Raw genomic sequence first — 42582 nt, 5'->3', positions numbered from 1 at the left:
GGATGAATCAATTACCACATTCTTGATTCCATGCTTTTCCAAACACCGATGTAACCAAAATCCGTCTCGGCCGGCTTCGTAACAACTCACTACCTCGCTCACAGACTCTAATTTCAGTTTCTCTTGGGCCACCTTCAATTCCGCCTGCAACCCCGGGATATCATTCGCTTCAATCGTTACTTTTCTGGTCTTTGTTCCTGTGCCAAACGCTATCACCCAGTTAGTGTTTGATAACTCTAGCGCCATGTACAAAATAGCGCCTTTTGGTGTAACATACTCTTTAGCCGATAAGGTCATCTTTGTCTCCTTTTATCGTAGTGGATTAAAAATTGACAAAAGATAACCTTATTGGCTTTTCTTTTCTACATAGTATCTACGGTGATTTGATTAGTTTGACCCAACAAGGATATTTGCTAGCCAGTGTGTCCTTGATATCAAGGTTTAACTCATCCGTGAAATGATCAATAATTAATTATGACGAAAGAAAAACCTTGATTACACTGCGCTGCATCAAGGCTACACTTGGCTGGAATAATGACAAAAGATTTTTACACCATACTTGGGGTTGCAAAAAGCGCCGATACACAAGAGATTAAAAGAGCATATAGAAGAAGCAGCCTGGCAAAACATCCGGATAAAAATCAGGATAAAAAAGAAGCGGCTGAAGAATTTGTTGAACTGCGAAAAGCTTATGAAATTCTTTCCGATCCGGATATGCGAAAGCTCTATGATGAGGAAACTTTTCCATCTCCTTTATGCCGTTTAGGCCTTTTTAGCGATATCAATGATGACAGAGAGGAAATTGGCTGTAATAGCTGCACTATTTCCTAATCTTTAAGTCCGGTAGCAATTGGCGAAACGCCAATATTGGGGTTCACCCCGCAATCATCCAGTAATTTAAGCAGGTTATTTCCCCGGCGGGTTAATCGCTTGATGCAATACTCTTCAAGATAACTTTGCAGGATATAATAATAATCAGGCAGGGTTAATACAGCCAGCATCTTTTCTGCCCTTTCAACATGGCGCGAATTATTATAATCACATGCCTGAAACAAGACTGATGCCAGCATGGAAGCAATACTTGCCTTGCGCATGGGATTTGCCAGATAAAATCGCTGAATGGCCTCATCCAGGGCACGATCTTTATCCCATTCAACCCAATTGTCATACAGACCGATTGCAGAAGCAGCATCAACCTGCCCCGTTTCTGCCAGACGCAGCATAGCGTAAGCTGCCGGCACAATGGCCTGCACATTAGCCCATGAGCAATTACCCGCAATCTGGGAGCTAATGGGTAACTGCGCTATCGGTTGTAATCCCAGCTTGCGGTTAATTGCCTGGTGAAAATAACTCCTGTTCTGCTTTCTATATAAAAACTCTTCAATAAAGCTCACCGTTAATGCCTCAGGGTTAGTGATTTGATAAATATTAACACTCCCTTCCTTCAGACTGTTTTCACCGCGATCAATCTTCGCCCACCAGTTACGATAACGAACAAAGCCCATCGCATGGCCACGGCTGGCAGCTGGTAATATTAATACTGGCGTATTATGTAACAAGCCATTAATCTTTGCTTTATCCGCGCTGGAAAGAATAGTCTGGTGCTGTAATTTAAGCAGTTCGGCAGCAGCGGCAAATCCGTCCATAATCTCGTACAAATATGGAAAATGTGTCCGTAAATGACGGGTTGAATAGCTGCTGATAAAACGGCGCAGAGAGTCTTTTAATACTGCAACCGTGAATTCAAGAATAAAACCTTCATAATCCAGCTCGATAAATTCTTCTTCCGCATTGACAATATCGACATAACCGGACAATTCATAACGATGGCCTATCAGCTTGGCATTAATAAAATCGAGCGCAAAATCAAGTTTGGCTCCATATTGGTAAAGCAATTGTTTAATAGGGTCCTGATTGCGCAGCACTGGATAAACGAGAGCTGCCATACCAGAGCTGGTATACGTATTGGGATTGGCTCGATGTTCCAGCAGCAGTTTTACCATGTCGAGATCATTATTATCAACCGCCCAGTGTAAAGGCGTTCTTCCGGTCACATCTGCCTTGTTCACATCAGCCTTTCTATCCAGCAAGCGTTTAGCGATATCAGGTTGTTTGGTAATGGCGCATTCGATTAATGGCGTAAAACCATAGTCATCGATATCGTCAAGCGTTTCTCCCTGCCTCAGATAATAATCAAAATCAGGCATCCGGCGACTTATAATATCATCAGCAATTGACATAATTAGTAGCCTGGTTTGGGCGTGTTATGTTTGCCGAATTTGGGCATATTACCCAGACGCAATTGTTTTTCCATTTCCTGTTCCCTTCGTTGATTATCAAACTCCCGCCTAGCTGCTGAACTTAGCGGAGGCTCAGGATTCAGGTTAGGATCCGTGCCATCATAGATCTGTCTATCAAGATCGGGATGCTGACGAATCGAATTCTGCAGCTCTCCTTCAGGTGCAGGCGGTTCATCAAGTGAATGTTCCTTTTCAATTACTCTGGCAAATTTACTGTGTCCGATATGCTCTTGCCTGCGCCTTTTAATCTCCATAGCCCGGCTTTCGTCAACCAGATAAGAAATTTTACGCTTGCGATCACCGCCTGGTAAGCGGCCGCTATCCGGTAAACGGCCAGACGGATCCACGCTCTTCGCTATAGCCTTTTTAGCTAGCGATTCCGAAGCAGCAAAAGCAGTTCGCCCTTTGCGTTTGCGCAATAAGCGCTCTGCAATGCTTTTATGTGATGACGCATTATTTTCACTCATGCTAATAGTATATGTTATAAATACTCTCGTTGCAGAATTTCAGCAATTTGTACAGCATTTGTCGCAGCGCCCTTGCGGATATTATCCGCGACCACCCACAGATTTAATCCATTCGGATGGCTAATATCCTGCCGGATACGGCCTACAAAAACCTCATCATGGCCAACAGCATGGGTAATCGGCGTTGGATAAATCAGATTTTCAGGGTCATCGACCAATTTTACGCCCGGTGCATTGCGCATTAATTCGCGGGCCTCCGTAACAGACAATGGCGCTTTCAATTCAAGATGAATCGCTTCGGAATGGCCATACAAAACAGGCACCCTGACTGTCGTCGGATTAACCAGAATACTGTCATCTTCCATAATTTTTTGGGTTTCCCAGACCATTTTCATTTCTTCGCGGGTATAGCCATTATCCTGAAATTCATCAATATGCGGCAATACATTAAAGGCTATTTGATGGGGATAAACTTTATTTTTTACTGGTCTGCCGTTTAACAACTCACCCAATTGGCTAACCAGTTCCGTAATGGCTTTATTACCGGTACCGGAAACAGCCTGATAGGTCGCTACATTGATCCGGCTGATTCCCACTGCATCATGGATTGGTTTTAAAGCAACTACCATTTGAATAGTAGAGCAGTTGGGATTGGCAATAATATTTCGATTCGTATATTCGCTGATGCGATGGGCATTTACTTCAGGCACAACCAGCGGGATATCATCCTCATAACGGAAGCTTGAGCTATTATCAACAACCACACAGCCGGCTTCAGCAGCAATGGGCGCGTATTGCTTTGAAACCGCCCCGCCGGCAGAAAATAGCGCGATATCCACTTCGCTGAAATCAAAATCAGCCAGATTAGTTACATCGTGCGGTCTGTTATTGAACATCATGGTTTTGCCGGCAGAACGTTCGCTGGCAAGCAAATACAGTTTATTCACTGGAAAATCACGTTCTTCCAGTACCTGGATAAATGTTTCACCAACCGCACCGGTTGCGCCTACAATTGCAACATCTAACCGTCTGCTCATTATTTATGCCTCTCTTGTTTGTAGTTCTGGGCTCTGTCACGCAAAAAGTGATCCATTAATACCAAGGCCATCATTGCCTCAGCAATAGGCACTGCCCGGATCCCCACACAGGGATCATGCCGGCCTTTGGTGATTACCGTTGTTTCCTCGCCAAACCGGGTGATAGTCTTTCCCGGCTTGATAATACTTGATGTCGGCTTAAGCGCCATACTGACTTCAATCGCCTGGCCGGTTGAAATACCGCCTAAAATTCCGCCGGCATGATTAGTTAAAAAACCGGCGTTTGTTATTTCATCACGATGTTCACTGCCTGTTTGCGTCACCGCTCCAAAACCGGAGCCAATTTCAACGCCTTTGACAGCATTAATGGACATCATGGCACTGGCGAGCGTCGCATCCAGTTTATCAAAAACCGGATCGCCAAAACCTGGCGGCACCCCGGTAGCTATCACATTAACCCGGGCGCCGATTGAATCGCCCTGGCGGCGTAATTGGTCAATCAAATCAATTAATTGTTGTACCTGATGTTGATTGGGGCAAAAAAAGGGATTATTCGCAATGTCATCCCGGCTGACAAAATCCAGGCTAATTGAACCCATTTGCTTTAAATAACCGGTTATTTCGATACCAAGCTGTTCTTTTAAATAAATTCGGGCAATAGCGCCAGCCGCAACGCGTGCGGCTGTTTCGCGAGCCGATGAACGTCCGCCTCCACGATAATCCCGGTGACCGTATTTCTGATGGTAGGTAAAATCAGCATGTCCAGGACGGAACAAATCCTTGATTTCATCATAATCACTGGAGCGTTGATCGCTATTTTGAATCAGCAATGCAATAGGTGTTCCGGTCGTCAGGCCTTCAAATACGCCAGACAGGATTTCAACCTGGTCGTTTTCCCGGCGTTGGGTAGTATACTTTGACTGGCCGGGCTTACGTTTATCTAAAAAAGGCTGGATAGCGTCTTCAGATAACGGCAAACCTGGCGGGCAGCCATCGACAATACATCCTAAAGCTTTGCCATGGCTCTCGCCAAAACTGGTTACTGTAAATAATTTGCCAAATGTATTGCCGCTCATTGCAACCTTATCGTTCGAAATAATTTTTCAGCTGCTGGCAAGTCAACAAAAATACGCCTTGGCCGCCATGTGCAAAATCAAGCCAGGTAAAAGGCAGATCTGGATAAGTCTCTATCAGAGCCTGTTCGCTGTTGCCGACTTCCACGACTAAAATACCGTCATCAGTTAAGTAATGATGGGCATTAATCAGTATTTTTTCAACCACTGCCAGGCCATTTTTTTCACAGCGCAGAGCCAGATCAGGCTCATGGAGGTACTCTTCTGGTAATTCTTCCATTTCGACATCCCCGACATAGGGCGGATTGGAAATGATTATATCGTAATGGATAGCCGGTACATTTTCCCAACAATCGGATTCAATCAAATTGATATCATGCTCAAGACCGTGTTCTTCACAATTAATCGCCGCCACATCAAGCGCATCCGGCGAAATATCCACTGCGTCGATTTCGGCATCAGGAAAAGCGTAACTGCAGGCAATTGCGATACAACCGCTTCCAGTACATAAATCAAGAACATGTCTGACCTTATCCGGATCAATCCAGTGTGAAAATTGTTGCTGTATCAGCTCGGCAACCGGCGATCGTGGAATCAATACCCGCTCATCCACATAAAAACTCAAACCGCAGAAATTAGCCCGATTAATCAGATAAGGAACCGGAATCCGGTTAATAATGCGCTGGTGCAAGCTATGGCGGAGCATGTCTTTTTCTTCTTCAGTAAGTTTTGACAGCAGTAACGACGGATTGATGTCGTTTGGCAACGCCAGTGTGCCCAGAACCAGGGCATGGATGTCATCATAGGAGTTATCGCTGCCATGGCCATACCACAGCTCATGCCGGTTCGCTTCACTGATGCCAAAGCGGATAAAGTCAGTAATTGTTTCAAATTTCGCCGTACAATCATCGTATGAAAAAGACATAACAACCTTATTAAAAAATAATGTGCATAAATTTCATAAATTGTACTTGAAAATTGCCTCTGCTCCCAGTAATTTTGTTGAAAAGTTATCATAAGATAAATATCAAAATCACACGTAGGCTCACGGCCACTAAGTTAAGAATTGTGGAGGTGGAGATATATCTAAGAACTGTCATTCCCGCGAAGGCGGGAATCTATCTCTCAAGTTGGCAATGTTGGGTCGAAACAATCTTACTACATAGCATTTTCACATTTATTGAGTATATACTACGCGCATTTCATTTTAATGCTGCTGTCTTATGTCTAAAAAAAGCCTGTCTGATGAAGACAAGGCGCTGTTCCGTCAGGCAGTAGCCTCTGCAAAACCCTTGAAAAAAAGCAAACAGATTGCAACTGAACGCCCCAAACCTGCAGCGACAAGAAGAAAACGCGAAGATTTTACTGAAATCGAGCCGAAAGAATCTGGGCTTTATCTTTCCAACTACTATCACGATACTGTTGACGCCCACACGATATTATCCTTTGCTCAACACAGCATACCCTCCCGGCGAATGCGTGAGCTCAGGCAGGGATTAATTAAATGGCAAGGCCGGCTTGATTTACACGGCTTACGGCCTGACGATGCCCAACGCACTCTGGTAAAATTCATCCATAACGCAGTGGCCGAAGACAAACGCTGCCTGTTAGTTATCCATGGCAAAGGCGGTGCCGAGGGCGAAACGCCCATCCTGAAAAACCTGGTTAATCACTGGTTAAAACAGATTCCACAAGTGCTCGCATTTCATAGCGCTACCCCGCGTGATGGCGGAAGCGGCGCTTTATACCTTTTATTAAAGCGAAATCGTGACAAATAAAGCGTTACAGATTGAATTTATCCTCATAAACGCTTAATATCTGCTCAAAATTTTGAATTAGACTATCATGAGCAAACAACCAATTATTATCGGGATATCTGGTCCCTCAGCTTCCGGCAAAAGCCTTCTGGCCAATACTATAGTAAATGAGCTTGGTTCGGATCAGGTCGTGGTCATCTCTGAGGATGCCTATTACAAAGATAACGGTCACCTGCCGTTTGCTGAACGGGAAAAGATAAATTACGATCATCCTGATGCCTTTGATCATGCGCTGTTATGTGAACATTTACGTACGCTGCAGCGTGGTGAAGCCGTAGACATTCCAATTTATTCTCACTCTAAACATTTGCGTCTGACAGAAACACGTCATATTGGCCGCCATGCCATCATTGTACTGGAAGGGATTTTGCTGTTTACCGATAAAGCATTACGCGAAGTGATGGACATACGAATATTCATGTCCACCCCATTGGATATTTGTTTAACCCGCCGCCTCAAGCGTGATGTGGTCGAGCGTCATCGCTCATTTGAATCGGTAGTCCATCAGTATGAAACAACGGTCAGACCGATGTATCTCCAGTTTATTGAGCCATCGAGCCGATATGCAGACATTATTGTACCGCGCGGCGGTGAGAACCGAATTGCCATTGATATGATTCAGGCTAAAATGCGCGAGTTGCTTGCTACTCATCAAAACGATTAAAGGAGTTTGATTATGGGATTTTTAAGCGGAAAAAAAGCATTGATTGTTGGCCTGGCCAGTAACCGTTCGATTGCATACGGCATTGCCAAAGCGTTTCATGAGCAAGGCGCTGAACTGGCATTTACCTATCAGAATGAAAAACTGCAGAGCCGGGTTGAAACGATGGCCGCTGAGTTTAATTCAACATTAACGTTCCCTTGTGATGTAGCAAATGATCAGGATATCAACGCAGTTATTGAATCATTGGGCCAGCACTGGCAACAACTGGATATCGTTATCCATTCCGTTGCGTTTGCGCCTGCCGATCAAATCAGCGGTGATTTTATTGAATGCAGTACGCGCGAAGGTTTCCGCATAGCCCACGACATCAGCGCCTATAGTCTGGTTGGTCTGGCTAAAGCGGCATTGCCGTTAATGGAAAAAACCAATGGCTCAATCCTCACCTTAAGCTACTATGGCGCCGAGAAAGCAGTTCCAAACTACAATGTTATGGGCATTGCCAAAGCAAGCCTGGAAGCCTCAGTACGTTATCTGGCAGCAAGCCTTGGTTCACGCGGTATTCGAGTTAACGCCATTTCAGCAGGCCCAATCAAGACATTGGCTGCGGCTGGGATTAAAGATTTCCGTAAAATGCAAAGCGCCTATGCCAACAGCACGCCGCTGAAGCGCAATGTTACCGCTGAAGAAGTGGGCAATACGGCTGCGTTTCTCTGTTCAGATTTAGCTTCTGGAATTACTGCGGAAGTAGTTCATGTTGATGCCGGTTATCATGCGGTGTCGATGTCTAATTTGGAATAATCGGTACCCAGGTGGTACAGCTTGTTGGGTCGAAACGACCCAACCTACTTACATTTTATGCGGAACAAACACTTGATCTGGAGCAGAAGCTGGCGCTACCGGAGCCGGTGCTGCTCCATGAAAAGCAGGGTTATACCCGCCTATAGCCGGTTGCTCTGTATAAGACCATGCCATATTAGCGCCTCCCAGATTTGGTTGTTCCTGCGGCAACGGCATATCTGGAATGTAAACTGCTGGTTGCTGAGGAACATAAGCCTGCTGGGGTATTTGCCCCCCTCGTGCTACAAAATGCTCTGTAATTACGGCTTCTGGTGGACAACTGCTGTCTGTTGCTCTTACTCGTAAATTAAGGGTTTTACCAGCCACCGAAACAAGAGCATTTGTCAGTTTGTCTTCTCTGATTGTTCTGACCACCTCCAAATCTCTTTGTTCTCTTCGACCGTTAGTGAAAAGTACGCGGTATATGCGATTATTAACACCCTTATTTTCAGCAATTTTCTGTGCAGCATCAACAATTGCGCATTTTGCAACATCAGAATTGTAGCCTTTGGCTTCAACCTTTGCAGCTTCCTCATCAGTCAATCTGAAACGGTAAGGATCATTTTGTACCAGCGCATCCGGATTTTTGTTCCGTGCATTTTTATCGGCAGCCCAGTTACCGATTGCACCAAAAATAGCTGCGCTCACCGCGGTCAGAGCCACTATCCCTAAAATCGCCAGTGCGGCAGGATTAGACATACCCAGTGAAAATCCAAGCATCATTAATGGAACAGAAACAACATAGTAACCCAATAAAGCGCCGCCAGCAGCACCAGCCAAGGTACTTGCCAGTGAAACAGTTGCCTGCATCCAGCCTTCATTGTGAAGCATGCGCTCAAAACCATTAAATAAATGGCCAATCAAATAGTAAAAAGCCCCCACTGCCACGATGACAGCCACAGCCGAAATTAAGCGGTATAAAAAGTTATTAAAGGCATTGTTATTATGGCCATGTGAATTATGGGTATACGAAGGAAACAGATAGTTCCATAGAGCGCCCCACAAAAAAATCTCCGTGATTACATTATCGAAATGGCGATACTTTTTGTGGTGATGATGATGTACATGAATTTCAATTTTGGCAGGCGGAATAAAAAAATTCATCGGAGTATGTCCAGATTGCCTGAATTCGGGTAAAGACTTTATTGCTGTATCCAGAATTAAAAATGCACGCTGTTTCTCTGCGTAAGGGAGTTGCGATAATTCGCAGTTCGGATCAGTTACCCAATAAAATAATTCATTCCATAACTCATGAAAAACCTGTTGAGCATTACCGCTTACATATCTTTCTTTAAAAGTATTAGAAAAGTATAGATACAAATTAGATAAGTCGCTATCGCTTAATTTATCATTTCGAGCCACGTTACATCTCCAAAATCTGAGGGATTAAAAATCGATAACCATTCAAGACGGCTCACAGAAGAGCATAAAAATACACTGATGAATGATTAAAAAGATCGCCTGCACTCCATGCGCCGGTGAGATTATTACAGAAGAAGTGAGAGTGGTCAAATAAAATAATACAAAATGGTGTTTATTGATACAAAGTAGGTTGGGTCGTTTGACCCAACAGCAGTGCCTAATTCAAGATCCTATGTTGGGTCAAACGACCCAACCTACTCGACTTTTGCTTTGCGGATCAGATTATTAACATACAAATCATAATCCATTAAGCCATAGTTTGCTTCAATCTGTTGAGCCAGGCTCGCGCGTTGCTCTTTATCCAGCGACTTATATTCCCCATCATTAATTTTTTTCAAACGGACAATAACATAATCACCATTAATCAATTGGCGGCCATCACGGCTATTTGCCTGGGGCAAGCTGAAGGCCAGTTCGTTGATTGTTGCGTCAGCCTTATCTGTATCGCGTGATGCCTTCTCAACTTCTTGCCAGGCTAATTGTTTGCCGTTCAGTGTTTCTTCCTGGGCGCCGTTTGTAGCTTTCAGTAATGCAGCGCCATATTGCTGTGCTTTTTGCTCAGCCTTGGCAAGCGCCAGCTTGTTAATAATTGCTTCTTTCACTTCTGCCAACGGCTTTTCTGTAGCAGGAATATGTTTGCTTACCCGCAAAACAATTACACTATCATTATCAAGCTGTATAGGTTCACTATTGTTGCCAAGCTCAAGTACATCGTGGCTGAATGCGGCGTTAATCACCTGTTTGTTTTTAGTAATATCGCTTTTGCCGCCATCCCGGGCAAACGGCTCGGCCTGCTCCACGGTTAATTTCAGTTCTTCAGCAACAGGCTTCAGGGTATCTGGTGTCTGGTAGCTCAAGTCGGTTAATTGCTCAAGCAATTGGGCATATCGCGTCTGGACTACTTCCGCTGTCAATTGCTCCGCAATTTGCTGTTTCACATCATTTAACGGCTTCAGGCTGGCGGGTTTGTAATCAACCAATTTAAAAATCTCATACCCTTTACCTGTTTTGAAAGGCTCCGAGATCTGACCAGGTTTGTTTAATCCGGATAGCGCTTTATCAAATGGCGTCTGACCCGCCGTGATCCAGGGCAATTCACCATCATTGGCAGCTGCGAGCTTGTCAGCAGACATAGATTTAACCCATTGTGCAAACTGCGCAGGATTATTCTGTAAGGCCTGATAGGCTTCCTGAGCTTTTTCCTCAATCTGACCCTGGGTTTCATCGCTGGCGTCTTCAGGGACAGCAAACAGAATGTGCGCAACTTTCCATTGGGCTGGGGTAAGGAAGTTATTTTGATTTTCTTCGTAGAAACGTTGAATATCTTCATCCTTCACTTGCAATGTATCACGTACTTTCTGCATGGAAAGGCGGACATAATCAATGCCGACTTTCTCCGGCGCAATAAATTCCTGAGGATGCTGTTTGTAATATTCGCTAACCGCCTGCTCAGTCACACCGCTCTTATCCATAAACAAAGCCGCAGAAATTTGCAGATAGTCGTAATCGCGGGTTTGCATATAAAGTTTGACATACCGTTTAACTTCGCTCGGTAAGGCAAAAGCACTGCCAATGAAGGCAAAACGTTGTTGATTAAGCAACATTCCCTGTCTGACTTCCTGCTGGAACGATTCCGGTGTAAACATCGCGCCGCTTAACGCCTGCTCATAACGTTGCGCTGAAAAACGGCCGTCTTCCTGGAATTGGGGAATAGTCAGGATAGCATTGTTGGCTTGCTCAGCACTTACTTCAAAGCCGGCTGAACGAGCTGACTGGACAGTGATCTGATTTGCTACCATGTCGTCAAGTACCTGTTTTTTCAAGGCTGTTTCAAGAGCGGCGGTAAGTTGAGCAGCTTCTCGCTGTTGGCGGGCACGTCGATAATTTAGTTCAAAGGCTTGCTTGGTAATAGGTTGATCATTAACGGTCACTTCGATATCGGATACATTATGCGACTGCATATAGTAATCGACTCCGAATAAAGTAAAAGTTACCGCTATTAACAAGATAACTACCCAAGCTACAACACCCTGTATGCGTTCGTTTAGCTTTTGCAACATGATCGGAGTTCCATAATCAATAGTAAATACTCATGAAGAATCAAAGCAAGCATGGCAGGAAAAAAAAACGCGCCCTTAGGCGCGCTAATTTGGCGGAGTGGACGGGGCTCGAACCCGCGACCCCCGGCGTGACAGGCCGGTATTCTGACCAACTGAACTACCACTCCAATTTTGGTGGGTGCTGTAGGGATCGAACCTACGACCCTCGCCTTGTAAGGGCGATGCTCTCCCAGCTGAGCTAAGCACCCGAAAACTTACGCTTCCTGAACAGCTTCTTTAAGCGATTTGCCAGCTTTGAACTTAGCAACTCGTGACGCTTTAATCTGAATTGTCTTGCCAGTTTGTGGGTTTCTTCCGGTTCTAGCAGAACGGTTACCGGTAGAAAAAGATCCAAAACCAGGTAAAACAACTTGATCGCCATTTTTTAACGCATCAGTAATAGCCTGTGTAAAGACCCCAATCACACGACTAGCTTCAGCCTTTGTTATACCTGAACCACTTGCAATTGCATCGACTAATTCACTTTTATTCATCTTGTCCCCTATCCAGTTATTCATCCTTTTTATGAGGCCGATTAAATCAAACTTTACAACCCCAGTCAAGCAGTCACATCCTTGAATCGCCCGCCAGTAGCGGGCAACGGTGTGAAATATACCCGGTATTAATGTGCATGTAAATCATTATTTTTATTTTTTTTCGAACTTTTTATACTTTTTTCAGGTTTTTGTTCAGAATCAATGACTTGAGTAATGGGACTACGCTGTAAAGCCAGTTCCAAAACCTGCTCAATTGTCTTTACCGGATGGACTTTTAGCTTTCTGAGCACGTTATCTGGAATTTCATCGAGATCTTTTTCGTTCTCTTCCGGAATAATAACGTGCTTAATACCGCCGCGATGTGCCGCTAAAAGTTTTTCCTTCAAGCCGCCAATCGGCAGTACCTGGCCTCTTAAAGTAATTTCCCCAGTCATTGCAACATCTGCACGCACTGGAATTTTGGTCACTACAGAAACCAGTGCTGTACACATGCCTATACCAGCGCTGGGGCCATCTTTCGGCGTAGCGCCTTCAGGAACATGGATATGGAATTCATGTTTGTCATAAAAATCGTCAGGCAAGCCGAGACTTTTAGCCCTGCTGCGAACTACAGTCATAGCAGCATGGATTGACTCCTGCATGACTTCACCCAATTGGCCAGTATGGATCGTTTTACCTTTACCAGGCATTGCTGTCGCCTCAATCGTAAGCAATTCACCGCCTACGCTTGTCCAGGCCAAGCCGGTTACTTGACCTATTTGGTCAAATTGTTCAGCCAGGCCATAGCGGAATTTTTTCACACCCAGGTACTTTTCAATATTGGAACGGGTAACCGTAATTTTATTTGTTTTCTTGCTAGTCAGGATATCCTTGACTACTTTGCGGCAAATACCTGCAATATCACGTTCAAGATTACGAACGCCTGCCTCGCGGGTGTAATGCCGAATTATCTCATGAACAGCGCCTTCGCTAATGTTAATTTCTTCCGGCTTCAGGCCATTAAGAGCAGTTTGTTTCGGAATCAGATAGCTTTCGGCAATATGCACTTTTTCGTCTTCGGTATAACCGGCAAGACGGATTATTTCCATCCGGTCCAGTAACGGCGCCGGAATTTCCAGTGAGTTGGCCGTAGCGATAAACATGACATCGCTTAAATCGTAATCGACTTCAAGGTAGTGATCGCTAAATGTATGGTTTTGTTCGGGATCTAATACCTCCAGCAATGCCGCTGCCGGGTCGCCGCGGAAATCCATCGCCATCTTGTCCACTTCATCAAGCATGATTAATGGATTTTTTACACCTGCCTTGCAAAGTTTTTGAATGATTTTACCAGGCATGGAGCCTATATAGGTACGTCTGTGGCCTCTGATTTCTGCTTCATCACGCACGCCGCCTAACGCGATACGGATAAATGTCCTGCCGGTGGCATTGGCGATAGACTGGCCTAATGAGGTTTTACCTACCCCTGGAGGGCCAACCAGACACAAGATAGGGCCTTTCATGCGTTTTACCCGTTGCTGTACAGCAAGGTATTCGGTAATGCGTTCTTTTACCTTTTCCAGACCATAATGTTCTTTATCAAGTAATTTTTCAGCCTTGGTTAAATCAAACTGAATTTTGGTTTTCTTTTTCCAGGGCACACTGAGCATCCAATCAAGGTAGTTACGGATTACCGTTGCTTCCGCTGACATAGGCGACATCATTTTCAGTTTTTGCAGTTCAGACATCGCCTTTTCTTTAGCTTCTTTGGGCATCCCGGCTTTGATGATGGATTTTTCCATTTGCTCAATTTCGTTGCCCTCTTCGCTCATGTCGCCAAGTTCTTTCTGGATAGCCTTCATTTGCTCATTGAGGTAATACTCGCGCTGGCTTTTCTCCATTTGGCGTTTAACTCGTCCGCGCACGCGTTTTTCAACGTGAAGCAAGTCAATTTCACCTTCGATAGCCGCCATTAAACGTTCGAGTCGGGTGCCAACATCAGAAATTTCAAGCAAATCCTGTTTGTCATCGACCTTGAGCGTTAAATGCGCTGCAATGGTATCAGCCAAACGGCCCGGCTCTTCAATACCAGCTAACGAGCTAAGGACCTCAGGCGGAATTTTTTTGTTTAATTTGATGTACTGTTCAAACTGCGACATCAGCGAGCGCATCAGTATATCAACTTCCTGCGATTTCAAGGCAGAGTTGGTTTCATCCATTTCTTCAAGGGTCGCTTCTAAAAATCCTTTTTCCTGGGAATAGGAAGTTACCCGCGCCCTCTTCTCCCCTTCTACGAGAACCTTAACCGTACCATCCGGCAGTTTAAGCATTTGCAATACGCTGGAAACAGTACCTACAGTAAACACATCCTGCGCCGCAGGGTCATCATTAGATGATTTACGCTGGGATACCAGGAAAATCTGTTTATTATCAATCATTGCGGCTTCAAGCGCCTTAATTGACTTTTCGCGCCCTACAAACAGGGGAATCACCATATGTGGGTATACAACAACATCCCGCAGTGGAAGAACCGGCAAAACTGCAGCAAAGTCGCCTTCAGATGGAATATATTCTTTTTCATGAGACATAATGAGTCCTTAATCCAGACGGTAACCAAGTAACATTTTCAAATTATACAGAAAGTTGTATTTTTGAAATTGATTATAACCAGTATATACCCAATAAACTTGAAAATGCTATTTTTAGTCTATGGATTCGATTATCTATAGCAATATGTTGTTGGAATTTAAGGATTTCAAGAGGGTTAAAAATTTATTGCAGCCTGGGTAAAACGAAGTTAGACCCGAGTAAATGAATGCCGCGGACAAGCCGCGGCACATAGGTAGAATTGCTAGCTACTCGCCGCTGGCAGCAGATTGTTTGTCATCGACTTCGTAAATCAGTATGGGTTTACCGCTACCGTTTATAGCCGCCTCATCAATCACAACCTTGCTTACGCCTTCCAGTGAGGGGAGTTCATACATTGTATCCAGCAATGTGTTTTCAAGTATTGCCCGTAAACCACGCGCGCCGATCTTTCTTTCCATCGCTTTTTTGGCAATTTGCCGTAATGCGTCTTCTCGGAATTCCAGCTCGACATTTTCCATCTTGAATAAGGCTTGAAACTGTCTGGTAAGCGCATTTTTAGGTGTAGTCAATATATCGACCAATGCGTCTTCATCCAGTTCTTTAAGCGTGGTTACCACTGGAAGCCGACCGACAAACTCAGGGATCAGACCGTATTTGACCAGATCCTCTGATTCCAGAGACTCCAGAACCTTTTCACTGATTTTGCTGTCTTTTTGATTTTTCAGTTGTGCTGAGAAACCAATTCCGGATTTATCGCTGCGGCCCTGGATAATCTTTTCAAGCCCGGCGAACGCGCCGCCGCAAATAAACAGAATATTTGAGGTATCCACTTGCAGAAATTCCTGTTGCGGATGTTTTCGTCCACCTTGCGGCGGAACCGAAGCAACTGTGCCTTCAATTAATTTCAGCAGGGCCTGTTGTACCCCTTCGCCTGATACATCGCGGGTAATGGAAGGATTATCGGATTTTCGGGAAATCTTGTCGATTTCGTCAATATAAACGATACCTTGCTGAGCGCGATCCACATCATAATCACATTTCTGCAACAGTTTCTGAATGATGTTTTCGACGTCTTCGCCCACATAACCTGCTTCGGTTAATGTTGTCGCGTCAGCCATCGTAAATGGAACATTCAGCAATCTAGCCAATGTCTGAGCCAGTAGTGTTTTACCACTTCCAGTCGGTCCAATCAGCAGAATATTACTTTTACCAAGCTCTACGCCATTCTCGGTTTTACGGTGCAGCCGCTTATAATGGTTATATACTGCAACAGCCAGCACTTTTTTGGCATGCGGTTGGCCAATTACATATTCATCAAGAAATTGAGCTATTTCTTTTGGAGTAGGTAAATGGGTTTCAGCTTGCTCTGGTGTCTCGTGGCTTTCCTCACGAATAATGTCATTACATAACTCAACACACTCATCACAAACAAAAACGGAGGGTCCTGCAATCAGCTTTTTTACCTCATGCTGGCTTTTACCACAAAATGAACAATATAAAACTTTTTCACCATCGCCTTTGCCGGTTTTACTCATCTACAAACCCCTTTCTCAACTGATGTCTTACATCAAAATCGCCAGAAACTGGTATAGCATACCCTGCTGCAGCAGGGTATGCTTCGTCTAACTAAACAGAATCACGATCATACAACACTTTATCGATCAAGCCATATTCCATAGCCTGAGTAGCGCTCATAAAGTTATCCCGCTCTGTATCCCGCATAATCTGCTCGGGTGTTTTTCCTGTGTGGTTAGCCATGATACTGTTCAAACGCTCACGAATCAGCAATGTTTCGCGGGCATGGATTTCAATATCAGTTGCCTGACCACGGTATCCACCCAATGGCTGATGAATCATTACCCGGGAATTCGGCAGACAAAAGCGCTTGCCTTCTGCTCCCGCGCATAATAATAACGCAGCCGCACTCGCTGCCTGACCTATACACAATGTGCTGACGTCTGGCTTGATAAACTGGATCGTATCATAAATAGCCAAACCTGCAGTCACAACACCACCCGGTGAGTTGATGTACAGGTAGATATCCTTTTCCGGATTTTCTGATTCAAGAAACAGCAACTGGGCGACAACCAGGTTAGCCATATGATCTTCAACTTCACCCAGCAAAAAGATAATTCTGTCTTTCAGCAAACGTGAGTAAATATCATAAGAGCGTTCACCGCGAGAGGTCTGCTCAATTACCATCGGCACAAGGCCGCTGGCATTTCTTATTATGTTCTCAGAATCCCCCATTATTATTCTCCTTGATCTTGTTTATCCTGTTTGGGGTTCATTACATCATCATAACTTGTATCTTTCTCAACAAGTTTAGCACTTTCACTGATTTTTTCAGCCACTATTTCTTCCATAACCAGGGCTTCAATTTCAGCATAATGTTCCTTGCTGTTTTTATACCAGTTACGCAATTCATCTGGATTTTCATACGCACTGGCAAATTTTTCAATCATTGCTTCAACACGCGCTTTATCGGCTTTTAACTCATGCATAGTGACATATTCGTTAACCAGTAAGCCCAGGTGAACACGGCGTTTGGCTTTGTCTTCAAACAGCTCACGTGGAAAATCAGGAATTTGCTCATTGTCATGATGCGCATGACCGAACAGGCGATGATACATTTCATGTTTCAGGTGCTCAATTTCCTGATCAACCAGTGTAGCAGGCAGATCAAACGGATTAGCAGCCAGTAATTTGTCAAAAATACGTTCGCGGTTCATTGTGCCGACACGGCGATCAAGTTCACGGGCCATATTTTCTCTGATATCTTTTTTCAGCGCGTCAACACCGCCCTCTGTGATATTAAATTTTTCAGAAAACGCTTCATTTAATTCAGGTAAACGGCCTTCCTGAACTTTATGGACAGTAATTTTGAACGTTGCGTCTTTCCCTGCAAGCGGCTCGTGACCATAGTTTTCAGGGAATTTCACATTGATTTCCAATGGTTTGTCTTTCTCGGCGCCGATAAGACCGCTTTCAAAACCAGGAATCATTGAATTTGAGCCAATAACAATCTCAAAATCATTTGCTTTTCCGCCGGCAAATGCTTCACCGTCTATAAAGCCTTCAAAATCAATAATGGCTTTATCACCGTCTTTGATAGCGCGCGACACTTCATGCCACTCTTTATTTTGCTCACGTAATTTGTCGAGCATGCTATCCACATCGCTGTCTTTTACTTCCGCACGGATAACTTCAATTTTATCGCCGTCCAGCTCTTTAATTTTGATTTCGGGCAGCACTTCAAATAAAGCAGTGAATGTAAAATCTTTACCTTCTTCAAGCGTATCAATTTCAACAGAGGGGTAACCGGCAGGGCTTAATTTTTTTTCTTCCAGAGCCTGGAATAATGATGGCTGCACCATTTCACGGGCAACATCCAGACGGACACTGTCAGAATATTTGCTTTGTACTCGAGCCATAGGCGCTTTACCCGGACGGTAGCCATCCATTTTTACTTTCTTGGCGAGGTTGCGCAAGCGAACACTTACTTCCTCTTCAACTTTTTCAGTAGGTACTGAAACTGTTACTTTACGCTCCAAACCGTTAAGGGTTTCAACAGAAACTTGCATCTAGTCACCTCTAAGATATTGTGATGAAATGGTGCGAAAGGAGAGACTCGAACTCTCACAGGTTACCCCACTGGAACCTAAATCCAGCGCGTCTACCAGTTCCGCCACTTTCGCAAACAGGGTGGAATTATCAAACAGTATGCCTGTATTGTAAAGACTCAGAATGAATCTGTTACGTTATTTTTAAAAGAAGATTATAAAAACTGGGGTGAACGATGGGATTCGAACCCACGACAACCGGGATCACAACCCGGGGCTCTACCAACTGAGCTACGTCCACCATACTAAAACAGGAAAATCTGCACAAACGTTGGCACGCCCGGCAGGATTCGAACCTGCTACCCTCGGCTTAGAAGGCCGATGCTCTATCCAGATGAGCTACGGGCGCAATAAACTGGTCGGGGTGGAGGGATTCGAACCCCCGACATCCTGCTCCCAAAGCAGGCGCGCTACCAGACTGCGCTACACCCCGAAAACCCGTCCTAGGACAGAGCGCAAATGATACTCAGAGAATGTGCGAAGGTCAAGATATAAAATGAAATTTATTTTATATTTTGTTAAATTGTAAAAAAAATAACTTTCCAGGATAGTATCCTCTTATGAAAACCGCATTGCTGCCCCTTTTTGATAATCTGGATAATCTGCATAATAATCATTTATATGCGGTACTGCCTGATGCTCTGTACCGGGAAGACTTCACCCGGACGCTCTCCTTTCTAAAAAGTTATTGCGGCAGCGAGGGTACTTTTAACAGCTACCGGCGGGAAGCTGAAAGGCTGCTGCAATGGTGCTGGCATATCCGCAAGGCTGAACTGAAAGAACTCAAGCGCGACGATATTGAGCAATATATCCGTTTTTGCCAAAATCCGCCCGCTAGCTGGATAAGCCTTAAAAAAGTGCCTCGTTTTATTGAGAAAGACGGTTTGCGCCAACCCAATGTTGAATGGCGTCCATTTGTAGTTACTATCAGCAAAATCTCGCGCAAACAGGGCAATACCCCGACTCTGGAGCAATTTGCTCTATCGCAAGGCGCTATTCAGGAGATTTTCGCCATTTTAAGTACGCTTTTTAATTTTTTAATCGCCGAAGAGTACCTATATTCCAATCCGGTGGCGCTGATTCGGCAAAAGAGTAAGTTCGTCCGCAAAAAACAGCAGGCGGCCCCTGTCAGGCGATTAAGTGTCTTGCAATGGCAGGCGGTATTGCATGCTGCGGAGGTATTGGCAGTAGAAAATCCTGAAATGCATGAGCGGACTTTATTTATTTTAAGCATGCTTTATGGAATGTATCTGCGAATATCAGAACTTGCCGCCAGCGACCGCTGGATTCCAACTATGAATGATTTTTCACGCGACAGCAGCGGCTTCTGGTGGTTTACTACGGTTGGCAAGGGTAACAAGGAGAGGCAAGTCGCAGTCAGCGAAGCAATGCTCAAAAGCCTTACCCGCTGGCGTCTCTTTCTGGGCTTAAGTCCCCTACCCACTGCAGCTGATAATTCGCCGCTAATTCCCAAAATCAAAGGTAATGGTCCTATGGCTGATACCGCGCCGTTACGCCGGTTGATTCAACGTTGTTTTGATTTGGGAGCGGATTATTTACGCCAGCAAAATCATCCTGAAGAAGCAGATGGCTTAAGCGCTGCGACTGTCCACTGGTTACGTCATACCGGCATTTCAGAAGATGTCAAAATAAGGCCGCGCGAGCATGTGCGGGATGATGCTGGCCACAGCTCAAGCGCAACAACCGATCGTTATATTGATGTCGAAAAACAGGCACGCTATCAGTCTGCCCGGAAGAAAAAAATAGCGATTATGGAAGAGTAAAATTCATGCAAGTTATGAAAATTTGTCATCCCGCGAAGGGGTGACAGTATCTTTAACTTAATGTCAGGAGCCGTGGCATGTAGACATTGAAACCATTCAGGCATCAATCAATTCAATACTATCCTCGCTTAACGCTTCGCCTAAAAATATTTCGCCAACTTTCTGAAATCTTGCAATCGAATCGGTTACCAGATAATGAATGGTAGATTTTCCGGATAAATCGGTTGCCAATCTTTCTTTATCTAATACTTTATAAAGCGCAGAAGCAGTTGCTTCGGCAGAATCAACAATAGTCACGCGAGCAGGCAGGAGTTGAGTTAACAACGGTCTGAAAACGGGGAAATGGGTACATCCTAGCAGCAAAGTGTCTTCTTCGGTCAAGCCGGTGAGGTAATGTGACAAGGCTTCACGGGCAACCTGGTTGCTAACCATGCCCTCTTCAGCCAAGGCAACCAGTACACTACAGGCTTTGGCATTAATCACGGCATCCGGCAATTGCTCTGTAATTAACCGATGATAAGCCTGTGAGGCAATCGTTGTTTCAGTCGCAAGCACCGCAATACGCCGATTTCTGGTGGCTGCTACTACAGCTGCTGCGCCAGGCTTTACTACCCCAAGCACCGGAATATCAGGCAGCATAGCCTGTAAGTGAGGCAAAGCAGCGGTTGTTGCTGTATTACAGGCAATAACCAGCGCCTTTATCCGGCGTTCAACCAGTGCTCTGGCCATTTGCGATGCATATTGCTGAACAGTTTCCGGACTTTTTGTACCATAAGGCAGACGCGCGGTGTCGCCCAGATAAATAAAGGATTCATCAGGCAGCGCTTGTTTTAATTGGCGTAATACCGTCAGGCCGCCCATCCCTGAGTCAAATACACCTATTGGCAGTCGATTTTTATTCATGCTCGCCTTCTTCATTTGCAAATTATACAACTTAGGGTCGGAAAGTAGGTTTTTCCGGCTCAGGGGTTACGCCTTTTAATTCGTTCAAGCCATCTTTCATGTTTTTTGACGCATTCTGCGCATCAGCAATAACCTGATCTTTTCCTTTCTCACTGCGTTTTTTCTCATCCGCCAGGTTTTTAAGCCCTTCACAATATTTTTTAACATCCGGATTATCTTTAAAATGTTTACTATAACACGATTGATCAGACCACCTGCCAACAAAATTATATTCATCTTTTACAACAAATCCAGTTCCGGCAGATATTTTAATGGCCTCTGCGCCAAAACGCATATTGGGAGTGTGCTTACCCAGGATCATCAAAGCGGTCCAGATATATTTTACTTCCTCTGTATTTTTTCCCCCTAAAACAATTGCATCTTTACCCGGCGGACCGTCAAGATTAGCAAGAATCTGGGTTGCTGCGGCCATGGCATATTTTACCCGCCCCGCTTTAGACTCCGGGAATTTAGCCAGAGTAAACGTCACACTTGGCTCAAAACGAGTTTTTCCGTCCTGGGTTTTCGCCTTGGCTTCGCCATGACGCTCTTCAATAAAGTAACCTACATCGGGTTTTGGCGGCTCATTCTGCTCCTGAATATCAGCGCATTTAATCGCGTATTCGCGAAAAAATCCGTCAGCAACATGGCTGCGCTCGCCATAACTGTAGCCTTTAGATGCCGCAGAACTATTAACCGCAAGGTTAGTCATGCCGCTTTGATCAACAACTTTGCCCTGCCAGGCCTTGTCAATATGGGCGTCTTTTTCACCTATTGGATAATCGTTAATGGTGCAATCAAAGCCGGTAAACGTCACATCCATACGATTATGATAAGCCTGCTCAACCAAATTCAGAATTCCGTGTTTTGCCAGCGGTGAATTGGTTTTATCAGGATTGCCATATAATTTGCGTTGCATTTTCTGGTAAAACGCCAGATTTTCTTCAACTGCAGCCAAGTGGCTTTCAATTTCTTTCTTATGTTTTTCCAGCGCCTTTAAATTTTCCTTATCAGTAATTGATGACCGATTTGATGGCAAACTGGCAAGCAAACCTTGTAGCGAGTTCTGCTGATACTGTAAATGATTTACAATAAGATCACACCCACCCGCAATTCTCTTGAAGTGATCGCGCACCTTGTTTGCATTATTTTTAGCGGTTCCCTGGAATCCGGGAGTAAGCCAAAGCATGTCATTGACAGCGCTTAAACGCTCAATTTCTTCAACAATCTGTTGGTGAACGGTTTCAAACTTGTCATAGTCGGTGATCAGAGTCTGCAATTTTTGTTTATCAGCCGCCAGTTGTGTTGAAAAATTGGCAATATAATCAGTCTGAGATTTGGTCTGTTTTAGCTGATTAAACAAATCAGTAGTCAATTTAGCTTGCCAACCCTCTGGCAACACCCTGACCAGCGCCTCCTTTTGATTGATCTTTGCAATACAATCCTGACGGTTTTTCTCGAGCATGGCGTCTTTAAAAGCAGTGAGACAGGCTGTGCTGAAAGAATCGTTTTTTGGTATTAGCAGTAAAAAGGCTTCCATTGCTTTTTTATCAACAGAATCAACCGCCGGGTTACGGTACGCGGTAAAAAGATCCTGATTAAATTGATGCTGCCGCTTCATTTCTTCAACAATATCGGCAGTAAATACCGCATTAAAATCCTGCGGATTTACTCCCAGCGCCCCACGTATTCTTTGCAATAATGAGGCATCAATCTCGTTAGCGGCAAGCAGCAGGTTATTAATGGTTTTTACCTTGTCTTCACTTAATGCGACTTGCGACAAATTGGTGGCCAGTACTTCAGCAAGCGTGCTGTTATAAAATTTCTGCACCAGTTGCTGCCTGGTCTGTTCTCGCTCTACCCCGCGCAACTCAGAACTGGGCACGCCGAGCATATCACGTAACTCCGTTACTGACTTTGCATTCACTAAAGCAGGAATAGCACGGGAATCAGCCAGAATTTTGCGTTGCTGGCTCAAATCCCTGCTTTTTAACACGCTTAATAATTCCTGGTGGCCGCCCGGCGCGAGCGATGCACTCTTAACCTGGGATTCCAGGCTGCGGCTGCACGCTGCTTTTTGTACCTGCTCCATGGTTGCAGAATTAACCCAGTCTCGTTGGTTAATCCCGAATTTACCCAGGGTTTCTTTAAATTTTTCTTCATTTCCCGCCGTTGCCAGCTCCTGCACCAACGCTGATTTTCCCGGTTCGCAATTATTAATCAGCATAGTTGTTACTTCAGCTTGCAACTTATGCTTGTCAGAGGCAGGCAAATTGTGGTTATCGCCGTTGATGTGGGCTATGAGTTGCTGATTACCCGCGGGGGTTGCCGGTTGAGCGGCGAGCGTCTGCAGAGCTTGGGCAGCAGCCATATGCTTTTTGAATTCTGCTGTAAAACTTTCATCAAATAACCCGGCAGCATTTTTATTGAGGTTAGCCTGCACCCAGGCTGCATCAGGATTCTGCGTTAAGGCCTCTGGCGCTACGTTTTTCAGATTTTGTCTGGCAAAACTGATTAAGGCCATCCTGCGCGCCGTTAGCACATTCTTGGGTGATGCAAAGTATTTTTGAATGTGCTCGTCGGTGATATGGTTTGGTAAAGGGTTTTGCTGATTATGAAACTGCCCTACAAAACGCTCTTTCAGTGTTTCTGGCGTGCCAGGCTCAATCAGTGCAGCCGCCTGATCGGCATTGGCTTGCAAAAGATGTAACTGGACATGCGCTATCGCAACAATATCAGCCCGGTTAGCGTCAGTCACCGCTTTGGTACGCAATTCATTGTTTTCGGCATCGGCAAAACCAGTCGCTTTATGGTTGCTTAAAGCCAGTGTCAGCATCTGAGTGTTTTTTGCGCCGGCAATTGCTTTTAATGCCGTGATATCTGTGGTTGCCGCAATAGCAAGCGACAATGCCCTTTGGGCAGCGCGGTTCTGCACAATTGCTTGATTGCGCTCGGTTAAAACCTCATCCAGAAACGTATCATTCTGACCAGGCCGCTTGAATGATGCCCGTAAATTGACAAGATTTTTTTCACGCCCTATGGCTTTAAGGGTATTTATGTCATTAATTGCAGCAGTGGCTCTTTCAAGGTATATATTCCCCAGCTGCGCTTTGGCTTCCTTTTTTTTGTTTTCATTTGTTAGTTCAGCAAAACCTTCCCCATTTAAAAAGGCATCAAAATCAATTAGATTATTAGCAAGTTGTTCATTCGTACGACCCTGGATTAATGTAGGGAGGCGGATAGTAAACTGACGCAACAAAATATCTTCTTTCACATTTGCCACAGTTACAGGAGTTACCATCTTGTCCGCAATGGGTTGGGCAATTCCTAAAGCCTGAATTTTCGCCGACAGATCACCTTCTTTCTCTTTCAAACGATTAAGCTTGTCCAAACTGCTTTGGTCTGCCGGCAGCTTATTTATTGTTTTTTGTAAGTGGAGAGTAATTGCCTGGCGTCTGATATTTTCGGCATATTCATTATCAATTACAGCAGTACTGGTATGGTTGCCTCCAATATCTTGAGCTTTAATGCCGCTTTTTGGAGTATTATCTATTAAGAATTTACGTAAATCATCGGGCACGTCTTTTTGAATAATATTGATAATATACGCATCATCTGCCGCTTTTAATGCAAGCATTGCCCTTTGTCTGGCAGCCACTCTAAGTAATGACTCAATTTTATCAGCCTCGCCATTACCGGCAGCGGTTAAAAAAGTATCATCATTTTTTATCGCTTCCGCATTAGGAGCCAAGGCAATTTTTGCATTTGTCCAGAACTTCGCTTGAGATTTCAATGCTTCCCGAAATTTAGGCAAGTCATTGCCTGCTGCTAACAGAGCATCCAGCGCCTGCAAAATATCGGCATCAGGGACTGCTTTTTCATTGATCGTGGTCAGGATCTGCAATAATTCATTGTTTTTGATGGTCATCAACCGCTCCGAACTGAACTTATACCTTTATTTTAAACAATAATTGTTAACTCTTCCTTAAAATCAGAGATATTTTTAATATCTTTGTGGCTCGTGTCGCCTGATGTATATAGCGGTGTAATTGAAGTTTATCCAGGTAGAAACTAAGTATTGGGCTTTGCAGCTCAACTTACGCTGGTTTATTCATTAGCCTGGATTTCCAAAATTCTTCTATAATTAAAAAGTAACATTGCAAATGAGGCTATAAAAATGATAATAAAAACAGGTATTGCTCTTGCATTATTACCAGTGCTGGCTTTTGCAGGCGGCTGTGTTACGCCTGAACCCAAAACCGGCAGGCCGCAGTATATTTGTATTGATGGGCGGATGCTGACTTGTCAGAATGAAGGGGTGGTCTGGCAATATCGCCGCGGTTGTTTTCCAAGCGTTGAGCCTTGCAAGGTTTATCAGGCAATGCAGTATGGCCGCTACTCAAACCAGAAAAACCTGATTGACGGCCAGATGCAATGCCGGCTTGATTACCCATTTATGCTTGGGGAGATGCAAACTCACTGACCAGCGGGTTTTGTATTGGAACCAGTAGGAATATCAATACAAATAGCCAGATCAGTACCATGACTATCCAGGTATGCTTATAGGGAACATAGGTTTTGCGTACCGAATAGTAATCCAGTGCAAACCCTGGCACTAAGGTCAATAACAGCAATAAAAGGATTTTAATTGTTGCCACTGAACCCGACTGATACGGTAACAGACTTGCCAGAACAGCAACGGCATTATCAATCATATTTTTTAAATAAACTGCACCAACCAAAATCCATAACTCATAACGGGCAACCACAATAGAAGCCAGGATTAAGGGCAGCAGCAGTCTTATCCAGAAAATTGAAAACAATTTCTTGGCCATATTGCTAAATTCTTGTGAAAAAAATACAAAAATTGAAGCCAATACTACTAAAAGCGCTAACGTATATAGCATAGATTTATCCTTTATCTTCAAGCTCTTCCCAGCGCTGATATAGCGCTGAAAGTGCCTGTTCATCGTCCTGTAATTGCCGATTATGTGCTGCCAGCGCCTTGGCATCCTGCTGATAAAAATCAGGTTGGGCCATCTGTAATTGCAAATCAGCAACCTTTTGTTCTAACTGCTCAATTTTCTGCGGCAACTGCGTAAGCTCGCGCTGCTCATTAAAACTTAGCTTATGGCTATTATTACGCTTTATCGGTTTTGGCGCTACAGCTGCCGCTTCGCGCTGCTGTTGCTGCTTTTTCTGATCCCGATAATCTTCATAACCGCCGACATATTCATTAAAGCGTCCTTCCCCTTCCCAAACTAGCACACTGGTAACCACCTGATTAATAAACGCCCGATCATGACTGATGAGAATCAATGTTCCAGGGTAATCAATCAGCATGGTTTCCAATAATTCCAGGGTTTCAATATCAAGATCGTTAGTGGGCTCATCCAATACCAGTAAATTTACCGGCCTGGCAAATAATTTAGCTAATAATAAGCGATTACGCTCCCCGCCTGACAGGGTTGCAACCGTTTGATTAAAACGCTCGGCAGGAAATAAAAACTCACGCAGATAAGTCGCGACATGTTTTTGCTTGCCATTAATAGTCACGTGATCGGCGCCGTCGGCTACATTAGCCATCACGGTTTGCTGCTCATCAAGCTGGCGGCGTAACTGATCAAAATAAGCTACGTCCAGCGCAGTTCCCTGCCGTACCGTACCCGATTCAGGTTGCAATTCCCCTAACAATAAGCGGATTAAGGTTGTTTTACCGCAACCATTTGGCCCAATAATACCCAGCTTATCACCGCGAGTAATTAATAAGGACAGGTCATTAATTAAATTTTTTCCCGGAACATTGTAACTGATTTTCTCAGCTTCAATTACCATCGCGCCAGAACGGGAAACATCAAGCGACATGGCCTGTACTTTACCTAACTGGTTACGCCGGGCTTTGTATTGCTCACGCATGGCTTTTAAGGCCCGCACCCGGCCTTCGTTACGGGTACGTCTTGCCTTGATCCCGGTTCTAATCCAGGCTTCTTCCTCACTGAGTTTTTTATCAAATAAATCATTATGCCGCTGCTCAGCCTCCCGCATTGCTTCACGGCGATCAAGATAGCTTTCGTAATCACAGTTGTGGACATAGAGTTTGCCGCGATCAATTTCAACAATGCAATTGGCTACCTGACTTAAGAATTCCCGGTCATGGGTAACCACCAGCAAGCTGCCATGGTAATTTTTAAGATAGGATTCAAGCCATTCGATGGCATTAACATCAAGGTGGTTAGTCGGCTCATCAAGCAATAACAGATCGGGGGCTGCAATCAGCGCCGCCGCCAGCAATACCCGCCGCTTCATCCCGCCTGAAAGACCTTTCATCTGCCCCTGGGTATCGATACCAAGGCGAGTTGCCATCATTTCTACTCGCGGCAGTAAATCCCAGGCATGCAGGTTATCCATTTTCTGCTGGCACAGAGCCAATGATTTGGTATCACCAGTTTGCGATAATTGCTGAAATTCAGCAAGGACTTCACCTGCTTCACCCAGTCCTTTTACCAGAAAATGATAAACCGATTCATTTTCCTCGTTAACCGGTACTTCCTGCATTAAACCGGCGATTTTCAAACCGCTCAATTTATTGATCTGCCCGCTGTCCGCGACCAGTTTTCCCTGCAATAAATTTAATAAGGATGATTTACCAGCGCCATTACGTCCAACCAGCGCGATTCGATCCTTAGGTTGAATCTGCCAATCCGCCTCATCCAGTAATCGATTGCCGGCAACATTCAGGGTGACATTATTTAAGGTAATAATACTCATAACTTAACTTCTATATTTATTAATTTTCAGATTATTTTTTTATCAGCAATTTGCCATCTTCCTGAGAGATAAGAAACTGGCTCAATACATTCATACCCAACAGGACGGTATTATCAGGAGTCGGGATTATCACCGCTTTGACATTGGTTAAATTAAAGTTTGCAAAGCGAAGACTGTTTAATCGGGTCAGATAGCCGGTTATATTACCGCTTGCCGTTTGTAATGTAGTTGGATAAAGCGACTGCAAACCCAGCTGATCAGCCAGCGCCTGCGGAACCGCCACCAGCGTTGCACCCGTATCAAGCATAAACTTCACCGGCACGCCGTTAATATTCCCCGGAACACGATAATGTCCATGCCTGTCGGCCTTAATAGTCAGGGAACCGCGTTGAATTTGATACTGCCCGTCTTCAGCCTTGCCATAATAATAAAAAAACAGCATCATGAGGCCAAAGAAAAAAATCCAGGCCACAAGATACATGGAACGTCCGCCTGAAGAGCCTGGATAATCAGTCACCCTGATTTAATACCATAATGCCTTCGATCTCTACCTGAGCGCCGCGTGGTAAAGCCGAAACGCCAACTGCCGCCCGAGCCGGAAAGGGTTCAGAAAAATATCGCGACATGGCTTCATTAATCAGAGGAAAATGGTTTAAATCAGTCAGGTAAACATTCAATTTGACTATTTTAGCCAGATTGCCGCCTGCCGCTTCGCAAACCGCGCTTAAATTGTCAAAAACCTGATTGATTTGCAGCCTGATTTCATCGCTGCATAATTGCATGGTCTGCGGATCAAGCGGAATCTGGCCTGATAAATAAACCGTGTCGCCGCAACGTACTGCCTGGCTATAAGTTCCGATTGCTGCAGGCGCCAAAGTCGTATTGATTGTTTGCATGGATTATTCCCCTTGTTTTTTACGATATAAGCGTAATACAACTTTATTCGCGCGTAAACGGCGCATTACCCGCGCCAAATGCACTCTGTCTCTTACACTAATCGAAAACGTGACCGAATTGTGGCGTCCATCCCGTGGATCGACATTAATATTTCCAATATTCGAATCCGCTTCGGCAATCGCAGTTGCAAGCGCAGCTAACACGCCGCGCTGATTGGCGACGTCCACCGTAATATCAACCCAGAATTCACCCTGAACCTGCTCATCCCAACGCAACGATACATATTGCTCAGGATTACTATGACGGCGGTTAATCTGGTTACAATCGCTGGCATGGACAATAATCCCCCTGCCCTGCTGGAACCGGCCAACAATTTTGTCGCCCGGTATGGGCTGGCAGCAATCGGCGAAATGCACCACCATCCCTTCGGTTCCCTTAATTGCCAGCGGACGGCTTTGATCCGCCTTATCAAGCTCATTGTTGTCAGGCGTTACTACCAGACGTTTGGCAATTACCATCGGCATCTGATTGCCGATACCCAAAGCATAAAGCAATTCATCGGCAGATTTATAATTCAAATCATGAAGCAGAGCTTTCAACGATTCAGGCGGCACTTTGGCATAATCGCTTGCAAGCTCGGCCAGCGCCTGCTCCAGCAAACGCCGGCCCAGAGCAATGGATTCCGCATGTTGCTGGCTTTTCAGAAAATGACGAATATTGCTGCGCGCCTTGCCGGTTACAACGAAATTCAGCCATGCCGGATTTGGATTGGCACTGGGTGCTGTAATAATTTCTACCGTCTGCCCGTTGGTCAACGGTATGCTAAGCGGAACCAGACGCCGGTTTACTTTGGCAGCAACGCAGCTATTACCGACATCAGAATGAACCGTATAGGCAAAATCAACGGGTGTCGCCCCTTTGGGCAGCTCCATAATATGTCCTTTAGGTGAAAAGACATAAATTTCATCAGGAATCAGATCTATTTTGACGTTTTCAATAAACTCGAGCGAATTACCCGTACTGCGCTGCATTTCAAGCAAGCGCTGCACCCATTCCCGGGCACGAAGCTGCGCTTCATTAACTTCCAGGCCTGAGGATTTATAAATCCAGTGAGCAGCAACCCCGTTATCAGCCACCTTGTCCATCTCACGGGTTCGGATCTGAACCTCAAGCGGCACGCCAAAGGGGCCAAATAACGTGGTATGCAAGGATTGGTAGCCATTGACCTTGGGGATACCGATATAATCCTTAAAGCGCTGAGGAACCGGCTTGTAGGTACGGTGCAATGCACCCATAACCCGATAGCAGGAATCAATATCTTCAGTAATGACCCTGAACGCGAACACATCGGTAATTTCAGCAAAAGACGCTTTTTTCTGACGCATTTTGCGATAAATACTGTATAAATGCTTCTGACGGCCAAAAACGTGCTCGTATGGAATAGCAAGCTGGTTTAGCGCCTGCTCCAGATCCTGCTCGATTTTTTTAGTTAGTTCATGGCGGTTGCCGCGTGATTTTTCCACAGCGGATCTAATGGCGCGGTAGCGCATTGGATATAATGCCTGAAAACCTAAGTCCTCAAGCCCCACATAAATCGCATGCATCCCCAGACGGTTAGCGATAGGGGCATAAATTTCAAGGGTTTCAATCGCGATACGGCGGCGTTTGGCGCCTGGCATGGCGCCAAGGGTGCGCATGTTATGGTAGCGGTCAGCCAGTTTGACAATAATGACCCGAATATCTTTAACCATCGCAAGAACCATCTTGCGAAAATTCTCAGCTTGCGCCTCGGCTCGGGATTCAAACTTGATTTTGGTAAGCTTGGTTACTCCATCAACCAACGCGGTTACTTCTTCGCCAAATTGCTGGGTTAAATCTTCTTTACTGATTGCCGTGTCTTCAACAACATCATGAAGCAAAGTTGCCATAATGGTCTGAAAATCAAGGCGCATGCGGGCAAGAATTAATGCCGCAGCAACAGGATGGGTAATATAAGGCTCGCCAGAACGGCGCATTTGACCTTTGTGTGCTTTCTCAGCAACCATATATGCCTGATAGCATTTGTCAATTTGCGCAGGTTCAAGATAGCGTTCAAGCTCTTCTTTCAACTCCGTAAAGTAGCCCACCCTATACTCCCTCGCTTTTTTTACAACTCAGTTACAGCTGCCTAAAGCCTCTGAATTATTAATCTTTTTCCAGAATTTCTGGAGTAATCAGGCCTTCGGCAATCTCACGAAGCGCAACGACTGTGGGTTTGTCATTTTCCCATTCCACCAGGGGTTGCTCACCGTGAACAGCAATTTCACGCGCGCGCTTGGCCGCGACCATTACCAGTTCAAACCGATTTGCCACATGTTCCAGACAATCTTCTACAGTTACACGTGCCATTTATGGCCCTCCTCTAAATAAATATAGGCAAAATATCTTATTTTAACTTTATGCCAGCAATAATGAAAGTAGTTTACCAATTTTAGTCGATTGCCGGCTGGTTTGCAGGCGATTGGCGATTACAATTGCCTGTAATTCCTCAGCTGCTTTGTCAAATTGGTCATTTACGATTAAATAATCAAACTCGACATAGTGGCTTAACTCATCCTGAGCCTTCTGCATTCGACTGGCTATTGTATCTTCATTATCCTGACGGCGATCGGTCAGACGCTGTTTTAAGGCGTCAAGTGATGGCGGAATAATAAAAATGCTGACAGCATGCGGAAAAAGGCCGCGGATTTGTTGGGCGCCTTGCCAGTCTATATCAAGCACTACATCAATCCCTTCCTGCAGCCTCTTTTCGATTTGGGCAACGGAAGTACCGTAATAATGGCCAAAGACCTGTGCATGCTCAATAAAGGCATTTTGCTCGATCATGGCAGTAAATTTTTGCTTATCGATAAAAAAATAATTAACGCCATCTTGTTCGCCAGGCCGGGCAACCCGGGTTGTATGCGAGACGGATACCTCGATTTTGTCCAGTGAGGCAACCAGATGTTTGACGAGGCTGGTTTTACCGCCACCTGATGGTGCGGCAACAATAAACAAGTTTCCTGTTGATGACTCTATCATGACATTACTCTATATTCTGAATTTGTTCGCGCATTTGCTCAATCAACACTTTCATTTCGACAGCATGGCGCGTTAACTCGACTGTATCTGATTTTGAACTGAGAGTATTGGCTTCTCTGTTCAGCTCCTGCATGAGAAAATCAAGCCGTCTTCCGACTGCTTCCTTACTTTGTATTGTCTGGGCGACCTCTTGCACATGCGTATTGAGGCGATCCAGCTCTTCGGTCACATCCAGTCTCGTTAATATGAGGGCAATTTCCTGTTCTATTCGCGCGCTATCAACATTAACAGCCAATTCATGCAGACGAGTCAAAAGCTTGTCCTGAACCTGGCCTGTCTGTTTTGCTGCGGTTGCATGCGCATTATCAATTTCATTTTGCAACAGGGTTAACCGCTTGGCAATATGTTGTTGCAGCGCTTGCCCTTCCCTGACCCGGACCTGCTGTAATTGCTCCAGAGCTCCCTGAAACTGTTTAATAACCGCCGCCGCGATTTCCTCCTGGTTGGTGCCGGCAACTTCAATCATTCCTGGCCACTGCAAAAGAGTATTAACCGAAACATCATTAGCAAGATGGTATCGGCCAGCAATTGTTTCTGCCGATTGCACTAACGCTGCCAGTAAAGGTTCATTAATAATCAGCTGCTGGCCAGTTGCAGCCTGCTCGGCTATTTTAAGCTGGCATTCGAGCTTTCCACGGCCAATTACAGATCGGGCAATGGTGCGTAATTCAGTTTCCAGAAATCGAAACGCTTCCGGTAGACGAAAAGACAATTCAAGATAGCGGTGATTTACAGATCTTATTTCCCAGCAGAGCTGAGTGCTATTAAATTCCCCTTGCACTCTGGCAAAGGCAGTCATGCTATAAGTCATATCGTAATATTCTATTTTAAATTTGGCCGACTATAAACCATATTGCCCTCTATCAGCAATGGCTTATTCTACATAGTCATAATTATGACTGGCCGATATAACCTTAAAACGCCATGCCAGCAAGACCACACTGACTAAAACCCCAATCCCCATGGACCACCATAACCATACGCCGCTGTAGTGAAAATAATGGAGGCCGCCATATCCAAGCGGCAGCGCAATGCCCCAGAAACTGAGCACTGATGCATAAAGGGTAAAGCGCGTATCTTTATAAGCCCGCAAAGCGCCAAACAAGGCAATCCTGATGGCTTCAAAAACCTGGAAAAAAGCCGCACCGATAAACAAGGATTTAATGTATACAATCAATCTCTGATTAGCTGCAGCTGAAACATCCAAATCAACGGCAATCAACCATTCAGGCGTAAACAGATAAAACAGATTAATCACTAAAATATAACCCAGCGCAATAATGCCGCCCAAATACCCGACAGTTCTTGCAGCCTTCATGTTTCTCTCACCAAGCAGATGACTCATTCTAACAGTAATTGCCTGCGCAATTGAGAATACTACTCCAGTTAAGGAGCCCATATATTGCATCACAATCTGGTTTGCAGCCATCCATAACGGGCTTATCGTTCCCATCATTAATGTCAGCGCCAGGAAATAAGCGACCTCAAAACAATACATTATCCCCATAGGGATACCCACTCGAACCAGCTCGCCTACATAGGATTTACCTTGCAGTGAAAACAGGTTTTTACAGTAACCCCGGTATATTTTACGTCCAAAAACAAATGCAGCCAGAATAATGACTGCGAGAAAATTGCCAATTGATGTTCCCCAGCCTGCGCCGGCTATTCCCAGCTTTGGGAAACCAAATTTTCCGAAAATTAATAAATAGCTGGCGATAATATTAAAAACCACAGCCAGTAAATTAAAAATCAAGGTTTCACGTGCCTGTGCTATACCAATGAGTAATTCAAGAAAAACTATTAACAGAATATTGGCAGTAACACCCCAGGCCAAAGGATGTAAATACGCGGTGGCCAGAGTCACAATTTCTGCTGACTGACCAAACAGCAAAAATACCGGCGCAATATTCCATAGCAAAATGACGGATGGAATAGAAATTAAAAACGCCAGAATAAACCCATCCCGAAACACATAAGAAATACCTGTCTGATCGCCTGCGCCATGCTTGTGAGCTACTAAAATATTAATTGAACTCATCGTTCCAAAAGCAATGACTATCAAAATTCCATATAGCCAGCTGGCCAACGCTCCGGCAGCCAGAATATTTTCGCCCAATCTTGCCAAAAACGCCGTCTCAATGAAAAAAGGCGCAGACTGTGCTATGCCTGTCAGTACCAGCGGCAAAACCAGTGTCAATAATGGTCTAAGTTCAACCTTGAAGCGCGATATAGTCATAATTAGTGATCTTTTATAAATTAACAATAAGATTATACATTAGCTATTAGGGAATAGCAGTGATGTTTACAAAAGGATTAAAGGGATGTTGGGCTTTACAGCCCAACCTACGCTTTTTAATTGATATATTTAAACCACCGTAGATTGGGCTGTAAAGCCCAACACTCGCTTTCTCAAAATGTCAAGACTGTTTTTTTAGTTTTTATTTGTTAGAATCCCCAGCCGCACTCTCTCTATAACACAGATCATTTCTCCTGTGGATAACTACCCTTCAAAATAATTAATCATCCTCATCCAATTTCTATTGACTTTTATCAACCCCTTGATTTTATTTGGTTTTCATAAAATTGGCATTTTCTCATTATCCACAAAATCTGTGGATAAGTCTGTGCACAGAATGAGGGAAAGCATATACAATCAGGCTTGAGGTAGATTGATCGAGAAAATGCCAACCTGCTTCTCCCAGGCAAGGGTGTTATTTTATTTCTGATAAGGGCTCTTTTGGAACGACAAGCCACATAATCAGGTATACTAAAATAGCGCAGCCGCCTAATAATAAGAAAAGGATAAACAGTATTCGTACCCAGCTCGGGTCCATTTCGAAATAAGTTGCCAGACCGCCGCAGACTCCTGCAATCATGCGATCAGTTCGCGAGCGGTATAAACGTTTGCCAGACTTTGATAATTGCTTCATATTTTATAATCATCCTCAGAGTGAATAGTGGGCTCAACAAGATTATCTCTCTCATTCAAGTAAAGCATAAATTTAAAATATTAATGCAGATACATTTCTGGTCAAGAATTGTTTTTTTATTTTTATCTGTTATCATCCGCATCCGCAAAGTAAAAAGCGCACTTTTCCCTTCTGTGGATAACTTATAAAATTTCAAATTCTTTTTTCACACCCATCTATCCAATAATGTATAATTCCTTTGTTTTATAAGGATTTTATTAAACTATCAGCTTTTTGTTATCCACAAATTCTGTGGATAACATTGTGTATAGGCTATGGAAACAATGATGGTGTCATCCCCGCGGAGGCAGGAATGACAAACTCTTTTCTATTCAACAAATCAGAATAGTGAAGTGGGTGAGGGAGAACTACCAACAGGCACCAGAATTTTGCGCGGCGATATTTTACCTGGAGATAAAAAGGTATGAACCAATACAGCATCCAGCTCTATTGGTTTTTGCGGTGTTCTGGGACTCTTGCATTCGGAAATTATCTGCTGCAATTTATCGACCAGCTTATCAGTCTCTGGCTCTTGTGCCATCGACAAAAGAGAATCAATATGAATAATAAAAGACCAATAATCTTTTGTTTGATTTAATTCAGTGAAGTAGTTTTCAAGCAATTCCTTATTTTTTAACATAATTAATAAGGAGGCAAGCTTGACGTGTTCGCTTGCCCGAAAAACAAAGGCAAAATACATTTCACTCGCCATACCAGCCGCATGCAGCATGGGAATTGCATCCATTGCCTTTTTGAAGTGTAGAGTACTGTTAGCCAGATAGCTCAATTCCAACTCGTTTAATTGCTTATCTAACTCCAATTGAGTGAGCGAATTGACTATTGTTGTGACGCCTTCGGATGAACCCAGCAAGTGAATATTACGCGCTACAACACTAAGAACCTGCTTATCTCTTTGCCCATTGAGAATCTGGGATTGCTTTAGCAATTTCAAAGTTTGCAGGTGCCGTTGGCTGCATTCATAGTATTTTATAACATTTACCAGAATATCTGCCGTCAGCAGATTATCCTTTTTTAATTCATTAATAATATTTTGAATAATATCGGGCTTACATTGCGTGTTTTCAATTTCAGAGAGCAGAACCGTATTATCACGTATCTCAACTGGTAAATTGCATAGAATTTCAGCAAAATCCCTGCTTTCATTTTGAGGATGTTTTTTTACCGCTTGCCAGTGCGCATCAAGAGTTAAGTCATTGTCATACAGTTTTTGAGCTGTTTCATAACTTGCAGTACAATACTCTCCCTCCCATAACTGTTGTTTAATATTATCAAAAACTTCTTTGATTTCAGTTCTGGGTACGGGCTCTTTCGCATAAAGAATTTTGCCAAGCTCATATTCCTGAGAAAAAGTTAAATGAGATTCATTAGTATCAGGGGTTGGTGAATTATCCTCAACAAATTTCCTTAATTTTTCCATAGGCACAGTTGAGCCAAAAATAACTCTTAGAAATTGACTGTCAGTTTTTGTTTTATAAGACTTATCATAAATAGCAATAATTTGCTTCAAGGTTGCAAAGTTCATGGTATAGACTCCTTTCTATAAACCCCCTCTATTTAATACCACTAGATAAAATTTGTCCACCAAATTGTTTTTCCTTAAAACAGATAAATTACTACAACTTATTCCACAGCTAATTCAACTTCAGGGCTGGGGCAATTCCAGCGTTTCACACATCCGACTTCAATATCAAAAAGATCCAGAATTCTGCCCACCGTATGGTTTATTATATCGTCCAGAGTTTCAGGCTGATTATAAAAAGCAGGTGTAGGCGGGGCGATAATAGCGCCGGCTTCGGTAACCCGCTTCATATTCTCGATATGAATTAAATGCAGCGGTGTTTCACGGGGCATTAATACCAGGCGGCGGCGTTCTTTCAGCACCACATCCGCAGCTCTTGTCAGCAGATTGGATGTGGTTCCACAAGCAATATCAGCAAGGGTACGCATTGAGCAGGGAGCAATAATCATCCCTGCAGTTTTAAATGAACCACTGGCAATAGAGGCGGCTATATCATTAATATTGTAGGTATTATCGGCCAATGCAGATAACTGTGCAGCCGATAATTCAGTTTCATAAGTACGGGTTTGTTGCGCTGCTTTTGACATCACCAGATGAGTTTCGTATTCCGTATTTTTTAACAGTTGAAGCAAGCGAATTCCGTAAATAATTCCTGATGCCCCGCTTATACCAATAATAAGCCGTTTTTTTGCCCTGATCTGATTCATTTTTTCCCTTATGATTTTTTTGTATCGGCAAACGTATATTTAAACCAGGGCGACTCATCCTGACGTTCCAATTGGTGCCGAATTGCGCCAAATGCCTGATAGATTAAAAAGTAAGGTTGCCCATGATATTGCTGCAGAATGTCCTTCCAGGAACGGGGTTCTTGCTGAATAAATTCAGTCATTGCTCTGGTCAGCTCATCTAAAGACATTGCCGTGACTGCCGGCGGCGCACCCAAATTGCAGATTGAACTGGGATCAAAGCTGCAGGGATCAAAACCTCCGACTAATGGAATTGTACAATCCAATCCCAGTTTGGAGGCGCTAATCGGCGGCGTATCGCTGCCGACTGTCGGATCAACCGTCATGGTATTTCCGCCCGGCATTATTAAGGTATCTCTGTGCGGCATATATCGGAACGCCATCGCCCACAGCACCGCACTGTCGTTCCAGATATCCACATCGCCATCAAATACCATTGCTACTTTAGGGAGAGCAAGCCGTGAGCAGCTTAACATGACTGCAAGCGCTTGCATGCCATCACCGCCGCCTACTGTGTTTATTTTTGCGTAAGCAATATTTGACAATCCGCCAGCAGGCGCTCGGACCTCAAGCACGTCAATACCAGATCGTTTCAGAGCCTGGAAAATATCTGCTTCAAGCGCCGGTAACTGCAGCATATTATCGGTATACCAGGGATGACTGCCGCCAATTGTGGCGTGCTGATAAATGGCGCCTTTACGATGGGTAATGCAGTGTACTTTAAATATTGGATTCTGTTTTAACCCGCCGCCATACATACCGGTAAATTCACCATATGGCCCTTCATCATGGGTCCAGCCTTCAGTGGCTAATAATTCCCCTTCCAAAACAATTTCCGCATGGGCAGGTACATATAAATCAATTGTCTCACAGCGAACAAGTTTGGCAGGTTCACCATAAATTCCGCCCAGCACATCCCAATCGTCCACATCAGACGGCACCGAAGTCAAGGCTGCAATTTTATCCATCAGATTACCGCCAATCACAATCGCCATTGGCAGATTTTTACCATTTTTTTGCGCTTTTAAAGCGTTGAGACGCTGACGATGCGAAGAGCACGTCATATCCAGACTTTTTTCATTTTTGGTGCGGAACATACTGCGGTAGATGCCCCAGTCTGTAATTCCGGTATCCGGATCTTTACTGATTACCAGATTATCGTTGGTATAAGCATGACCATCGCGTTCATGGTGCAGAAAAAGCGGCAGTTTAGTGAGATCCACTTCATCGCCTTTAAGAATAACCTCTTTGCATGGCGCATCCTTAACGTAAACAGGAGGGATTCTCCTTGTAGCGAGCTCGGTTATTTTTGCTCCTGTTTCATTCTTTTTACAATCCAGAGCCCAGGCATACATATCCTGATTTGAATAAGCATTCGCCAAAAACTGAAAATCACAGTCTTTAATTTTTTCTACTAACACCGCTTTTAATGGATTAGCTTCCATAATACCCGGCAGTTCATCAACATGTTTTTCTTCGCTAATCCGGACAAGAAAACCCGCCGCATCCAAATCATTTACAAATTGCTCAAGGCTTTTCTGGGACATTTTCGTTATCCTCATTGATTAAAAAGCAGGCATGGAGACATCCGTTTCCACATAGTTTTTCAAATGATGCAGCAAAATTCCCCACAGCGTATTGCATTTTTTGTAGTTGCCTTGAGTATGCGGCCAATCCGTATGACTACACTCGACTAATGCGCGTCCATCTTTTGTTTTGGAAATTGAATAAGCGACTTTGGTTCCCACTGAATCGCCCGGCCCTTGCACGCATTCCCATTCTAAACGGTGATTGGGATCCAGATCGGTTACCTTCCATACAAAAATCGGTTTGTCTTTACCTTTAAGAGTCAGGTTATGATTAAGTTTGTGTTCGCCTTCAATGACCGCCGTATGCCAACTGCGCAAGCCATCCAGGCTGCTCAATGCCTTATATATTTTTTCTGCAGGCGCGTTAATGGTTATTTCATGCTCTATCATTGCCATTTTTATCTTTCCTTATCTAAAAATTCAGCTAATTCTGGAAAATTATAGCTTTCCCAGCCTGGTATTTCAGCGACCTTAAAATAAAGTCCTTGCCCGGCCGCTGTTTCCTCCGTTTGATTCGAATCTCCTGAACTCACTCTTGCCCCTACCGGATAAGTCGCGTCTATCCCTATTGCCGATCCCAGGCGCTGATCAAGCGGTATTGCGTCCGAAACAGAGGGATCAAGAGGTCCGGCAGGTACATTTTCTATCAGTGTCACATCTTCCGCCGGCTGCATACGAAATGCCAGCGCCCACTCCACCTGGGCGGGATCCTGTACATCAATATCTGTATTCACCACAATCACTAACTTGGGGCGCATATTAGAAGCAATGGCAGCCAGCATTGCCTGACGCGCCTCGCCTGAAAAACGCGGTTCCATAGCAATCACAATATAAAAAGATACGCCGCCGGAAGGAGGAATTGCTACCTTTTGGATTGTTGGAAATAGCTGCTTCATCCGTTGATAAAACGATGCCTCAAAAGGCAATTGCTTTAAAATATGATTTTCAGTGGGTGGTACACCCGTTAACAAGGCTTGAAAGATTGGATTATTACGGTGAGTTATCGCCCTTACCGTGGCAACGGGTTTATTCGAACCAGGCGTATAATAACCGGTATATTCACCTAACGGCCCTTCAAACACTGTTTGCGCAAGATCAATACTGATTTCAATCACAAATTCCGCATGTGCCGGCACTTGTAAATCAATAGTTTTACACTTAACCAATTCGACAGCTTTTTGCCGTAAACCGCCAACAAATGCAAAATCATCGGTATCTTCCGATACTTGAAACTGGCAACCATACACCATCAACGGATCAACCGCGATCACCAACGCTGCCTCATAGTGCGTTTTACCCATTTTCAGGATTTTGGCAATATGTTTACCAAAACGGTGATTAGGCTGGGCCAGAAAGGAAAGCGTATTTTTTGAAATGACCTGAAAACGGTAGTTACCCATATCAGTAATCCCGGTTTCAGGATCCTTGCTCACTACAATTGCAGAAGTAATATAAGCGCCGCCATCTCCTGGACTATATTGAGGAACAGGCAGTTTGGCCAAATCAACGTCTTCTCTATGGATAATATTTTCATGAACTGGCGCGTTTTCTATTAAGATCGGCGCAATAGGCTTTGCTAACCCTTGCAAAATCCTGGAAAATACGTTTTCCTCAGTGGCTTCAAATGCAAGCAACGCTTTTTTTCTGGAGTTATAAATCCCTCCAACCAGCGAATAGGGGGTTCCATTATTCTCAAACAAAATCGCCGGGCCTGAAACAGCGGCTGATTTCTGCATTGCCTGCCCTATTTCAAATGCCAGCTCAACTTTACGCGATACCGTAATTAATTCATTTTCTTCGCGCAACCTGTCAAGAAAATCGCGTAAGTCATTGTACGGCATATAAAAAATCCTTTTTTATTTAACATCAGCGTTTATCAATTTAAGCCTCTGCAACAATATCTGTCAAATTAAATGTAATTTCCTTATGGCTTTGGCACAGCATATGTAGCCTTGCCTGCAGGTTGCTGTAAAGCTCGACACGGAATTCTGCGCCGACCACAACCTTTTTTGCCTGCAAGTTCAGTGCAAGTAAGCCCCTTCCTTTAGAGGTTTTTTGCAAACACGCATGAAGTCATCCTGACGCTCCCAGATGCCATCCCTGGCATCTGAGGGTTTGCAAAAAACCTCTAAAGGAAGGGGCTTACTGCAAAGACGGGCGTTTATCTTAATAAATCTTGAAAATTGAATATCATGATTAGGCATTTAATTCACAAAAAAATAAATTATTGTATTTTCTTCTGATAGAATATGCACTAAGCAGGCTACCAATATCAGGAGAACTATGAAAACACTACTTGAACAAGATAACCCCCTATTAAGAGGAATAGCTGAACCCGTTTCTTCTGCTGAATTTGGCAGCGACTGGTTAAAAGAGCTTGCCAATGAATTAATTACTATTATGCAAAAAGAAAATGCTGTGGGTGTAGCCGCTCCGCAGATAGGAATCAACAAACGTATTATTGTATTCGGCACAGACTATACCCAAAGCAGAAAAGTGGATCATCCAATTCCTGATACAGTATTAATTAACCCGGCCTTCAAAAAACTGTCTGACGAAATTGAAACAGGGTATGAAGGCTGTCTTAACTGCGGCGACATAATGGGCGAAGTAACCAGGCTGCTTGAAATTGAATACAGTGGTTATGATCTTGAAGGCAATTTAATTACTAAAAAGGCCAACGGCCTTGAAGCCCGCATCATACAGCATGAAGTCGATCACCTTGATGGCATTTTGTTTATTGATCGGGTAGAAAACAAGGATAGCTTCACCACGAAAACTGAATTACGCAGCAAATAATAGATTTAAATTTCAAACAAATTTAATCTAATGCTATTCTCCCTCGTCCTAAAATTTCCATAAGGTATTAATTTAGTTAATACTTTTTATCCTCCCCATAACTTGGTGCCGGATAATTTTTGTAGGTTGGGTCGTCTGACCCAACATTACCAATCTTCAATCACTTTTCAGACTTGGGTACTTGATAAAAAGGCTTGTTGATTAGGTAGCGTTTTCCGCTCGTCTTGAGCTTCGGAATTGTCCGCCCTCGGCAGGACTTGGCCAAATAGAACGTGAAACCCAGAAAGTCAAATGAACCTTGTTTGGTTCCGTGGCGTTGCTTCCTCTTCGAAAATGGAACCATTTTCATTTTCTCTTCATTGAGGTTGAGACGGTATTTGGATAGCCGTTTACCAAGTACGTTTCTCAGTCGTTGTGCGTCTGTTTCGTATTGGCAACAGATGACCAGATCGTCGGCATATCGGAATACCTTTACCTTACCTCGCATCAGCGGGATTACAGTTTCCTCCAGCCATTCATCCAGAACATAGTGAGCAACGATGTTTAGCGATTTAAAAGACATGTTAAAAGGGGTTAAAATGAATGTCTATCAATTTATAAATTAGGAGACAATAAGCTTTTGCTATAATTGGGAGTAGTGCTATAAATTAAAATGGAATTTTTATGACTGTGCCCCTACCTCCAGACTTAATCAATCAACTTTTTGAGAACTCGAAAAAAACAAACGATTATGATGAGCTTTTTTATGAATGGTATAGACATGTAGCTATCTTTGTTAATTTTATTGGTTCATTAGACCCCATGTCTCCAGCATTTAAAGAATATCAAAAGTTTGAATCGGCAGTATTTATAGGACTGCTAAACCGATGCGTAAGATTGATGTTGTCAAATATGAAATTATCAGAAAATGGAGTATTTGGTGAAACAACCATGCTTATTGATCGCTGTATCCTAGTACTATTTCCATTTAATTTTGACATGTAGCATTGTCTAATGTATTTACAGATTAAATTTATTTAAG

38 protein-coding genes, 6 tRNA genes and 1 pseudogene are annotated in these 42582 nt (G+C 44.0%); 8 read left to right on the top strand and 37 right to left on the bottom strand.

Annotated features, from left to right (window positions below; translation table 11 throughout):
* Window positions 1–297 (bottom strand): annotated as a pseudogene (locus tag ACFORL_RS03605) (hypothetical protein); the annotation flags it as partial.
* A gap of 237 nt (window positions 298–534) precedes the next feature.
* Here ACFORL_RS03605 and ACFORL_RS03600 point away from each other — a divergent pair.
* Window positions 535–831 (top strand): J domain-containing protein, encoded by a 297-nt coding sequence (locus ACFORL_RS03600; RefSeq protein WP_382341194.1) that lies wholly within the window; start codon window positions 535–537, stop codon window positions 829–831.
* On the opposite strand, the gene ankH is transcribed toward ACFORL_RS03600, so the two are convergent.
* Genes ankH through prmB form a run of 5 tightly spaced genes read right to left on the bottom strand, consistent with a single transcriptional unit; the run spans window position 828 to window position 5802 of the window.
* The gene (ankH, locus tag ACFORL_RS03595) at window positions 828–2240 is read right to left on the bottom strand and encodes a Dot/Icm T4SS effector AnkH/LegA3 (RefSeq protein WP_382341192.1); all 1413 of its coding nucleotides are present in this window, start codon (window positions 2238–2240) and stop codon (window positions 828–830) included. The two genes, ACFORL_RS03600 and ankH, sit on opposite strands and share 4 nt — an antisense overlap.
* Before the next feature lie 2 nt (window positions 2241–2242).
* A complete protein-coding gene (locus ACFORL_RS03590; RefSeq protein ID WP_382341190.1) occupies window positions 2243–2767 on the bottom strand; it encodes a hypothetical protein in 525 nt (174 codons plus the stop codon).
* A 14-nt stretch (window positions 2768–2781) separates the two neighbouring features.
* Window positions 2782–3804: an aspartate-semialdehyde dehydrogenase gene (locus ACFORL_RS03585; RefSeq protein ID WP_382341189.1), complete on the bottom strand. Its 1023-nt coding sequence runs from the start codon at window positions 3802–3804 to the stop codon at window positions 2782–2784.
* Window positions 3804–4880, bottom strand: coding sequence for a chorismate synthase (gene aroC / locus ACFORL_RS03580; protein WP_382341187.1), 1077 nt, complete (start codon window positions 4878–4880; stop codon window positions 3804–3806). The genes ACFORL_RS03585 and aroC overlap by 1 nt, the downstream gene beginning before the upstream one ends.
* A 7-nt stretch (window positions 4881–4887) precedes the next feature.
* Window positions 4888–5802, bottom strand: coding sequence for a 50S ribosomal protein L3 N(5)-glutamine methyltransferase (gene prmB, locus ACFORL_RS03575; RefSeq protein WP_382341185.1), 915 nt, complete (start codon window positions 5800–5802; stop codon window positions 4888–4890).
* 298 nt (window positions 5803–6100) lie between these two features.
* Between prmB and ACFORL_RS03570 the strand changes: the two genes are divergently transcribed.
* The 3 genes from ACFORL_RS03570 to ACFORL_RS03560 all read left to right on the top strand — a co-directional run bounded on the left by ACFORL_RS03570 (window position 6101) and on the right by ACFORL_RS03560 (window position 8156).
* On the top strand, window positions 6101–6655 hold the full coding sequence (locus ACFORL_RS03570) for a Smr/MutS family protein (protein ID WP_382341183.1): 555 nt from the start codon (window positions 6101–6103) through the stop codon (window positions 6653–6655).
* A gap of 67 nt (window positions 6656–6722) precedes the next feature.
* Window positions 6723–7358: a uridine kinase gene (gene udk, locus ACFORL_RS03565; protein WP_382341181.1), complete on the top strand. Its 636-nt coding sequence runs from the start codon at window positions 6723–6725 to the stop codon at window positions 7356–7358.
* Window positions 7359–7370: 12 nt separating this feature from the next.
* The gene (locus ACFORL_RS03560; protein ID WP_382341179.1) at window positions 7371–8156 is read left to right on the top strand and encodes an enoyl-ACP reductase FabI; all 786 of its coding nucleotides are present in this window, start codon (window positions 7371–7373) and stop codon (window positions 8154–8156) included.
* A 48-nt stretch (window positions 8157–8204) separates the two neighbouring features.
* Here the strand turns inward: ACFORL_RS03560 and ACFORL_RS03555 are convergent, their stop codons facing one another.
* The 13 genes from ACFORL_RS03555 to ACFORL_RS03495 form a co-directional block, all read right to left on the bottom strand.
* Complete coding sequence (locus ACFORL_RS03555) at window positions 8205–9557, bottom strand: hypothetical protein (protein ID WP_382341177.1); 1353 nt, start codon at window positions 9555–9557, stop codon at window positions 8205–8207.
* A 254-nt stretch (window positions 9558–9811) separates the two neighbouring features.
* On the bottom strand, window positions 9812–11677 hold the full coding sequence (locus ACFORL_RS03550) for a SurA N-terminal domain-containing protein (RefSeq protein ID WP_382341175.1): 1866 nt from the start codon (window positions 11675–11677) through the stop codon (window positions 9812–9814).
* A 90-nt stretch (window positions 11678–11767) separates the two neighbouring features.
* Window positions 11768–11844 (bottom strand) — tRNA-Asp (locus ACFORL_RS03545).
* Window positions 11845–11849: 5 nt separating this feature from the next.
* Window positions 11850–11925 (bottom strand) — tRNA-Val (locus ACFORL_RS03540).
* A gap of 6 nt (window positions 11926–11931) precedes the next feature.
* Complete coding sequence (locus tag ACFORL_RS03535; protein WP_382341173.1) at window positions 11932–12210, bottom strand: HU family DNA-binding protein; 279 nt, start codon at window positions 12208–12210, stop codon at window positions 11932–11934.
* Between the two features lie 128 nt (window positions 12211–12338).
* Window positions 12339–14780, bottom strand: coding sequence for an endopeptidase La (lon, locus tag ACFORL_RS03530; RefSeq protein ID WP_382341171.1), 2442 nt, complete (start codon window positions 14778–14780; stop codon window positions 12339–12341).
* A gap of 267 nt (window positions 14781–15047) precedes the next feature.
* Entirely contained in the window at window positions 15048–16316 is a 1269-nt protein-coding gene (clpX, locus tag ACFORL_RS03525; protein ID WP_382341169.1) for an ATP-dependent Clp protease ATP-binding subunit ClpX, read from the bottom strand.
* A gap of 91 nt (window positions 16317–16407) precedes the next feature.
* Window positions 16408–17031: an ATP-dependent Clp endopeptidase proteolytic subunit ClpP gene (gene clpP / locus ACFORL_RS03520; RefSeq protein ID WP_382341167.1), complete on the bottom strand. Its 624-nt coding sequence runs from the start codon at window positions 17029–17031 to the stop codon at window positions 16408–16410.
* 2 nt (window positions 17032–17033) lie between these two features.
* A complete protein-coding gene (tig, locus tag ACFORL_RS03515) occupies window positions 17034–18365 on the bottom strand; it encodes a trigger factor (protein ID WP_382341165.1) in 1332 nt (443 codons plus the stop codon).
* A 29-nt stretch (window positions 18366–18394) separates the two neighbouring features.
* Window positions 18395–18479, bottom strand: a tRNA-Leu gene (locus tag ACFORL_RS03510).
* A gap of 90 nt (window positions 18480–18569) precedes the next feature.
* A tRNA-His gene (locus ACFORL_RS03505) sits at window positions 18570–18645 on the bottom strand.
* Window positions 18646–18676: 31 nt separating this feature from the next.
* Window positions 18677–18753: transfer RNA gene (locus tag ACFORL_RS03500), tRNA-Arg, on the bottom strand.
* 7 nt (window positions 18754–18760) lie between these two features.
* Window positions 18761–18837: transfer RNA gene (locus tag ACFORL_RS03495), tRNA-Pro, on the bottom strand.
* A gap of 127 nt (window positions 18838–18964) precedes the next feature.
* On the opposite strand from ACFORL_RS03495, the gene ACFORL_RS03490 reads away from it, so the two are divergent.
* Window positions 18965–20188: a tyrosine-type recombinase/integrase gene (locus ACFORL_RS03490; protein WP_382341163.1), complete on the top strand. Its 1224-nt coding sequence runs from the start codon at window positions 18965–18967 to the stop codon at window positions 20186–20188.
* Window positions 20189–20284: 96 nt separating this feature from the next.
* Here ACFORL_RS03490 and murI read toward each other — a convergent pair whose 3' ends face one another.
* Complete coding sequence (gene murI / locus ACFORL_RS03485) at window positions 20285–21091, bottom strand: glutamate racemase (RefSeq protein ID WP_382341161.1); 807 nt, start codon at window positions 21089–21091, stop codon at window positions 20285–20287.
* 31 nt (window positions 21092–21122) lie between these two features.
* Window positions 21123–25058, bottom strand: coding sequence for a hypothetical protein (locus ACFORL_RS03480; protein WP_382341159.1), 3936 nt, complete (start codon window positions 25056–25058; stop codon window positions 21123–21125).
* Window positions 25059–25307: 249 nt separating this feature from the next.
* On the opposite strand from ACFORL_RS03480, the gene ACFORL_RS03475 reads away from it, so the two are divergent.
* Entirely contained in the window at window positions 25308–25613 is a 306-nt protein-coding gene (locus ACFORL_RS03475) for a hypothetical protein (RefSeq protein ID WP_382341157.1), read from the top strand.
* Here ACFORL_RS03475 and ACFORL_RS03470 read toward each other — a convergent pair.
* The 15 genes from ACFORL_RS03470 to ACFORL_RS03400 all read right to left on the bottom strand — a co-directional run bounded on the left by ACFORL_RS03470 (window position 25585) and on the right by ACFORL_RS03400 (window position 40603).
* Window positions 25585–26037: a hypothetical protein gene (locus ACFORL_RS03470; RefSeq protein WP_382341155.1), complete on the bottom strand. Its 453-nt coding sequence runs from the start codon at window positions 26035–26037 to the stop codon at window positions 25585–25587. The genes ACFORL_RS03475 and ACFORL_RS03470 overlap by 29 nt on opposite strands.
* Window positions 26038–26041: 4 nt before the next feature.
* A complete protein-coding gene (locus ACFORL_RS03465; protein ID WP_382341154.1) occupies window positions 26042–27898 on the bottom strand; it encodes an ATP-binding cassette domain-containing protein in 1857 nt (618 codons plus the stop codon).
* A 31-nt stretch (window positions 27899–27929) separates the two neighbouring features.
* A complete protein-coding gene (locus ACFORL_RS03460) occupies window positions 27930–28415 on the bottom strand; it encodes a retropepsin-like aspartic protease family protein (protein ID WP_382341152.1) in 486 nt (161 codons plus the stop codon).
* Window positions 28408–28794, bottom strand: coding sequence for a RidA family protein (locus tag ACFORL_RS03455; protein WP_382341150.1), 387 nt, complete (start codon window positions 28792–28794; stop codon window positions 28408–28410). Before ACFORL_RS03455 ends, ACFORL_RS03460 begins: the two co-directional genes overlap by 8 nt.
* A 3-nt stretch (window positions 28795–28797) precedes the next feature.
* Window positions 28798–30921 carry a bifunctional GTP diphosphokinase/guanosine-3',5'-bis pyrophosphate 3'-pyrophosphohydrolase gene (gene spoT / locus ACFORL_RS03450; RefSeq protein ID WP_382341148.1) on the bottom strand — a complete coding sequence of 708 codons (2124 nt, stop codon included), beginning with the start codon at window positions 30919–30921 and terminating at the stop codon, window positions 28798–28800.
* A gap of 58 nt (window positions 30922–30979) precedes the next feature.
* Window positions 30980–31183 (bottom strand): DNA-directed RNA polymerase subunit omega, encoded by a 204-nt coding sequence (gene rpoZ / locus ACFORL_RS03445; RefSeq protein ID WP_382341146.1) that lies wholly within the window; start codon window positions 31181–31183, stop codon window positions 30980–30982.
* Between the two features lie 48 nt (window positions 31184–31231).
* Window positions 31232–31855 (bottom strand): guanylate kinase, encoded by a 624-nt coding sequence (gmk, locus tag ACFORL_RS03440; protein ID WP_449280256.1) that lies wholly within the window; start codon window positions 31853–31855, stop codon window positions 31232–31234.
* A gap of 4 nt (window positions 31856–31859) precedes the next feature.
* Entirely contained in the window at window positions 31860–32726 is an 867-nt protein-coding gene (locus tag ACFORL_RS03435) for a YicC/YloC family endoribonuclease (protein WP_382341144.1), read from the bottom strand.
* Window positions 32727–32789: 63 nt separating this feature from the next.
* Window positions 32790–34154 (bottom strand): MATE family efflux transporter, encoded by a 1365-nt coding sequence (locus tag ACFORL_RS03430; protein WP_382341142.1) that lies wholly within the window; start codon window positions 34152–34154, stop codon window positions 32790–32792.
* 475 nt (window positions 34155–34629) lie between these two features.
* Window positions 34630–34848, bottom strand: a complete 219-nt coding sequence (locus ACFORL_RS03425; protein ID WP_382341140.1) for a PspC domain-containing protein — start codon at window positions 34846–34848, stop codon at window positions 34630–34632.
* Window positions 34849–35227: 379 nt separating this feature from the next.
* Complete coding sequence (locus tag ACFORL_RS03420) at window positions 35228–36430, bottom strand: hypothetical protein (protein ID WP_382341138.1); 1203 nt, start codon at window positions 36428–36430, stop codon at window positions 35228–35230.
* 98 nt (window positions 36431–36528) lie between these two features.
* Window positions 36529–37125 (bottom strand): UbiX family flavin prenyltransferase, encoded by a 597-nt coding sequence (locus tag ACFORL_RS03415; protein WP_449280257.1) that lies wholly within the window; start codon window positions 37123–37125, stop codon window positions 36529–36531.
* A 17-nt stretch (window positions 37126–37142) separates the two neighbouring features.
* Window positions 37143–38720 (bottom strand): UbiD family decarboxylase, encoded by a 1578-nt coding sequence (locus ACFORL_RS03410; protein WP_382341134.1) that lies wholly within the window; start codon window positions 38718–38720, stop codon window positions 37143–37145.
* Between the two features lie 18 nt (window positions 38721–38738).
* Window positions 38739–39158 (bottom strand): SRPBCC family protein, encoded by a 420-nt coding sequence (locus ACFORL_RS03405; protein ID WP_382341132.1) that lies wholly within the window; start codon window positions 39156–39158, stop codon window positions 38739–38741.
* 2 nt (window positions 39159–39160) lie between these two features.
* Window positions 39161–40603: a UbiD family decarboxylase gene (locus ACFORL_RS03400; RefSeq protein ID WP_382341130.1), complete on the bottom strand. Its 1443-nt coding sequence runs from the start codon at window positions 40601–40603 to the stop codon at window positions 39161–39163.
* 442 nt (window positions 40604–41045) lie between these two features.
* Between ACFORL_RS03400 and def the strand changes: the two genes are divergently transcribed.
* Window positions 41046–41561, top strand: coding sequence for a peptide deformylase (def, locus tag ACFORL_RS03395; protein ID WP_382341128.1), 516 nt, complete (start codon window positions 41046–41048; stop codon window positions 41559–41561).
* Between the two features lie 160 nt (window positions 41562–41721).
* On the opposite strand, the gene ACFORL_RS03390 is transcribed toward def, so the two are convergent.
* Window positions 41722–42123, bottom strand: a complete 402-nt coding sequence (locus ACFORL_RS03390) for a reverse transcriptase domain-containing protein (RefSeq protein ID WP_382341126.1) — start codon at window positions 42121–42123, stop codon at window positions 41722–41724.
* 101 nt (window positions 42124–42224) lie between these two features.
* Here ACFORL_RS03390 and ACFORL_RS03385 point away from each other — a divergent pair, with 101 nt between their 5' ends.
* Window positions 42225–42545 carry a hypothetical protein gene (locus ACFORL_RS03385; protein ID WP_382341124.1) on the top strand — a complete coding sequence of 107 codons (321 nt, stop codon included), beginning with the start codon at window positions 42225–42227 and terminating at the stop codon, window positions 42543–42545.
* Window positions 42546–42582 lie beyond the last annotated feature (37 nt).

It is taken from the genome of Legionella dresdenensis (assembly GCF_042649825.1).
Classification (GTDB): domain Bacteria; phylum Pseudomonadota; class Gammaproteobacteria; order Legionellales; family Legionellaceae; genus Legionella_C; species Legionella_C dresdenensis.
Note: the sequence above shows the minus strand (reverse complement) of the source record. Positions and strands in the feature narration are given on the sequence as shown.

Bases quoted from the DNA above. Each gene is read 5' to 3' on its own strand.
- ACFORL_RS03600 (WP_382341194.1), top strand. From the start codon at position 535: ATGACAAAAGATTTTTACACCATACTTGGGGTTGCAAAAAGCGCCGAT.
- ankH (WP_382341192.1), bottom strand. From the start codon at position 2,240: ATGTCAATTGCTGATGATATTATAAGTCGCCGGATGCCTGATTTTGAT.
- ACFORL_RS03590 (WP_382341190.1), bottom strand. From the start codon at position 2,767: ATGAGTGAAAATAATGCGTCATCACATAAAAGCATTGCAGAGCGCTTA.
- ACFORL_RS03585 (WP_382341189.1), bottom strand. From the start codon at position 3,804: ATGAGCAGACGGTTAGATGTTGCAATTGTAGGCGCAACCGGTGCGGTT.
- aroC (WP_382341187.1), bottom strand. From the start codon at position 4,880: ATGAGCGGCAATACATTTGGCAAATTATTTACAGTAACCAGTTTTGGC.
- prmB (WP_382341185.1), bottom strand. From the start codon at position 5,802: ATGTCTTTTTCATACGATGATTGTACGGCGAAATTTGAAACAATTACT.
- ACFORL_RS03570 (WP_382341183.1), top strand. From the start codon at position 6,101: ATGTCTAAAAAAAGCCTGTCTGATGAAGACAAGGCGCTGTTCCGTCAG.
- udk (WP_382341181.1), top strand. From the start codon at position 6,723: ATGAGCAAACAACCAATTATTATCGGGATATCTGGTCCCTCAGCTTCC.
- ACFORL_RS03560 (WP_382341179.1), top strand. From the start codon at position 7,371: ATGGGATTTTTAAGCGGAAAAAAAGCATTGATTGTTGGCCTGGCCAGT.
- ACFORL_RS03550 (WP_382341175.1), bottom strand. From the start codon at position 11,677: ATGTTGCAAAAGCTAAACGAACGCATACAGGGTGTTGTAGCTTGGGTA.
- ACFORL_RS03535 (WP_382341173.1), bottom strand. From the start codon at position 12,210: ATGAATAAAAGTGAATTAGTCGATGCAATTGCAAGTGGTTCAGGTATA.
- lon (WP_382341171.1), bottom strand. From the start codon at position 14,780: ATGTCTCATGAAAAAGAATATATTCCATCTGAAGGCGACTTTGCTGCA.
- clpX (WP_382341169.1), bottom strand. From the start codon at position 16,316: ATGAGTAAAACCGGCAAAGGCGATGGTGAAAAAGTTTTATATTGTTCA.
- clpP (WP_382341167.1), bottom strand. From the start codon at position 17,031: ATGGGGGATTCTGAGAACATAATAAGAAATGCCAGCGGCCTTGTGCCG.
- tig (WP_382341165.1), bottom strand. From the start codon at position 18,365: ATGCAAGTTTCTGTTGAAACCCTTAACGGTTTGGAGCGTAAAGTAACA.
- ACFORL_RS03490 (WP_382341163.1), top strand. From the start codon at position 18,965: ATGAAAACCGCATTGCTGCCCCTTTTTGATAATCTGGATAATCTGCAT.
- murI (WP_382341161.1), bottom strand. From the start codon at position 21,091: ATGAATAAAAATCGACTGCCAATAGGTGTATTTGACTCAGGGATGGGC.
- ACFORL_RS03480 (WP_382341159.1), bottom strand. From the start codon at position 25,058: ATGACCATCAAAAACAATGAATTATTGCAGATCCTGACCACGATCAAT.
- ACFORL_RS03475 (WP_382341157.1), top strand. From the start codon at position 25,308: ATGATAATAAAAACAGGTATTGCTCTTGCATTATTACCAGTGCTGGCT.
- ACFORL_RS03470 (WP_382341155.1), bottom strand. From the start codon at position 26,037: ATGCTATATACGTTAGCGCTTTTAGTAGTATTGGCTTCAATTTTTGTA.
- ACFORL_RS03465 (WP_382341154.1), bottom strand. From the start codon at position 27,898: ATGAGTATTATTACCTTAAATAATGTCACCCTGAATGTTGCCGGCAAT.
- ACFORL_RS03455 (WP_382341150.1), bottom strand. From the start codon at position 28,794: ATGCAAACAATCAATACGACTTTGGCGCCTGCAGCAATCGGAACTTAT.
- rpoZ (WP_382341146.1), bottom strand. From the start codon at position 31,183: ATGGCACGTGTAACTGTAGAAGATTGTCTGGAACATGTGGCAAATCGG.
- gmk (WP_449280256.1), bottom strand. From the start codon at position 31,855: ATGATAGAGTCATCAACAGGAAACTTGTTTATTGTTGCCGCACCATCA.
- ACFORL_RS03435 (WP_382341144.1), bottom strand. From the start codon at position 32,726: ATGACTTATAGCATGACTGCCTTTGCCAGAGTGCAAGGGGAATTTAAT.
- ACFORL_RS03430 (WP_382341142.1), bottom strand. From the start codon at position 34,154: ATGACTATATCGCGCTTCAAGGTTGAACTTAGACCATTATTGACACTG.
- ACFORL_RS03425 (WP_382341140.1), bottom strand. From the start codon at position 34,848: ATGAAGCAATTATCAAAGTCTGGCAAACGTTTATACCGCTCGCGAACT.
- ACFORL_RS03420 (WP_382341138.1), bottom strand. From the start codon at position 36,430: ATGAACTTTGCAACCTTGAAGCAAATTATTGCTATTTATGATAAGTCT.
- ACFORL_RS03410 (WP_382341134.1), bottom strand. From the start codon at position 38,720: ATGTCCCAGAAAAGCCTTGAGCAATTTGTAAATGATTTGGATGCGGCG.
- ACFORL_RS03405 (WP_382341132.1), bottom strand. From the start codon at position 39,158: ATGGCAATGATAGAGCATGAAATAACCATTAACGCGCCTGCAGAAAAA.
- ACFORL_RS03400 (WP_382341130.1), bottom strand. From the start codon at position 40,603: ATGCCGTACAATGACTTACGCGATTTTCTTGACAGGTTGCGCGAAGAA.
- def (WP_382341128.1), top strand. From the start codon at position 41,046: ATGAAAACACTACTTGAACAAGATAACCCCCTATTAAGAGGAATAGCT.
- ACFORL_RS03390 (WP_382341126.1), bottom strand. From the start codon at position 42,123: ATGTCTTTTAAATCGCTAAACATCGTTGCTCACTATGTTCTGGATGAA.
- ACFORL_RS03385 (WP_382341124.1), top strand. From the start codon at position 42,225: ATGACTGTGCCCCTACCTCCAGACTTAATCAATCAACTTTTTGAGAAC.